The 57,671-nt window shown below is 49.0% G+C and carries 41 protein-coding genes (2 of these 41 cut by a window edge); 17 read left to right on the top strand and 24 right to left on the bottom strand.

Annotation, left to right across the window (positions count from 1 at the left end; genetic code table 11):
* From L4D79_RS09400 to L4D79_RS09370, 7 genes are all read right to left on the bottom strand, one after another.
* Positions 1 to 1,490: the 5' portion of a CocE/NonD family hydrolase gene (locus L4D79_RS09400; protein ID WP_428650422.1), read on the bottom strand. 325 nt of this gene lie to the left of the window's left edge; only the first 1,490 of its 1,815 coding nucleotides appear in the window; it begins with the start codon at positions 1,488 to 1,490; its stop codon lies off the left edge, out of view.
* Positions 1,491 to 1,573: 83 nt separating this feature from the next.
* Positions 1,574 to 2,779, bottom strand: coding sequence for a serine hydrolase domain-containing protein (locus L4D79_RS09395; protein ID WP_428650419.1), 1,206 nt, complete (start codon positions 2,777 to 2,779; stop codon positions 1,574 to 1,576).
* A gap of 38 nt (positions 2,780 to 2,817) precedes the next feature.
* The gene (locus L4D79_RS09390; RefSeq protein WP_428650416.1) at positions 2,818 to 3,018 is read right to left on the bottom strand and encodes a hypothetical protein; all 201 of its coding nucleotides are present in this window, start codon (positions 3,016 to 3,018) and stop codon (positions 2,818 to 2,820) included.
* Positions 3,019 to 3,128: 110 nt separating this feature from the next.
* Positions 3,129 to 3,899, bottom strand: coding sequence for a hypothetical protein (locus tag L4D79_RS09385; protein ID WP_428650413.1), 771 nt, complete (start codon positions 3,897 to 3,899; stop codon positions 3,129 to 3,131).
* A 310-nt stretch (positions 3,900 to 4,209) separates the two neighbouring features.
* Positions 4,210 to 5,373: an acetyl-CoA C-acyltransferase FadA gene (fadA, locus tag L4D79_RS09380; RefSeq protein ID WP_428650410.1), complete on the bottom strand. Its 1,164-nt coding sequence runs from the start codon at positions 5,371 to 5,373 to the stop codon at positions 4,210 to 4,212.
* 12 nt (positions 5,374 to 5,385) lie between these two features.
* Positions 5,386 to 7,527: a fatty acid oxidation complex subunit alpha FadB gene (fadB, locus tag L4D79_RS09375; protein WP_428650407.1), complete on the bottom strand. Its 2,142-nt coding sequence runs from the start codon at positions 7,525 to 7,527 to the stop codon at positions 5,386 to 5,388.
* Positions 7,528 to 7,539: 12 nt separating this feature from the next.
* A complete protein-coding gene (locus tag L4D79_RS09370) occupies positions 7,540 to 8,901 on the bottom strand; it encodes an acetyl-CoA hydrolase/transferase family protein (RefSeq protein WP_428650404.1) in 1,362 nt (453 codons plus the stop codon).
* Positions 8,902 to 9,426: 525 nt separating this feature from the next.
* Here L4D79_RS09370 and L4D79_RS09365 point away from each other — a divergent pair.
* The gene (locus tag L4D79_RS09365; RefSeq protein WP_428650401.1) at positions 9,427 to 10,446 is read left to right on the top strand and encodes a helix-turn-helix domain-containing protein; all 1,020 of its coding nucleotides are present in this window, start codon (positions 9,427 to 9,429) and stop codon (positions 10,444 to 10,446) included.
* Between the two features lie 71 nt (positions 10,447 to 10,517).
* On the opposite strand, the gene L4D79_RS09360 is transcribed toward L4D79_RS09365, so the two are convergent.
* Positions 10,518 to 11,180, bottom strand: coding sequence for a CatB-related O-acetyltransferase (locus L4D79_RS09360; protein ID WP_428650398.1), 663 nt, complete (start codon positions 11,178 to 11,180; stop codon positions 10,518 to 10,520).
* Between the two features lie 74 nt (positions 11,181 to 11,254).
* On the opposite strand from L4D79_RS09360, the gene L4D79_RS09355 reads away from it, so the two are divergent.
* Both L4D79_RS09355 and yieH read left to right on the top strand, forming a co-directional pair.
* Positions 11,255 to 11,713, top strand: coding sequence for a hypothetical protein (locus L4D79_RS09355; protein ID WP_428650396.1), 459 nt, complete (start codon positions 11,255 to 11,257; stop codon positions 11,711 to 11,713).
* A gap of 156 nt (positions 11,714 to 11,869) precedes the next feature.
* The gene (gene yieH, locus L4D79_RS09350; protein WP_428650393.1) at positions 11,870 to 12,538 is read left to right on the top strand and encodes a 6-phosphogluconate phosphatase; all 669 of its coding nucleotides are present in this window, start codon (positions 11,870 to 11,872) and stop codon (positions 12,536 to 12,538) included.
* Positions 12,539 to 12,596: 58 nt separating this feature from the next.
* Here the strand turns inward: yieH and L4D79_RS09345 are convergent, their stop codons facing one another.
* On the bottom strand, positions 12,597 to 13,889 hold the full coding sequence (locus tag L4D79_RS09345; protein ID WP_428650390.1) for a tetratricopeptide repeat protein: 1,293 nt from the start codon (positions 13,887 to 13,889) through the stop codon (positions 12,597 to 12,599).
* 304 nt (positions 13,890 to 14,193) lie between these two features.
* On the opposite strand from L4D79_RS09345, the gene L4D79_RS09340 reads away from it, so the two are divergent.
* The 3 genes from L4D79_RS09340 to L4D79_RS09330 all read left to right on the top strand — a co-directional run bounded on the left by L4D79_RS09340 (position 14,194) and on the right by L4D79_RS09330 (position 17,249).
* Positions 14,194 to 14,586, top strand: a complete 393-nt coding sequence (locus L4D79_RS09340) for a DUF3302 domain-containing protein (RefSeq protein WP_428650388.1) — start codon at positions 14,194 to 14,196, stop codon at positions 14,584 to 14,586.
* The gene (locus tag L4D79_RS09335) at positions 14,586 to 15,716 is read left to right on the top strand and encodes an HlyD family secretion protein (protein WP_428650386.1); all 1,131 of its coding nucleotides are present in this window, start codon (positions 14,586 to 14,588) and stop codon (positions 15,714 to 15,716) included. The genes L4D79_RS09340 and L4D79_RS09335 overlap by 1 nt, the downstream gene beginning before the upstream one ends.
* A 162-nt stretch (positions 15,717 to 15,878) precedes the next feature.
* Complete coding sequence (locus tag L4D79_RS09330; protein ID WP_428650383.1) at positions 15,879 to 17,249, top strand: L-serine ammonia-lyase; 1,371 nt, start codon at positions 15,879 to 15,881, stop codon at positions 17,247 to 17,249.
* 54 nt (positions 17,250 to 17,303) lie between these two features.
* Here L4D79_RS09330 and L4D79_RS09325 read toward each other — a convergent pair whose 3' ends face one another.
* The 7 genes from L4D79_RS09325 to L4D79_RS09295 form a co-directional block, all read right to left on the bottom strand.
* Complete coding sequence (locus tag L4D79_RS09325) at positions 17,304 to 17,867, bottom strand: sugar O-acetyltransferase (protein ID WP_428650380.1); 564 nt, start codon at positions 17,865 to 17,867, stop codon at positions 17,304 to 17,306.
* Positions 17,868 to 18,027: 160 nt separating this feature from the next.
* Positions 18,028 to 19,101: a porin gene (locus L4D79_RS09320; protein ID WP_428650378.1), complete on the bottom strand. Its 1,074-nt coding sequence runs from the start codon at positions 19,099 to 19,101 to the stop codon at positions 18,028 to 18,030.
* A gap of 315 nt (positions 19,102 to 19,416) precedes the next feature.
* Entirely contained in the window at positions 19,417 to 21,390 is a 1,974-nt protein-coding gene (locus L4D79_RS09315) for a chitinase (protein WP_428650375.1), read from the bottom strand.
* Positions 21,391 to 21,746: 356 nt separating this feature from the next.
* A complete protein-coding gene (gene putP / locus L4D79_RS09310; RefSeq protein WP_428650372.1) occupies positions 21,747 to 23,243 on the bottom strand; it encodes a sodium/proline symporter PutP in 1,497 nt (498 codons plus the stop codon).
* A 139-nt stretch (positions 23,244 to 23,382) separates the two neighbouring features.
* Positions 23,383 to 24,075, bottom strand: a complete 693-nt coding sequence (locus tag L4D79_RS09305; RefSeq protein ID WP_428650370.1) for an aldehyde dehydrogenase family protein — start codon at positions 24,073 to 24,075, stop codon at positions 23,383 to 23,385.
* Positions 24,076 to 24,103: 28 nt separating this feature from the next.
* Positions 24,104 to 27,238 carry a bifunctional proline dehydrogenase/L-glutamate gamma-semialdehyde dehydrogenase PutA gene (gene putA / locus L4D79_RS09300; protein ID WP_428650367.1) on the bottom strand — a complete coding sequence of 1,045 codons (3,135 nt, stop codon included), beginning with the start codon at positions 27,236 to 27,238 and terminating at the stop codon, positions 24,104 to 24,106.
* Between the two features lie 376 nt (positions 27,239 to 27,614).
* The gene (locus tag L4D79_RS09295; RefSeq protein WP_428650364.1) at positions 27,615 to 28,406 is read right to left on the bottom strand and encodes a helix-turn-helix domain-containing protein; all 792 of its coding nucleotides are present in this window, start codon (positions 28,404 to 28,406) and stop codon (positions 27,615 to 27,617) included.
* Positions 28,407 to 28,994: 588 nt separating this feature from the next.
* On the opposite strand from L4D79_RS09295, the gene L4D79_RS09290 reads away from it, so the two are divergent.
* The 3 genes from L4D79_RS09290 to L4D79_RS09280 all read left to right on the top strand — a co-directional run bounded on the left by L4D79_RS09290 (position 28,995) and on the right by L4D79_RS09280 (position 31,797).
* Positions 28,995 to 29,954, top strand: coding sequence for an AEC family transporter (locus L4D79_RS09290; protein WP_428650361.1), 960 nt, complete (start codon positions 28,995 to 28,997; stop codon positions 29,952 to 29,954).
* Positions 29,955 to 30,754: 800 nt separating this feature from the next.
* Positions 30,755 to 31,465: a helix-turn-helix transcriptional regulator gene (locus L4D79_RS09285; protein WP_428650359.1), complete on the top strand. Its 711-nt coding sequence runs from the start codon at positions 30,755 to 30,757 to the stop codon at positions 31,463 to 31,465.
* Positions 31,466 to 31,623: 158 nt separating this feature from the next.
* A complete protein-coding gene (locus L4D79_RS09280) occupies positions 31,624 to 31,797 on the top strand; it encodes an addiction module component (RefSeq protein WP_428650356.1) in 174 nt (57 codons plus the stop codon).
* A gap of 47 nt (positions 31,798 to 31,844) precedes the next feature.
* Here the strand turns inward: L4D79_RS09280 and pdxH are convergent, their stop codons facing one another.
* Complete coding sequence (pdxH, locus tag L4D79_RS09275) at positions 31,845 to 32,489, bottom strand: pyridoxamine 5'-phosphate oxidase (protein WP_428650353.1); 645 nt, start codon at positions 32,487 to 32,489, stop codon at positions 31,845 to 31,847.
* A 170-nt stretch (positions 32,490 to 32,659) separates the two neighbouring features.
* Between pdxH and L4D79_RS09270 the strand changes: the two genes are divergently transcribed.
* From L4D79_RS09270 to L4D79_RS09260, 3 genes are all read left to right on the top strand, one after another.
* On the top strand, positions 32,660 to 34,486 hold the full coding sequence (locus L4D79_RS09270) for a sensor histidine kinase (RefSeq protein ID WP_428650351.1): 1,827 nt from the start codon (positions 32,660 to 32,662) through the stop codon (positions 34,484 to 34,486).
* Entirely contained in the window at positions 34,483 to 35,787 is a 1,305-nt protein-coding gene (locus L4D79_RS09265; protein ID WP_428650349.1) for a sigma-54-dependent transcriptional regulator, read from the top strand. Before L4D79_RS09270 ends, L4D79_RS09265 begins: the two co-directional genes overlap by 4 nt.
* A 218-nt stretch (positions 35,788 to 36,005) precedes the next feature.
* Positions 36,006 to 37,958 (top strand): EAL domain-containing protein, encoded by a 1,953-nt coding sequence (locus L4D79_RS09260; RefSeq protein ID WP_428650346.1) that lies wholly within the window; start codon positions 36,006 to 36,008, stop codon positions 37,956 to 37,958.
* Positions 37,959 to 38,025: 67 nt separating this feature from the next.
* Here L4D79_RS09260 and L4D79_RS09255 read toward each other — a convergent pair whose 3' ends face one another.
* The 6 genes from L4D79_RS09255 to L4D79_RS09230 form a co-directional block, all read right to left on the bottom strand.
* The gene (locus L4D79_RS09255; protein ID WP_428650344.1) at positions 38,026 to 39,678 is read right to left on the bottom strand and encodes a flagellar assembly protein A; all 1,653 of its coding nucleotides are present in this window, start codon (positions 39,676 to 39,678) and stop codon (positions 38,026 to 38,028) included.
* A gap of 175 nt (positions 39,679 to 39,853) precedes the next feature.
* Complete coding sequence (locus L4D79_RS09250) at positions 39,854 to 40,258, bottom strand: hypothetical protein (protein WP_428650341.1); 405 nt, start codon at positions 40,256 to 40,258, stop codon at positions 39,854 to 39,856.
* 258 nt (positions 40,259 to 40,516) lie between these two features.
* Complete coding sequence (locus tag L4D79_RS09245) at positions 40,517 to 41,260, bottom strand: phosphatase (RefSeq protein ID WP_428650340.1); 744 nt, start codon at positions 41,258 to 41,260, stop codon at positions 40,517 to 40,519.
* Positions 41,260 to 43,368, bottom strand: a complete 2,109-nt coding sequence (locus L4D79_RS09240) for a tRNA(Met) cytidine acetyltransferase TmcA (protein ID WP_428650337.1) — start codon at positions 43,366 to 43,368, stop codon at positions 41,260 to 41,262. Before L4D79_RS09240 ends, L4D79_RS09245 begins: the two co-directional genes overlap by 1 nt.
* A gap of 111 nt (positions 43,369 to 43,479) precedes the next feature.
* Positions 43,480 to 44,454: a ParB/RepB/Spo0J family partition protein gene (locus tag L4D79_RS09235; RefSeq protein ID WP_428650334.1), complete on the bottom strand. Its 975-nt coding sequence runs from the start codon at positions 44,452 to 44,454 to the stop codon at positions 43,480 to 43,482.
* 7 nt (positions 44,455 to 44,461) lie between these two features.
* A complete protein-coding gene (locus tag L4D79_RS09230) occupies positions 44,462 to 45,676 on the bottom strand; it encodes an AAA family ATPase (RefSeq protein ID WP_428650332.1) in 1,215 nt (404 codons plus the stop codon).
* Positions 45,677 to 47,015: 1,339 nt separating this feature from the next.
* Between L4D79_RS09230 and L4D79_RS09225 the strand changes: the two genes are divergently transcribed.
* Together L4D79_RS09225 and L4D79_RS09220 are read left to right on the top strand one after the other, a co-directional pair.
* Positions 47,016 to 49,016, top strand: coding sequence for a replication initiator protein RctB domain-containing protein (locus L4D79_RS09225; protein WP_428650329.1), 2,001 nt, complete (start codon positions 47,016 to 47,018; stop codon positions 49,014 to 49,016).
* 288 nt (positions 49,017 to 49,304) lie between these two features.
* A complete protein-coding gene (locus tag L4D79_RS09220; RefSeq protein WP_428650326.1) occupies positions 49,305 to 51,587 on the top strand; it encodes a patatin-like phospholipase family protein in 2,283 nt (760 codons plus the stop codon).
* Positions 51,588 to 51,931: 344 nt separating this feature from the next.
* On the opposite strand, the gene L4D79_RS09215 is transcribed toward L4D79_RS09220, so the two are convergent.
* The gene (locus L4D79_RS09215) at positions 51,932 to 52,699 is read right to left on the bottom strand and encodes a uracil-DNA glycosylase family protein (protein WP_428650323.1); all 768 of its coding nucleotides are present in this window, start codon (positions 52,697 to 52,699) and stop codon (positions 51,932 to 51,934) included.
* Between the two features lie 147 nt (positions 52,700 to 52,846).
* Between L4D79_RS09215 and L4D79_RS09210 the strand changes: the two genes are divergently transcribed.
* The 3 genes from L4D79_RS09210 to L4D79_RS09200 all read left to right on the top strand — a co-directional run.
* Complete coding sequence (locus tag L4D79_RS09210; protein ID WP_428650320.1) at positions 52,847 to 53,845, top strand: hypothetical protein; 999 nt, start codon at positions 52,847 to 52,849, stop codon at positions 53,843 to 53,845.
* A 159-nt stretch (positions 53,846 to 54,004) separates the two neighbouring features.
* Positions 54,005 to 55,081, top strand: a complete 1,077-nt coding sequence (locus L4D79_RS09205; protein ID WP_428650317.1) for an efflux RND transporter periplasmic adaptor subunit — start codon at positions 54,005 to 54,007, stop codon at positions 55,079 to 55,081.
* On the top strand, positions 55,081 to 57,671 hold the 5' portion of the coding sequence (locus tag L4D79_RS09200; protein WP_428650315.1) for an efflux RND transporter permease subunit. Its footprint extends 505 nt past the window's final position; 2,591 of the gene's 3,096 nt are visible here — the first part of the coding sequence; its start codon is at positions 55,081 to 55,083; its stop codon lies beyond the right edge, outside the window. The genes L4D79_RS09205 and L4D79_RS09200 overlap by 1 nt, the downstream gene beginning before the upstream one ends.

Here is a 57,671-nt window from a genome sequence, read left to right as displayed (position 1 = left end):
TCAGGCGCAACACTCTCAAGATAAGCAATCACAAGGCCGTCTTCAGTGGTCGACGACAGTTCCAGTGATACCGAAACCTGCCCGGTGATCTGCGTGTCTTTCTCCATTGGCTGCGAAGTGAAAGTCAGCATGCGGCTATCCATTTCACTGCGGTCATGCAAACCAAGGATGGGGAAGCCTCCGAACTGGGTCATCCAGCGGCTGTGATAACCCGTCGTTGTATCAAAATCGACTTTATAATCCAACTGCTTGCCTTTCTCTGACGGCTTGTCCTGGCTCAGCATCTTATTGGCATGCATATAAAACGTCTGGTTTTCAACACCGGCTGGCGGCCATTGTTCTGTGGTGCGGAACTTACCTTCACCAAAGTTCCAATAGGTAATTGGCGCCCACTTATCGACACCGTTTTGCTCTTCTTTCAGGTAGTAGTCAAAGAACTCAGTCGCTTTGGCCCATTGATCCAGTGCCGAAGGCGAAGACGGTGATTTATCATCGGTCATGGTAAAAGGGTCGGCCTGGAATCGGCCACCATGGTTTACCGGCATGATGTACAGAGTCTGTGATTGATCAAAGGTATTGAACTGCGCCAAGCTGGCATCACTGGTGATAGCATCCAACCAGCCTGTCATCTTAAATAGTGGTACACCGGCTTTTTCAATCTCTTTCTGGAACTTAATCGTATTCAGATCAGCAAAGCTGTAGCCGTTGGCCATTTCATCATCGACAAAGAGTGCATTTGATACCGAGCGGCCAACGTCTGGGTTGTCACTATGTTCAGCAACCGCCTGTTCCAAGGTGCTGCCGTCCACGTCGGACTCAACAGGCCTAACGGATGCTTGCAACACCTTGTGGTTGTTGCTATCGAGGTTAGCGACACGCTTACCCCAACTATCAGAGCCAATTTGCGCCGCTACACCATACGGGCGCACATAGTAACGATAGTGATCAAGGTAACCGGCCCCCCAAGGTGCCGCAGCTTTCAATGCAGGGTGACCCACCATAGACAGCATCTCGCTGGTTGCCGCCTTGTAAGAAATCCCGTATGCACCTACATTGCCATTCGACCAGCCTTGGGCAATGATCCAGTCCAGTACTTTCGCCCCGTCAAAACCTTCCTGCGGCGCATATTCAATTTCATGCTTGCCCGTAGAAGCCCCTGTGCCGCGAACATCAACCTTGACCACAGCATAGCCATTATCGATAAACTGCTCTTCGAAATCGGTAAGAAGCGGAGCATCTTTCCAGTGCTCAGGGTTGTTCACATCAGGGCTGTCCACCAGGGGAAGACGTTTGGATCGCCAGTAGCGGGTTTGGTTGATGAGAGTCGGGATTTTTGTTTCCAAAGAATCACGCTCAGGTAGGTGCACATCGGCGGCAATCTTCACCCCGTCTGGCATCGTAACGTATACCGTAAAATCTTCTCGTGGCTCCATAGCATAACTATACTGGGAAAAAAGCGCGGTTACCAAAGCTATCTTGGACAGTTTCATTATGTTTTTCATTGTCTTATTCTCGTCAAAAAAGCAAACAGGCCAGATGGAAGTGTGAGTGGTTTTTCGACAGTCAGATTAGCCTAAGATACTTTCATTACATGATCGGTAATGGCATCAAAAAGCGGGATATTGATGTGATCTTCCAAATAGCTTGGCGACAACTTGGTCGAGCCAAACTTGGCAATAACCAGTTCTTTGGCAGGATCAATATACAAGAACTGGCCATGCGCACCACGAGCAATAACCTGGTTGCCGGATGTCGTATGACGGATCCACCACAGCCCGTTATAGGACCACCCTTTCATCGCTTTCAGACCGGCTTTAGCGAAAGCCTGACGATCACCGCCTTTTGCTAAACGGTGAATATAGTCAGGTCTTATCTGCTGATTGTTTCCGCCAGTACGAACAAATTCACCTAATCGAACAAAATCTCTTAGGGTACAGTTAGGCGTAGTACAGAACCCGGTTCTGTCGAGCATATAATACGCATCCTGCTCGGCTCCGATATGCTGCCACACCAAGGTTGAAAACAGCTCGGCGATATCCGTATTGGTCACCCGCTGTAAAAGCCAGGTTATCGCATTGATATTTGGCTCCCGGTAGGCGAAAACGTCACCATGGCGCCCTTCTTTGCCCACAGTAACCAAATATTCCGTCAGCGATTTCGGGCCGTTGTCATCGGGAGAAACCGGGATCATCCCTGCCGCGCGGATATAGCGCCAGACATCAGAGTCTTTATCTAAGTAGTCTTCCTCGTATTTCATGCCAATCAACATATCCAGTGTTTGCCGTAGGGTCGCATCTCCCCAAGCGGTATTCTTCAGCTCAGGCACATACTGGGACATTAAGGCCGTCTCATCCAGATCACCGCGGGCAATCAATATCTCTGCCAGAATGCCAGCAAAAGACTTACCGCATGACATGACTGTATGCTGGCTGTGAGGCTTGCAAGCCCCATAATAGCTCTCATGCACTAGCTTTCCTTTGTGCATGACAGCAAGGCCGTCAGTCATGGTTCGCTCTAGCGCCTGCTGCCAAGATAGCTTCTCTCCGCTGTCTGCGGTAATTTCCAGCTGCTCTATAGGGTGAGCCTCAACAGGCATATCCGAGGCAGCCAAAAGCCCCCGCCACACGGTCTTCGTCGGCACTAGCTGCTGAATATTAGAAAATGTCCATCTCAATTGCGGCCACTTATAAAATGAGCCGTCTTCAAACTGTATTACCTTATCGCTTGGTGGTGGAAAACCTTGCATCCAACCATGAGTATTTGGGTCACTCTGGCTCATATCTACCTACCTTGTATAAAATTGTTTTGATGCGTCAGTTATGGCCCGACCCAAGGGAAGTAGCCATTAAAATCATTATCGGCCGCTTTACTTGTAGTCTTTTCGGGTTCTTCTGCAGATGCTTCTGGGACATAACTTAAACTGGTACAAGCGACCCCTAATAGCCCCAGCGACTTGATAAACTTTCGTCTAGGCATTGGGTTTTCATCTTTGTTATTGCATTCACCTTTTTCTTTCATGATCTACCCTTACATAAATAAACAAGCCAGTCTCATAGACTGGCTTTATATCTAGCGAAATATTTATATTACTATTAAATTAACGCGGTAATATAAATGCCAGTGATTTATTAGAAGAAGAAACGACGGATCTTAAAGTTAACAATATCGTCTTTAACAACACCTGGGCCGACACCATCAAAACTGGTGTCGTTCTCTTTATGCATGTACTCAATAATGTACCACCATTTTTTATTATTGGTAATCGGTGAGCCCCAAGCCAGATTAATGTTTTTCTGTTCATATTCAACGCCGTCGCCAGAAACTTTGAAATACTCAGGGTAGAGCATAAAGTAAGAACCATCCGTTCCAACATGTTTTGACATATAAGCAACAGCCATTACACCATCGGCCTTTCGGCTTTGCTCTGCACCAGGAAACTTAGTGTCAAACGTTGACTGTAAGTAAGTGAGCTGTGGGAACAAATTGATTCGCCACTCTTTGCTGATCGGTACCATTGAGATAGAGCCCAGTGCGTGCATCTGTACGTCTAACTCGTCTGAGTCTTCGGCCATACGAAAGTAGTCATATGAAATAGCCGTTTTCGGCACAGCGGCAAAGCCTGTGTTGGCGACATTATAAAATTGAAATCGCGCATCAGAATACTCTTGGTCGTCATTCCAACCCGCTTCGCCTTTAACCATATAAGAATATTTAGCATTGTACTTACCAGAAAGGTCAACACTGAATTTACCACTGGTGTCGTCATTCACCGCTAAGGTAACGGCAGTACGCACTTTCGTAACATCCGCGGGATCAGGTTGTTTTGTATCATCTGCATTGGCACAAAGAGGAAGAGAGAGTATTAATCCCACAATGATTTTTTTATTAAAGTTATTCACGATAGACCTTCATTAAAAATACATTAAATTTAATTCGACGCCATATTAAACATATAGACAATAAGAATTTAGATAAGTATCTAATTTACTTGATGGGTACATAATACTTGTTCATCTTGAGTAAATATAACTGATAAATCACACTCTATAAGAATGGCAACAAATGCCAAGCGATTGTCAAATCAAGCAAAATTAAACCACTACTATTTATATGTTTTCATTCTTAACATGAAATCCACTAAAATAAAAAAGGCTCTGTTTTTCACAGAGCCTTTATATTTACGATATGTTTTTTATTTATTGAAAGTAATTACAACTTTTCAATAACCGTCGCGATACCCTGGCCCATACCAATACACATGGTTGCCAGACCGTACCGGCCACCACGCTGCTCCATGACATTGATCAGCGAACCAACAATACGTGCGCCAGAACAACCTAGCGGATGACCCAATGAAATTGCCCCACCATGCAAGTTCACCTTACTGTCGCGATCTTCCCACAAACCCAGGTCACGTAGACATGGAATTGCCTGTGCTGCAAAAGCTTCATTCACTTCGGCAAAGTCGATATCTTTCGTCGTCAGGTTGGCTTTTTCCAGTGCTTTACGAGAAGCTGGAACCGGGCCGTAACCCATAATCGCAGCTGGAACGCCGGCAGTGGCCATTGAAAGTACACGTGCGCGTGGCTTTAAGCCCAGCTCTTCTGCTTTTTCGCGGCTCATCACCAGCAGACAAGAAGCACCGTCAGACAGCGCAGATGACGTACCCGCTGTTACCGTACCGCTTTTCGGATCAAAGACGGGCTTCAGCTTTGACAGGCTCTCTGGTGTAGTTTCCGGACGAATCACTTCATCATACTTCACCAATACCGGCATACCGTCGGCATCGTGGCCCATAGTTGGGATAATTTCGTTATCGAAACGCCCTTCAAGTGTTGCCTCGTGGGCAAGACGATGTGAACGTGCACCGAGTTCATCCTGCTCTTCGCGAGTCACCCCTTTCATTTTACCCAGCGCTTCTGCCGTTAGGCCCATCATCGCTGAAGCCTGTGCTGTTGTTTTTGACAAAGCAGGATTCAGGTTGATGCCTTTGGTCATTGGCACGTGACCCATGTGCTCAACACCACCAACAAGGAAGATATCACCATCATCGGCCTTAATAGCACGGGAGGCAACATGCAGTGCATCCATCGATGATCCACATAGGCGGTTAATGGTTGTACCCGGCATATCTACCGATAGGCCAGCAAGTAATGCAGAGTTACGAGCAATGTTTACACCCTGCTCCTCAGTTTGCTGAACACAACCCCAAATAACATCTTCTACCAATTCAGAGCGAACGGCTGGGTTACGCGCCAGTATTGATTTCATCAAGTGTGCCGATAGGTCATCAGCACGTGTATGGCGGAAGACACCATTTTTCGAACGACCCATCGGGGTACGAATAGCATCTACAATTACGACTTCTTTCATCATTTCCCCCAATTAACCGTAAAAAGTCTCGTTAGCTTTAGCACGACGTACCAACCCTTCAGGGATCTGATAAATCGGAGCGATATCAACATACTGTTCAGCAATGGCCAATAGGTTGGCCAACCCTAGTTTATCCATGTGGTAGAACAAACCACCACGGAATGGCGGGAAGCCTGTACCGTAAATCATTGCCAAGTCACCTTCTTGCGGGCTGGCAATAATGCCTTCATCAAGACAGCGAATCGCTTCGAACATCATCGGCAGCATACAGCGGTAAATAATTTCTTCACTGCTGAACGCTTTGCTATCACCACACAGCTCCTGCAGCATAGTCAGTGACTGCTCACACTCACTTTGCTTAGGGCGGCCCTTTCGGTCTGGTTCGTATGCGTAGAAGCCCGAGCCTGATTTCTGGCCAAGCATGCCGGCATTATAGAATGCTTCAACCACTGTCACTTCAGAGCGAGGCATGTGATCGAAGGCATTGCTCATCACTTCCATTACGTGTGCTGCGGTGTCCATGCCGACGACATCATGCAGCAGCGCTGGACCCATCGGCCAACCGAACTCTTTGGTCATGACCTTATCAACAACATTAATATCGCCACCATCAAGCAGCAACTTGTTGAAGCCAAACATATAGGGGGTCAGTACGCGGTTAACGTAGAAGCCGGCACAATCGTTGACCACAATCGGCGCTTTGCCTAGCTGGAGGCAGTACTTAACCGCTTTGGCAATGGTCTCGTCACTGGTCTTTTCACCCCGGATAACTTCGACGAGCGGCATTCGATGTACCGGATTGAAGAAGTGAATACCACAGAAGTTCTCTGGTTTTGCCACTGAGTTTGCAAGACCGGTAATTTCCAAGCTTGACGTATTAGACGCAATTACCGCGTCTGGTGCTGCCTTCTCGATTTGAGGCAATACCATCGCTTTAACTTTCGGGTTTTCGACAACGGCTTCGATAACCAAATCGTTGTTTTTCAAACTCTCGTCAAGCAGGGTCGGTGTGATTCGATTCAGCACATCACCCATTTCCAACGGTTCAATACGTTTGCGGGCAACTTGCTTGGCCAACAATTTGTTTGCCTCGCTCAAGCCTAGATCCAGACCGGCTTTGTTGATGTCTTTCATCACGACATCCATGCCTTTCTGAGCAGAAACATAGGCAATACCACCGCCCATGATACCGGCACCAATCACGCCCACTTCCTGGGTGTCAGCGCTTTTTTCTGTCAGGGATTTCGCTTTGGACTTCACCGCCATATCGCTGAGGAAGACGTTTACCAAGGCATCAGCCACACCGGTTTCTACACAGCGGATGATCCCCTTGCGCTCAACAGCCAATGCTATGTCACGACGGTCTTGAGCCGCTTTTTCAATGGTATCGAGCATGATTTTCGGTGCCGGGTAGTGCTTACCCGCCACTTTTGCCACCATGCCACGGGCAACGTTGATAGACATACCCAGCTCATACATACTCAGCTTCAGCGCACCCGTTTTTTCTTTGCGGCGAGCTTGCCAATCCAAGTCACCTTCAAGGCATGTCGCCAGCAGGGCTTCTGCTTTCTCGATAGGATCAACCGCTTCAGGGTCAATCACACCGTCGAGGAAACCCGCTTCAAGCGCTTTGTCGGCCCTGAAGTTTTTCCCTGTTGTCAGCCATTGTAGCGATGTATCCACGCCAATCACACGTGGCAGGCGGGTCATTCCGCCCCAACCCGGCATGATGCCAAGCTTTACTTCCGGCAAGCTGATTTTCGCGTCAGTCAGGCCCAGGCGGTATTCGGCAAGCAATGAAAGCTCGACACCGCCACCAGCAGCAGTACCGTTCATCACGGCCACTTTTGGCATATCAAGATCTTCTAGGCTGTTATATACACTGTGTACCCATTCGAGGTAGCTAGCGACCACTTCGCCGCCTTCGGCAAACATCGCACGAAACTCAGTCACATCAGCACCGGCGCTGAATAGCTTTTTGCCCGAACGGATAATCAAGCCTTTCACTGTACTGGCGGTAAGAATGGCAACGATTTGCTCAAGTTCTTTCAGTGTGGCCTGCGACAGGGTGTTAACGTTGTCAACTTGCGAATCGAAGACCAACTCTGCAAATTGATTTCGGGAATTTAATTGAAAATACTTTCCGCTAAACATCAGTTCCTCCACTTAGCGAATCAGGCCAGCTTGCTTGGCTTCTGCCAGCAATTGGTCTTGGAAATCAGGATGAGCAATCGCAATCAGGCGACGGGCACGCTCTTCAAAGCTCTGGTTACGCAGGTTGGCCAAGCCAAACTCTGTTGCGATGTATTGCACATCACTGCGTAGCGTCGTGATAGGCGTACCCTCAGGCAGCACTAAGCGAATCGTTGACTCAATACCTTCAGGGCCTTCGTATGTCGATGCCAGCGCGATGACCGATGTGGCATCTGCACGCATATTGACAGCACGCACAAAATCAACCTGACCACCGGTTCCTGAGATCTGGCGGTGACCCACACCTTCAGATGCCACCTGCCCTTTCAAATCCACCATCAGACAAGAGTTGATAGACATAAACTGGTTGTTCTTTGCCACTTCGTACGGGTTGTTCACCACCCCAAGGCTATCGATTTCGATATCAGGGTTGTTGTCGCAGAAGTCCAACAATTTCTGAGAGCCCATCGCGAAAGAACACACAATCTTGTTCGGTTTATAGGCTTTAGCGACGCCGTTGATCACATCTTGTTTGGCTAAATGCACCATCGAGTCAGTCAGCATTTCGGTATGAATGCCGAGGTTCTTCTTTTCAACCAAGCCATAGCCCAAGGCGTTTGAAATATTGCCCACGCCGATCTGCAGGGTCGAGCCATCTTCGACTAGCGGCAGTACATTGGCGGCGATTTGCTTTTCAATCTCACCCGGCTCGCTCGGCTCGAAGGCAGGAATGGGGTGGGTAAACTCAACCAGTTGATCAATCTCGCTAATGTGTAGACGGTTCGTTTTCCCGCCAACCGAAGGCTGAAGCTTGTTAACGATCACATTCACCTGTGAGACATGCTTCAACGCTTCTTTATTACCTAGACCACCACATGGACCCAACGAAAAATAACCGTTTTCATCTGGTTCACTGACCTCAATAACCATCTTATTCGGACAGAATTCATTGAGGATGCTTTCTTCATTAGAGAGGTGTACCGACGTCAAAGAGAGGTTTGCGTCTTTACCCAAACTTTTCTCAAACGGACCGAGAAACATTGAGTGGTAATTAACACGGCCACGGTATTCTGGGTTCCAGATTTTATATTTCGGGTTCATCAGGAAGCCACCGAACAAGGTGACATTGTGCAGGTGATGGCTAAACTGCTCGAGTCCCATAATAAATGGAATTGGCTGGCTTAGTGCCGCTGAGATCCAAATTCGGTCATTAGATTCAACACTCATTAATAGCTGAGGTAGAGAAGTTTTCTTTGCTTTATATTGCTCATACCAATTTGGCATTTTAGCCAAATTCATATCCGCAACAGCAGAGGTTTCACTTTTAGCAGTCATATCGCCCTCTGTCTCTATATATAATATATACAGGTTATTGGAATTGGCCTTATTGGCCGGACAAGCAAACTATAGAATTTAAGCGACGTGATAACTTTGCAAAAGTGGACAACTTCTTTTCTCATTTAGCCAGTAAGCAAAAGCATGCTCGCCTTCACAAAAAACAATAAAAACCATTGATAACAAGCAGATAAAACTCAACACACCGAACTATTAAGCTTTCATTCAGCAAGTGGTCCTTTTTTTCACTGCATTTCTAACCATTCATAAAATAAATCACCATTAATGACTTATTTATTAACTGTCTGTATGTTTGTTTTCTAGGTTATCCTTTTTGCATTTTTTGCCCTTATTTAAAGTAAGGGTATATTGAGTTCATCAAGTAAAAGAAATATGATGGCAAGAATTAACAAATTCGGATAAATGCATCCACTATTTCTGCCTACTTATTTTCCCGTATCCATTTGACCCTATCGTCTTTGCATCGCAGGAAAGAATAAGCAGGCCACGATAAGAATGTGCCTCATGAAAAAATCGCATGTCGAAGAATCCTCTTACGCTGTACACCGAAGTTGGTATGACTTGATCTTCCAGGTTGCTGATGAATATCAACTCGACACGAACCAAATAATTGGCATGGAGCCACAACAATTGGCCAAGCAGCAGCCAGATGTTCGCCAGTTGCGTAAAATTCTGCACCGCCTCGTCGAAGCGAGTGGCGATATCCTGCTACCGGCCAAGGCGGCCAAAAACCTACACGCACTGAGCTTTGGTGCTCTATCTCTGGTACTGTGGACCTCACCGAACTTATTTACCTTGATGAAAACCTGTGCTGAATACGGCATGTTCTTCGGTACACCAATTCGGATCATCTTCAAGGAAACCGCCAAGGGTGACGGGGAGTTTTGGCTCATTGACAGCGAGCCCTACAACCAGCAGGCGGTGATCACCCATGTCGGGCTGATCCTGATCATAGCAACCCTGGTGCGGATCATTCTCAAAACCACCACCGAGCCGGATATTGAGTTTGATATCTATCTTGCTCGGGAAGAAATCCCGGACAGTGCCCAACTGGCGATCAGCAAAACACTGAATTGCCAAATCCATTTCAATGCGCCAATCACCAAAATTGCCGTATCGCGTAAGTACCTGTTTTCACCTCTGCGCGATTCCAATCCGGAAATCAATAACCTCAATCAAAAGCTGTTGAGAAAAGAAGCCGCGACCCTTGCTTCCAGCAACATCGTAATACAGTCTTACAAGGTATTTGACGAGACGCCGAACTTGGCAGACATGTCGGGCGAGAAGCTAGCCAGCCAGCTCAATTTGAGTGTACGCACACTCAACCGGCGCCTAAGGGAAGCCGATATCAATTACCGAGGCTTAATTGATAAATACAAACTCGAAAAAGCCATGCACTTGCTGCATGACCCGGATATCAGCATGACTGAAATTTCCTACCAGTTGGGCTTTTCCGATCTCAGTACCTTTTCCCGTGCCTTCAAACGCTGGACAGGGACCAGTCCGTCACAAATCAAATTGTAGAAACAACAAAGCCGCTCCAAAGAAGGGCGGCCTTGTGATTTGTTTATCTGCCAGTCTGTATATGGAAGGCGCTACAAGTCAAAGCGTCGGTAACGCTCGAACAAGGCCTCGATATCGTTGCTGCACATCACGTCCATGTTCTCCTGCAGACGTTTCACCGGCCAGTCCCACCATTTCATTTCAAGCAACATAGCGACATGCGGATCGCTAAACCGCTTTTTGATCTCCTGGCCGGGATTACCCACTATAACCGCATACGGCGCGACGTCTTTAGTAACGACAGCCCGTGCACCGATCACCGCCCCGTCACCTATCGTCACCCCGGGCATAATGACACACTCACTGCCAATCCAAACATCGTTGCCAATCAGCGTATCGCCGGCGCGTTCGAAGCCCGATTTAACCTTGTCGCCGAACTTACCGACATCGAAAGGAAACGATGAAATCCAATCATGCCGATGGCCCTGATTTCCAGCCAGCATAAAGGTCGCACCGGATGCTATCGAGCAGTACTTGCCGATGATAAGCTGGTCGACCTCACCAAAGATCCCGGATTCCCATACCGCCCGGCTCGAGTGATCGCCCAGCAAATACCGTACACAATGATCCTCGAAATGTTTGTCATGGTAATAGCCGGAATAATACGTATGCTCCCCGACGATAATGTTTGGGTTCTTTACATGTTCCCTAACTTCATAGCCGCCAAGCCATGAAGGAAATATGGATGAAGTCATAGCCTCCCCTTATAATTGCCACCACTGCCTCACCAGGCGCTATCAACCAAGACTATCAACACAGGCCCCCGCCCATGCAAACAGACCCGCTTTATTCCGCCTACCTCGGTGAACTTTACGGCATTGCCTTTTTTACTGCTTTTGCCAACAAGTATAGTGACGATAACCACATCCATAAATGGCAACGTCTAATAAAGGTCGAACAAATCACTGCAGCCAAGCTAAAGACAGGATTAAAGGCTATCGGCCTCACCTGTCCTAATCATGTTGCCGAGATGGAAGTCAAAGGATTGCGTGATGCCGAACAGTGGCTGGCGCTTGACTGGGAAACGTTAGTCGACACCCTAGCGGAGTGGGTTGAACCCTATGCCCTGCGCTACCGCCAGCAAGCTGCTGACGCCACCGAGTACCGTGACTTGTACCTACTGGTCGCCGAGCATGAAGATGCGATCTGGGCATTTTTACATGCTGAACAAAAGGAGGCCGGCTCGGGAGTCGCCATCCTTGATGCCTTTATCGCGCAACATCAGTAGGACCAAGCTCAGCGGCATTCAATGCGTGCTAAATCAAATTATTCTTATCATTTTATAACCAGTTGGCGATACAGCTAGCAAAATACCAATCTCTGTATTGTCGAATGCTCTGGGCTGGATTAACAATCAATACAGCGAGATATACAGGATGAGAATATGAATAAGGTTCAGCCCTACCACACCCGCTGCGTTATCTTCGATTGCGACGGCACCTTGGTAGACAGCGAACGGCTGTGTAACCAAGCATTAGTGAACATCTTTTCCCGGCTCGGCGGGCATTTGAGCCTTGATGAGTGTATAGAGCATTTCCAAGGTGGCAAGATTGTCGATATTCTCGCCGAAACACGGCGGCGCACAGGGGTAACGGCATCTATCGATACCCTGGAACCAATGTACCGGGAAGAGTGCCGTAAGCTATTCAACGAGAACCTGACGCCTATCGCAGGTGTACCCAATTTGCTCGAAGAGCTCACCCAGCTGGGCATCGATATGTGCATCGCCTCCAACGGCCCCGTCCATAAAATGGAACATACCCTTGGCCTGACCAACATGCTGCACTACTTTGACGGCAAGCTCTTCAGCGGCTTTGAAGCCAGCAGCTGGAAACCGGATCCGGATTTGCTGCATTTTGCCGCCATGAATATGGGCTACCGGCTGCAAGACTGTGTATTTGTCGATGACACCGCGCGCGGCGTGCAGGCTGGGCTCAACGCCGGGATCCCGACGTTCCATTACGCCGCACCTCATGCGCCGGAAATCACTGACCCAAGGGTGATCACTCTTACCGAAATGCCGCAGCTGCTTGACTATATCCGTGCCCAATAACGAGAAAAGGCCCTGCAGTGATACCACTTAACAGGGCCTTTCAATCCGTATTCGTTCGTTAGGACTTATCTTGATGCGTTTCACTTCCAGCAAGAAGGCTATCCCATGATGTCTGCCACGGTTGTTGCTGCTGGTAGCCCGACATTGACGACGCTTGGCTATCAGGGTTCCCCAAGTTCACCGGCTCCGCTATGCCAGGTTGCGAATCATTAGTCGCCTGTACGTCATCCGCGGCAAGGACGTCCGGTTCAAGCGCATCGCCAATACCATCCTTTCCAACCGTTTGCAGTGTCGACATTTCACTGGCCAAATCGCCCAGCGCCAAGGTTTCGAGGTTCTCTTCTGTTGGCCGGTAGCCCTTCCGGCCATAGAGCTTATCGAGCAGATGCATCACCGAATGAGGGGCTAAATCCTCATCTTGCTTAAGCATCTTGTAGACTTTGTTTGCCACATTCTGCACCCCTAGAATGGTATCGATATCAAGAAGCTGAACAACTTCATCTCGTGCTTCCTTGGCCTGCTTGTAACCATTCACATAAGCCAAGGAATACCAAATATAGGCAATAATGGCATCAGTCATATTGGTGCGGTTATGCATCTTGGCCACCAGCAGCTGAGCCTCACCGTCACCTCTTTCTGCCGCCCGCTCCAGCCAGTACATCGCTCGGTGACTGTCCTTGCTCACGCCAATTCCCGCCTGATAACAAAAAGCGGTTTTCATAAAGCCATTGATATCACCTCGTTTAGCTGCTCGGAAACGCCACAAAAACGCCTCCAGCGGCTGATGTGGCTGGGCAAATTCAGACAGGTACCAATCGCCGAGAAACAGCATCGCGGCTATCAGCTCTTTATCTGCCGCCTCCAGTACTATTTCCAAACCCCTTTCGACATCGATGTCAGTTCCCTGACCGCGGATCAATAGCAGACCGAGTTCAAACAACTCTTTCGCTTCGCCACGCTTAGCTTTAACCACCTGTTCCCAGTATTGTGACTTGGCTTCACCTTCAGGATCGTCAATATCGGCCCGGCACAAGCGCGCCAGCGCATTCTGGGCAATGATATTGTCGAGTTTGGCCGCTTTGTCATACCAGTTAATGGCTTCCCGGACATTGGTGAGTTCATATTCCTTGGCTAAGGATAACTGGCTCGATACATGGCCGGTCTGCGCCTTGAAGATCTTTTCTTCGCGCTCGGCAATTTTGGCTTTTTCCAACACTTGCTGGTATCGCGCTTCTTTCTGCCGCTTTTCAACCAAAGACTGTTGCTGTTTGCCCCGGGAGACAAAAACACGGTACAGGATCCACGCCAGTAGGCCCGCTGAAAGGCCTGTCACAACCATTAGATAAGGCATATCCACTCTACACTTAGTATTTATTTCTATAATACCGAATCTCTATCGTATTCGGTGAGACCGCCCCCTCTTTCCCAAAAGCAGCGGCCTTTTTCTCGTTGACTACTTATATCGACCAACAGGCCAAAAACTGGAGGGGAAATTCCCCATCAGTATATGACAAATCCTGTCTATTCATCTTGTTTGAATTTGAAATAAAGCCAACAAAAACAAGCATAAAAGTAAATCAATGCTAAATTTGTTAGTGGTTACTGGTCTTGGTAGCCCCCACAGAATCATTGCCTAGTAAGGACAAGGAGCAAGGATGTTTCTCGACTATTTTGCCTTAGGTGTATTGTGCTTTGTCGCGATTTTCCTGTTCTACGGGATCATCGCCATTCACGATATCCCTTACGAAATCTCCAAAAAGCGCAACCACCCACACCAAGACGCTATTCATTATGCAGGCTGGGTCAGCCTATTTACCCTGCATGCGCTTTGGCCGTTCCTTTGGATCTGGGCAACATTATGGCGTGAAGATCGCGGCTGGGGGTTTACCAAAATCCAAAACGAGCAGAACGAGCTACACCATGAAATGCTGAAACTGTCAGAGCAGGTCGAACACCTAACCGGTAAAGTCGCCGAGTTGGAAGTGATGCAGGTCAAGCAGTCCAATAACAATAACTCGGCAGAGGGCAAGCAGGGAGGTGAGCACTAATGGATCTATTACTCATTCTGACCTACGCCGCGCTATGTATTGCGGTATTTAAAATATTCAATATTCCACTCAACAAGTGGACAGTGCCTACAGCAGTCCTCGGGGGTATTATTCTGATTGGTACCTTGATACTGCTGATGAACTACAACCATCCGCACAGCAACATGGGCGGGCAATTCTATGTCACCACGCCGATCGTTCCTGGTGTGAGGGGTAAAGTGGTCGACGTCCCCGTAGAGGCCAACACCCCGGTAAACAAAGGCGATATTCTTTTCCGTATTGATCCCACCCCGTACGAGGCTGAGGTCCAATTACAGTTGGCCGCCCTTGCCGAAGCGAAGCAAAATGTTATGGGATTAGAAGCGTCTTACCACGCTGCCAAAGCCAGTACCGAGCGGGCAGTTGCCGAACGAGATCGGACCTTTACTCAATTCCAGCGCTATGAAAAAGGGTTTAAGCGTGGTGCGTTTACTCAGTCGGAAGTAGACAACCGCCGCCAATTCTACCGCAGTGCCGAGGCTTCACTCTCAGCCGCACGGGCGGAAGAGCAACGCGCCAAACTGGCCTACGAGTCACAAATCATGGGGGAAAACACGGCGATCGCTAAAGTACGAGCCCAGCTGATCCAGGCCCAGTTCAACCTCGAGGAAACCGTGGTGCACGCCCCGACCAATGGCTATGTGACCCAAGTGACATTGCGCCCCGGTATGATGGCTGTTCCCTTGCCATTAAAGCCTGTAATGACTTTTATCCACCAGGAAGAACAGTTCTTTATCGGCGCCTTCAGGCAAAATTCGCTGCTCAGATTACGCCCCGGATTCAAGGCAGACTTTATCTTCCGCGCCCTACCCGGCAAGACATTTCAGGGTGAAGTGGTCGAGGTGCTTCCCGCTATCGGCGAAAGCCAAATCCAAGCCGCTGGCGTGCTCTACGGTAGCGACTTGCTGTTGCGCCAAGGCCGTCCGCTGGTAAAACTGAAAATCACTGATGATCTGAGCGAATACCAACTGCCTCAGGGGGCCAATGTCGAAATTGCCGTTTACTCAGACAGCTTCGAGCATGTCTCGGTAATGCGTAAGGTCCTGATCCGGATGAAGAGCTGGCAAAACTACTTATTTCTCGATCACTAACACCCCATTGTTCCACCCAAAAAGTGTGAGAGACCCCCGCTGGATCTCACGCAGATTTGATATCTCAGTAGTTGGTATATGCTTTGAGTATTAGCTGATTTTTTGTGCGGGCATGTTTCTTTTGCCAAGCCTAACGGCAGAAGTGAATTTTAAGGAAGTACTATGCTATCTATATTTGATATCTACAAGGTGGGCGTCGGCCCATCGAGCTCCCACACCAACGGGCCAATGATCGCCGGTTTTGATTTTTGCCACAAAGTGGATGCCATGCTAGACGATATAGCACGCGTACAAGTGGACCTGTATGGTTCACTGTCTTTAACCGGTAAAGGACACCACACAGACCGTGCATCTATCTTGGGCTTAATGAACAACAAGCCTGATGCGATTGATATCCAAGCGGCCAACAAGGCGATGGCAGAAGGGATTGCCAACAAAACCATTCTGCTGGCAGGCAAAAAAAACATCGGCTTTAATATTGATACCGACATGCTGTTCCACAACGACAACCTGCCCTTGCACGAAAATGGCATGACCATCAGTGCCTTCGACCACGCCGGTAAACAGCTGTTTATTGAAACCTACTATTCTATCGGCGGCGGCTTTATTGCGACTGCCGACGAGCTACAAAAAGGCAAAGCCAGCAGCAACGTTAAGGTGCCCTTCGAGTTTAACTCTGCAGAAGATATCCTGAAAACTACCGAGCGCGAGGGGATCAGTATTGGTGCGATGTTCCTGCGCAATGAACTGGCCTTCCGCAGCCAAGCAGAGCTGGATGCCAAAGCGAGCCAAATCTGGCAGGTCATGTCGAGCTGTATGGCCCGAGGTTTTGAAACCGAAGGAATACTGGAAGGAGGCCTGCATGTGATTCGCCGCGCCCCAGCCCTGTTGAAGAAACTCGAAGGCAACAAAGAGATCGAAAATGATCCTATGGTAGTGCTGGACTGGGTGAACGTCTTTGCTTTTGCCGTCAGCGAGGAAAATGCGGCGGGCGGACAAGTGGTGACCTCGCCAACCAATGGGGCGGCAGGGGTGATCCCAGCGGTACTGATGTACTACAACAAGTTCATTTGTGAGCTGGACGAAAAACAAATCAAGGATTTCCTCGCAGTATCGGCTGCCATTGGCATGCTGTACAAGATGAATGCCTCGATTTCAGGTGCAGAAGTTGGCTGTCAGGGCGAGATTGGCGTGTCGTCTTCGATGGCGGCGGCAGGATTAACGGCTATCCGCGGCGGCAGCAATGAACAGATCTGTATGGCGGCAGAAATTGCCATGGAGCACTCGCTGGGCATGACCTGTGATCCGATTGGTGGTTTGGTTCAGATCCCATGTATCGAACGTAATGCAATGGGCGCGATGAAAGCGATCAATGCCTCGCGCATGGCGCTAAAGCGCAACAGTAAATCATTGATATCTCTTGATAAAGTGATTGACACCATGTACCAGACGGGTAAGGACATGAACAAGAAGTACCGTGAAACCTCACTCGGTGGCCTGGCGATGATCCATTTAGCGCCGCCATGTGAATAAACGCCTTGGCCGAGTGTTCACAGCTCGGCCGTTTCTTTCTTATATCAATACGCTCTAGTCATTGATATTTTCTTTGACAACTCTGGCCGGGTTGCCCACCACAACACAGTGGGCCGGTACATCCTTGGTCACCACACTGCCGCCGCCAACCACCGCACCATCACCAATAGTAATACCCGGCAAAACCAGCACATTGGCGCCAATCCACACCTGGTTGCCAATGTGAATAGGCTTGGCAAACTCTTCATAGGTATAACGGGTAGCCGCATCAATCGGATGCCCTGCCGTACATAGGGTGACATTGGGGCCAATCATCACTTCATCGCCGATGATCACTTTACCGCAATCGAGGATCACCCCGTTGGCATTCATGTAGAAACTTTTGCCGACTTCGATGTTATAGCCGTAGTCGCACATGAAATTGCCGTTTAACGCCGTGGAATCATCTGACTTAGCAAACAGTTGCTGGATAAGTACATTGCGCTCTTTGCTATCATCACAGTGACTGATCTTGCGGCACAGGCTACGGGCCCGCTGGCGATCTTCCGGCAGCCCATCAGCACCAGGGTTATACAACATACCTGTGATCAGGCTTTTTTCTCTATCTGATAATGCCATGTAATGCTCTCCAATATTTCGAAGTATCTAATCACAACCTACCTAACAAGTTGATTGCGTTCGGTCAATCAATGACTTGTTATAATGACGCCTTACAAAAAAGGCTGGCAACAATGCCAGCCTTTCACTCATTCAACGTCACGTTTAACTACTGCGGGAATTAGAATCCCCAAGCGAAGTTGAAGCCACCACCGTTGTCAGTACGGCTAGGTTCACCACTGAACTCGTTAAGCTCGTTGCGCTTAACTTCTAATGACAAGGTTGCACCTGGAGTGAAGGCGTAGGACAAGCCCACTGCGTACACTTGGCGGTCACCATCTACACCATTTTCACCGTCGAAATCGACGTGAGAAGCGTAAGCATATGGACGGAAGCCTGATTCAAGTGCGTAATGCGCGTACACATCAACTGCGTCGGCATCAGCCCACTCTGTGCGAGGACCGCCTTGTAGGCCGGCTTTATGGATGTTTTCACCCTTGGTGTAAACCGCAGCAACCTTCAAGCCACCAGCGACATACTGACCACCTACAGTCAGTGCCGTTTGCTTGTCGCCGTCTTCCAAACCGTTTACATCAGTCGCAGTTGAAACTTCTACCTTGTTCTCAAGGTAAGCCACACCCAGGCTCAAGCCATAGTCAAAGTCGTAGCTGGTCGATAGCGCATAGTTGTAGTCACGCTTAACCTCGCTTGTCTCACCGTCGCTGGTAAAGCCGTAGTGCGCCGACACGTTCACGCCGTTGTCGCTGTAGCGGTAAGCCACCAGGTTGTCACCACGGCCCGTTGCCGCGAAGCCGCCGTCGGTACCTTCAGAGTAAATCGGTGTTGCATCCGGATCGATAATGATCAGGTTGTCCATGTAGCGGGCAACATCGTGGTATGCCGACCACTGCTTACCGAAACGCAGGTTACCCAGTTCATCACTGTTAATCGACACATAACCAAGACGGTTACGGAAATTATTACGGCCAGAAGTTGGGCTATTGAGGAACTGATCCCATTCGAATTTAGCGTCCATGGTCAAACCTGGCTGGATTTGACGCTCAACGCCCATGTTCAAAATACTGCGGCTGGCTGAGAAGATGTCATCTTCACCGAATACAGGCTGGAAGGCATCAAGAACAAAGACACCACCGATATCAAACTTGGTTTGCTCATCTTCATAAAGGGTAAATGCCGATGCCTGACCAGCAAGTAAAAGGGTGGAGATGACGACAGAGGAAATTTTCAGCTTCATATAACAGGTACTTCTAGTGATAGTTTGGACAATAATGCGTGTTTGCCAGCACAAACTATCAGAACCACTGCAACAATGTAATAGTAAACTAGTACGCGAGTGGGCGTTTTTTTGCTTAAGTTACATCACAGGGTCTATTTACATCCTTTAAAATCATAACGTTAAACCGAATAGACATACTCAAACATATTCTGATCCGATTTGTTTGATTGCTCAAAATTCAGACAAAACCACCAGCAAAACTTTGCTTTGTAGCAATAAAAACGGCATGTGCGATGCAAATGCCGTTTTATGACTGGTAGTTAGCGACTTATGCTATAGCTTGATCCAAGCATCCTTCCATGCAGCCCCTTCACCTGGTTTATAGGCTTCAGCAACCCCGCACCAAGCGCTATATGGGAACTCTTTACACTCATAGTTTTCGCCCAAATTAGTGACACGATCCCCTTCAACATATTGTTCGCCCAGCACCCAAGCTGGGTACTCGCCAGTCGATGCTGGTTTAACAATGACATTATGCGAAGCGGTCACTGGGTCATTGGCACTGTCCGTCACATCAAGCCACACGGTGACTGCCGTTTCACTTTCAACGGCTGGCGCGATAAAGCTGGCAGACAGATTGCTTTCAGCCACATCAAGCAAGATGCCGTTAGAGGCACGCCAGTTGAAGCTGAATTCGGTATCGTCAGGATCCTCGACGGTCGCCGTCATTGTGACGGTTTCAGTGGCTTTTACTGATTGAGGTCCGGTTAGCGCTACCGTTGGTGGGAAATTATCTGGAACGACTTTCGCTGTGATCGTCATAGTATCAGAGGCTGTTTCACCATCATCATCAACCACGGTTAGCTGAAAACTATATAACGTTTCAGTGTCCACCTTCGGGACAACTACCGACGCTTTCGCCTTATCAGCATTGATGATTTCAAGAGTATTGCCCAAGTCCTGCTGCCACTGATAACTGACGATGTCACCGTAAGGATCATTAGAGCCACTACCGTCAAGCGTTACCAGGGTATTATCTGAATACAAAGTGATATCGCCACCAGCATCAGCTGTCGGCGGAACCCCTTCGATGTCATTGATGATATTGACATCAAACTTATCTTCGACACAGTTGCGATAGTCACCTTCGACAAAGGCAGAATATGGCCCTTGATAGGCCACCAGCTGACACTTGTAGGTTTGGCCCGAAGGCGTATCAGGCGTCCAGCCCCAGTCTTCTTCCCAATGCACGTTCAGTGAGCCCGCACCACCACCATCGAAGGCCTGCATGTTGGCACAACCTAGCACTTCGTCTTCAGGGACAGGTACATCGAGGTAGTTTGCAAATTCACGGTAGTAATCAATACGGTTCTGCGACTGGATATGCTCGCTTGAACCGCCGCATTCCACGCCACCGTTGATGATCATCGTGGTCACACCAAACCCGGGAACAAGGCCGGCATTCAAGTCGACTTGATTGGGTTGCCAAGTTCCGTCAAGCACATGCAGCATACTGGGCTTAGGGGGTTGCGGATACAAATAAAAGAACACGGCACTGGCCAGATTTAGCCATGTATCGGCGACCAATTCCGGTTCGTTGAGCAGCTTTTCAACATTGCCATAAATGGCATGGGAAAAAGGGCCATAGTTATAGTTGTAACTGAGCTGCTTGGCACCGCGGCCGAAGTAACTCTTGTAGGAGCCATCTTCAAACTGGCCGCACGGATAAGCCTCACCCTGCCACAGGTTAGGATCACAAATACCATAGCCGCCAGAAGTCCCTTCGCTCCAGCCTACCTCACGCAGATAGTACAGACCCTGACGCCACTCAGGATATTCGCTATATGCGTTATGTCCGCCCGTTTCTTGGGTAAAGTGGGCAAACATCGTGGCAAGTGACTTACGGCAAATGGCTTCAGCATCCCTGCCATCATCATAGTTACCACAAAACGCCGGGAACTTACCGATACCCTTGAGGAAGTTTAAATAGGTATATTGGTCATGGCGCTCAACAAACAAGAAATTCCAATCATCCTCACTCACCAGTGATTCTACCCGTTTAACGTTCTCTGGATTATTCGGGTTACCAACGGTGATAGCCTCGACTTTCTCATTGTCCAGCGTCCGAATTGACTCCATCACTAATGCCAGCCCTTCGGGCTGCTCTGCGATAATCGCTTGCTCGTCAGCCAAGACTTCACTGAGCAACATATCATAAGGCTCGGCATAGGCTGCCGTACTCACCGCGCCGATGAGGGCACTACTGATGCTGGTGATTAACACTGCTTTAGTCTGTTGTTTTTTCATAAGATCATCCCTTCCATATACGCTTAGCTACCTTACGGGAATTCCGTACCTCAACCTTGAGCAGCAAAGGTAGCCGTAGCACTAATAAGCTCATAAATTGTGAGGGATAAGCGATGAAATAGAACGTGTTAATCTCGTCAAAAACGAAAATGCGGAATAAGCATCACATTGCCTATGAGGTATATTCCGCCCTTGCATTTCCCCTGTAAATCCATTGCCAAAAGGCATTTACCAAACAGATGAACTCGGTTTGCTCCCCCGTGACATCAAGTCACTTGGCGCGACCACAAACACAAAAAAAAGCGGCTTCTCAAAAAAGAAGCCGCTTAGTCTAATGATGGTTTACAGCAAATCTATTACTTAAACTCAACCAAATTTTTCTGGTAAGTGTCGAACTGTGCTTCCACTTCTTTCGACGCGCCACCAGTCATCTTGCTCACCACAACAATTGTGATAGTGGCAAAGATAAAGCCTGGGACAATTTCGTAAAGATCAAATATACCGCCAGTCAGCTGTTTCCAAATAACCACGGTCAGTGCACCGATAATAATACCGGCCAGCGCGCCATTGCGGTTCATCTCTTTCCAGAACAAGCTCAGCAGCAATGCCGGACCGAATGCCGCACCAAAGCCCGCCCATGCGTATGACACTAGGCCAAGTACTGTGCTATCAGGGTTCATCGCTAGCATCAGGGCGATAATGGATAGGACGATAACCGCGACACGACCAACGGTAACAATCTCTTCCGATGTCGCTTGAGGGCGGAATACCTGCTTGTAGAAATCTTCTGCCAATGCCGAAGAGGACACCAGCAACTGGGAATCAGCCGTACTCATGATTGCCGCCAGAATAGCCGCTAGCAAAATACCGGCAATCACAGGGTGGAACATAGAATTCACCAGCAACATGAAAATACGCTCACCGTCATCCAAGTTACCGGCTAGCTGGTTATCAACAAACAGGATACCCACCAGACCAACCAACACGGCACCGGCCATCGACAGAGCAGTCCAACCGACCGCAATGCGTCGAGCAGTTGTGATATCAGCATTGCTACGGGTTGCCTTGAATCGCGCCAAAATATGCGGCTGACCAAAATAGCCCAAGCCCCAAGCAGCCAGTGAAATAATAGCAATGGCCGACAACGGCTGGCCTTTCACATCGTTGAACAAGGTCATCAACTCTGGATTCTTCGCTTCCAGCGCCATGGCCAGATCGCCCGGGCTACCGCTCATCGTCGCAATCGGTACAATCAGCAGAGCCGCCGACATCAACAAGCCCTGTACCAAGTCGGTCCAAGAGACCGCAAGGAAGCCACCAAACAAGGTGTATGACACCACGCACACCGTACCGACAACGACCGCGATAGTGTAATCAAGACCGAAGACTGTCTCGAACAACTTACCACCGGCAACCAAACCCGAGCTGGTATAGAAAAGGAAAAACAGCAAGATAAAGAATGCTGAAATAGTTTGGAGCAGCTTGGAATTATCGTTAAAACGACGCGCCAGAAATTCCGGGATGGTCAACGCATTATCGGTCGTAATACTGTAGGTACGCAGACGCTTGGCACAGATCAACCAGTTGAGCCATGTCCCTAGCAACAAGCCGCCGGCCAGCCACAGTGACTCGATACCTGCCGCATAAGCGTAACCAGGCAAACCCAGCAGCAGCCACCCACTCATATCCGATGCCCCGGCAGAAAGTGCAGCTGGCCACGGTCCCAATGTGCGTCCACCCAGGAAATAATCGGCTGAATTAGACGTACGCTTATAGGCGATGTAGCCAATGGCCAGCATACCGATCAGGTAGGCGACGAACGTTGCTGTAATAGCAAAGCTATTCTCTATCATTGTTTGAGTTCCCTCACTTAAAGCCCCTGTTCATTGCAGGGGCATTTTGGTTATAACGCTGACAATCAGCGATGGGTTGCTTGTCAGCCGCCGGCAGGTTGCAAGCTAGTATTCCTGCCTATGACGGCACAACCCGAAGTTAGTGTTCCTCACCACTCCCCAACTCGAGCAAGGTGGCATTACCACCAACGGCTGTAATGTTGATGGTCCGTGTCCTCTCGGTCACGAAACGCAGTGAGTATGTTGGGCTACCGATCACCGGCAGCTGCTCGGTATCAGTTTCACTGATAAGCTGAGCGAGCAAGCCGTCTCGGGCAGCAAGTTGGCGCGAAAGCGCCTGGGTAGTTGACAGCTTGCCGGCATAGGCCACGCCAGCCACAGAAGGATGGCTGACCAAGTCAGCAAGCTGATCGTTATCGATAGCGGTGATCACACCGCCAGCACAGCCGCTTTGTTCTAGCTGTGCGACCAAGTCTGTTGCTTTCACCGGGTAATCTGCAGGCAGACAGACATAAACGGTATTGCCCGTCACTAATGCAGCAGACAACTGGCCTACCAGTGCCACCAGCGGTGTGTCACTGTCAGCGGTAATAATAAAGCTGCCACGTCCGGCACAGTAAAGCTCGTTGGTTTCACCGGTAGGCCCCGGCATCAACAAGGTCGGTGCCACATGTTCTTCGGCATGACGACATTGAAACTCCACCATGGCACGGCATTCGGTGGCCAGTTGATCGGTCCAGTGACGTAGAATACGGATTCGCGCTTCATAGCCCAGATTGTTCCAGCCTTCCCATGCCGCCGAGCTTGTATTTACCAATGTTTGAATAGTCATGATCACTCCTTAAATTTCTCGACGGCCATTAGGCTTCAACACAATCTTGGGTAAAGCGGTACAGGTAGTGTGGACCACCCGCTTTCGGGCCTGTCCCCGACAGTCCCTGTCCACCGAATGGCTGAACGCCAACCACCGCACCCACCTGGTCACGGTTGATGTAGCAGTTACCGACACGGGCGCGGCGCTCAATATGGCTATAAGTACGCTCGTTGCGGCTATGTACACCCATGGTCAGGCCAAAACCGGTGTGATTGATTTGGTCGATCACCAGATCAAGCTCGCTGGCTTTGAAGCGGACGATATGCAGGATCGGGCCGAAGTTTTCATTTTCCAGAATATCAATAGAAGGTATTTCAAACGCCGACGGAGCAACGAAATCACCGTACTGGCAAGTCGCTGGAACCGTAGCCTGTGCCACTAACTTGGCTTGGTTTTTCAGCGACTGGATATGGGTTAACAGCTTGTCGCGGGCCGTGGCATCAATCACCGGGCCAACGTCTGTGCTGTGCAGCTCAGGGCGTCCTACCGATAGCTCGGCCATTGCCCCTTTGATCAGGCCAATCACCCTGTCGGCAATATCTTGCTGGATAAACAAGACACGCAGCGCCGAACAACGCTGTCCGGCCGACGCAAAGGCCGAACGGACGACGTCACGTGCCACCTGCTCAGGTAGGGCCGTACTGTCGACAATCATGGCATTCTGGCCACCGGTCTCGGCAATAAACGGGACCGGCTCGCAATCTCGGGCAGCCAGGCTACGGTTGATGCGCTGGGCCGTTTCGGTCGAACCGGTAAACGCCACTCCGGCAATGCGGCTATCACCAGTCAACGGGGCACCTACCTCGGCGCCGGTGCCCGGCAACAACTGAATCGCGCCTGCAGGCACACCCGCTTCAAGCATCAGCTCAATCGCCCTGAAAGCAATCAGCGAAGTTTGCTCTGCCGGTTTGGCAACCACGGTATTACCCGCCGCCAGCGCCGCAGACACCTGACCCAGGAAAATCGCCAGCGGGAAGTTCCACGGGCTGATACAAGCGAAGACGCCGCGTCCCTGGTAGCTAAGCTGACGGGTTGTACCGTCAAAACCCATTACCGGTTTGGGCTGGGCAAATTCTTGCGATGCTTGATTGGCATAGAAACGACAGAAGTCCACCGCCTCGCGAATTTCATCAATGCCGTCCTGAATGGTTTTACCCGCTTCACGGTGGCACAACGCAACCAGTTCACCGGTATGCGCTTCCAGCAAATCGGCCAGACGCAGCAAGCACTCTGCACGCTCGGAAGCAGGACGGGACGACCATTGCGGGAAAGTATCTGCAGCGATAGCAATCGCTTGTTTAACCTGTTCTTGATTAGCAAAGGCCACTGTTCCCACACTCTCGCGGCGATCATAAGGCGCGGTCACGGCCAGCGTGCTGTCGCTATCCGTCACTGCAACCCCATTGATAATCGGACCGGCCTGCCATTGATGATGGGCAAACGCCTGAACAGATTCGTTAAATGGCTGCCACTGCGAGGCAATCTCAATGTTGATCCCAGCAGAGTTCTTACGCTCGTCACCGAAAATCTGCGGTGGTAACGGGATCAGGCTGTTGTGCAGAGTAGGACGTGATTTCAAGGTATCAACCGGATGCTGGATCAGGCTTTCTACCGGGCAGTTCGCATCAACCAAACGGTGAACGAACGAGCTGTTAGCCCCGTTTTCCAATAGGCGGCGAACCAAATACGGCAGTAGATCTTTATGGCTACCAACCGGCGCATAGATCCTGACGTTGGTCTGGTGCATCTCCATCACATGGTTGTAGAGCGCATCCCCCATACCATGCAGACGCTGGAATTCGAAGTTGCGATGCGATTGAGCCATCGCCATCACTGCCGACACCGTGTGAGCATTGTGGCTGGCAAACTGAGGATAAATCAGTCCGTTAAGATGGGAGGCCAACAAGAAGCGGGCACAGGCCAGATAAGATGCATCGGTGGCTTCCTTACGGGTAAATACTGGGTAAGCACTAAAGCCACTTTGCTGGGATAGTTTCAGTTCACTGTCCCAATACGCCCCTTTTACCAAGCGCATAGGGATAACATCGCCCTGCTCTTTGGCCAATGCCGCCAACCACGCCAACACTGGCAAGGCGCGTTTCGAGTAAGCCTGTATGACCAACCCAAAGCGTCCCCATCCTTTCACTTCATCAGAGCGGTAGAGCTTTTCGAATAGCTTCAGTGACAGCTCAAGGCGATCAGCTTCTTCGGCATCAATGGTAATACCGACATTGAGTTCGCGGGCACGCTTGAGTAACGACAGCACCGACTCATACATTTCATCCAGCACGCGGGCTTCGTTAGCCACGTCATAGCGTGGATGCAAGGCTGAAAGCTTGATGGAAACCGTTGGGTCTGGCGAGCGGGTATTGCTGCTACTTTCGCTGGCATAGCTGTCACGGCCTACCGCCTCAACAGCCATTACGTAATCTTTGAAATATTTCTGAGCGTCTTGGGCAGTCAGTGCTGCCTCGCCCAGCATATCGAAGGAATAGGTAAAGCCTTGGTCACGTTTACTTTTGCCATTTTTCATCGCTTCGGCAATAGTGCGGCCAAGGACAAACTGGTGACCCATGATCTTCATCGCCTGATTCATGGCTTGGCGGATCACCGGCTCAGACATCTTGTTAACAAGGCGGTTGATAACATGGCTTGGGGCACCGTCTTCTTTGGCATCCAGGCTAACCACCTTACCGGTCAGCATCAGTCCCCAAGTCGAAGCATTAACAAATAACGAATCAGAGCTTTTCAGGTGCGACTTCCAGTCTGCCACGCTAAGTTTGTCACGGATCAGGGCATCGGCCGTTGCGGCATCAGGGATACGCATCAACGCTTCAGCCAGACACATCAGCAAAATCCCTTCTTTGGTGTCCAAGCTGTATTCAAGCAGCAGGGCATCAATCATCTGGATCGCGTTCTGATCAGCTCGAACCCGCTCGATCAGGCTGGTGGCTTGATCAGATGTAAACTGCCGTTCTTGCGCTGTTGGCTCAGCCAATGGCATCAACTGCGCCAGCCATTGTGATTCATCCACGCTGTACAGTGGCGAAATCTTAGACCAGAGCTCATCCAGCGGACGCTCAATAAAACCAGGCTGAAGTACTTCTGCCGCATTGAACATAGTGATTCCCTCAATAGTGTACCGGATCAGGTAAACAGCATTTTCAGTTACTGACTGCCCCTACCCAAGAAAAATGTTACATCAGTGTTACCATTGAGGGGATTTTATTTTCCACCACTCCGATAGTCTTGCTATATTCTCCGATACTTTTTAGTAAAAGTCCGGCTTTTAACAAAAATTGACAGAGATTCTTTAAAAGACGTGCATTTTTTCGTAACCAGCAGCCAATTACTGCTGAAAAAATATGCAACCATTGAGGGATGATCAAGAAAGTGCGGAACAATGATCAAGTAAGATCGGCAACAAGGGACGCAAGAAGCTACCTATCGGCATAATAGGCAGCCAGTCAAGACGAGGAGTGAAAGGTGTTGATCAGTTAATTTGCAGGATTGTCGCGGCGATAGCGCGCCGGCGGCTTGCCATACAGGCGGGTAAAGGCTTGGGTAAAACTGCTCTGGCTGGCAAACCCTGTACTCTGGGCCACTTGAGCAACACTTAGCTGGGACTCTTCAATCAGATCCCTCGCCAGCTCTAGGCGCTTTTTCAAGACATACTGGTGAGGAGTGGCCCCTGTCTGCTCTTTGAACAGGTGATGAAATTGGCTTTCACCTAAAAAGACCAAGCCAGCCAGCTGGGAAACGGAGATTTTTCTGGTCAGGTGCTGAAGGATATACTGATCGATCACATCCATGTTCAACCGATAAGTCTGACGATCAAATTTCAGCGGCTTGAAATGGCGATGCAACACACACATCAAGGTATCGGTACACGCTCTGCTGAGCAGCAGATCATCGGGGTGGGCAGCCATCTCTGCTGTCAGCGCCTGAATGAGGTTCTGTGCTTGGCGATCAAGATGGAAATAACCTGAGTTCTCAAACAGCTGGGCAATATGGTCTTGACTATAAGAAGCCTGAAATTGCTCAGCAGCGACATTCAATACCAAAATTTCATTATTGCCTATGCCGGAAAAGGCATGCTCTGAGTCTGCTGTTACCAAACACCCCTGACCGGGGCATACCAGATTGCCCGCCCCTTCGATATCAAATTCCGTTTGCCCCGATAGACCAATCACCACCTGGTTGTAACCATGGTTATGGTGATCCATCTGCTCTGGTAACTTGACGATTTCAGAATGTTTGAACATTGGCGTGTTTAGCTTTTCTTTCATGCTAAATAACCGAAGAATATAGCGGTGATTCGTAGGCCGATAATACCATAATTCCCCCAATAGCTATACCCACCCCACACCGACCCTACAATCATGATCGCTCACCTGAAACCCCTGGAGTTATCACGGAACCATGATCAAGTGGGGAGATTTTACGGCCGGTGTCATTCTGATGCTATTTTGTTGATTTAAAAACCAGCTATCAATTTTATTATCTAACAACGTCCAGAGCACCAATTCATCCCCTTCTATCTAAAATGATTGTTTTTCAGCCGCTTAACTTAAAATCGGCGTCATAGGCCAAGCTGCCCTAACTAGCTGCCGGCACTTTGAACAGTCAGTAACGGGGATTCACTTGATCATCGTTCTGGGGTAAAAGGCCATGATCGCGATCTCACTTGATCATCGTTCCAATCGGAACGACATTGGCCGTTATAACACACCTCTTGATCATCGTTCCGTCTACTTTCAGTAGGTTGCAACCTCTACTGATAACAAGAAATAGATCGAAGTAATGATCCTTGATCATCTTTCCTATCTCGAGACTAATTGTGTTACAAATAGCACTCTTAATAGGGATAGGCGATCATGACAGAGCTGCTTGCACAACTACATTATTCATTTTCCATCACTGGCCCCATCTTTCTCATGCTGGGATTGGGGATCTACCTCAAACGCATTGGCATGCTGACGGAAGCATTCATAGAAACTGGCTCCAAACTGGTTTTCAACTTAACCCTACCCGCCATGTTGTTTTTGAGTGTTTCCCGTTCCAACATCTCCGAAATCGGGAACCCTGACTTATTATTGTTTGCACTGGTAGCAAATATTCTCACTTATCTACTGTTCGAGCTGTTGGCAAAACGCGCCATCAAACAGAAACAAGATCGTGGCGTGGTGATCCAGGGGGCTTTTCGTGCCAATACCGGTATCATCGGCCTTGCCTATGCCAGCAATGCCTTCGGCGATACAGGCCTTGCTCTTGGCTCGTTGTATGTTGCCGTCATCACGGTGGTATATAACATCCTTGCCGTCATCACCTTATCGCGCTCAAATCCAAACTTGCCAAGCCTCAATGCAGGCTTCCTGCTCCGATCCATTATCAAAAACCCATTGATCATCAGCATACTCTGCGCACTGCCATTTTCCCTTCTTGCAATTCCGCTACCAGAGTTAATCACAAAATCCGGCGGTTACTTTGCCGATATGACACTGCCGTTGGCACTACTCTGTACCGGTGCAAGCCTGAATTTCAACCAGTTGCGGCAAGAGCCAACCAATACCCAGTATGCCAGCATGGGCAAACTCGTGGTTGCCCCACTGCTCATTACCCTAGCAGGTATTGGACTCGGCTTTAGAGAGTTGGAACTTGGGCTGATATTCTTGATGAGTGCAGCACCGACAGCGGCTGCAAGCTATGTGATGGCAAGAAATATGGGAGGCAATGCCTACCTGGCAGCCAACATTATTGCTGTGACGACACTCGGTTCCATATTCACTAGTAGCTTGGGGATCACTTTGCTAAGGACGTTTAATTTAGTCAATTAAGCAAAGCAACATCACAAGCATTATTTATCCTCAAGAGTTAAGAGGGTATTACGATGCGACAAACGGCTAATTACCTTGCAAAATTAGCCGTTTTTTTTTAAATCGAATAGCTCTATTCGATAACTGTATGTTTGGCCAGATAAATATAATTCCATTCCACATTGTTTTCTTTGAAAATAAAACCAAGCGCGTGCAGGTGCATGCATATCTAGACAGACCAGTTATCTGGACAAACCATTGCTCATTTGTTGCCGAAAAAATGATTCAAGACATGTACAAACATATGCAAAGTAATTGAATAAGCTCTCGTTTCTATACCCGTCATCGCGATTTGCTGACGACAAAATTGGTGCATTTTTCCAAATAAGCATTTTTATGCCCAATGTTTTATAGCGCACCTCAAAAACGCGGAATCACATTTCCATATCACTGTCAATAGGTGATTTCCCCCCTTACTTGCTTATCGTACTATTGCTATAGTGCTTTCCGTCGACAGGGAGACGGTTTTTACCGCTTTCTGCCTACAGTATCCAGCTTTGGATACATGCCAAGCGGGTTTACTTTGGTATACACCCTCATACCAAAGAATATGAATCTGATTGGATACCTCTTCTACACGTCGTACAGGATTGTGCTCTTCGGAGTCAAACTCTTGTCTTTGCCGACCTATTAGGTCGGCTTTTTTTTATCCTTTTTTACAAATGTGTCCAAAAACCCGTCATTCAGATATTGTAACCTCTGGCCATTCAATTAAACTTCACAGTTGCAACTGCTCTATTCTATTAACTCAGGCACACGTAGTGAAAAATAAAGTCGACCCCTCTTTACTACATATATTTAATCAGCTCCCAGGGTGTTGGGGATGTAAAGATAAGGATTCAGTCTTCGTTTATGCTAATTCCGAGTACGGAAACATAATTGGTGTTGATCACCATTTAGATTGTATCGGCCGTACCGATTTCGACATGCCAAGCCCGACAGTTGAATGTGCAGAAGCATTCCGGGAGCAAGATAATCTTGTGGTGACATCAGGAAAAAGAATGCGGGTACTGGATATCCACCCCTATTCCGATGGCAGTTGGCGTGCACACTTATTCACTAAAACGCCTTGGAAAAATGAAGAGAACGACATCGTCGGAACCATTTTTTCAGGTGTCGAACTCAAGGATACGGCAGTACTCGAAGTTGGCCACTGGATTTGCCGGGCTGCCGGCCTCGATCCGAAAGAACAAGCCTCCTTCAATCTTGACCTCAACCACAACGCCATAAACCTTAACACCCGCGAAGCCGAAGTCCTCTTTCTGTTGCTGTATGGCAAAAAGCCGCAGTACATGGCTAAGGTGCTCGGTGTCTCGGTTAAAACCGTGGAGAATTATGTCATTCGGCTACGGGAAAAGTTCAATGCCCGCTCGAAGAACGAACTGATCGACATAGCGCTCGATCTCGGCTTTGGATCGCAGATCCCAGAGAGTATGCTAAAACGCCAGCTATCGGTGATTTTGAAAGAATAATCTGGCCAAATTTGTAACCGCAAAAGACGCAGACTTAGTTTGCCTTTTTGCAATCCAAAGTCTGTTTCCAGATCAATTTTTGTACTGGGCTGATTACCTATAATTCGCCCAGTTATTAAATTTACCGGCCTAAGTGCCAACGATATGCTGGAAATACTATGAAGCAATTTACGATCACCTACGTTGTCCATCCGCATTTCAACATCCCTTGCAAATACCAAATCCAAGCGGTGAGTGAAATCGAATCCATCACCAGTGCCGAAAAAGCCCTCAAAGTACGCCACCCTGAAGGAGTGAGTATCGTCACTAGCCAACAGCAGTTGGCGGCATAAAAAAAGAGCAGCTATTCGCTGCTCTTTTTTTATGCCGATTGGTATGCTCATGGCGCCAGACGTTCAATATCCCATGGCTGGGATCCATCTTTCGCTCGGGTATACAAAAAACGGTCATGCAAACGGTTAGCGCCGCCCTGCCAAAATTCGACCGAATTGACTTTTACTCGGTAACCGCCCCAAAACGTCGGTACAGGCACTTCGCCTTTGGCAAATTTGTCTTTCAATTCGAAAAATTTACTTTCCAACGCCTGCCTGGCAGAAATCCGCTCGCTTTGCTTGCTCGCCCAGGCAGCAATCTGACTTTCTTTTGGTCGTGACGAAAAATACCTCAGCACTTCCATCTTGGACAATTTTTCCGCACATCCGGTAATGTGAACCTGCCGCTCAAGGGGGTGCCATGGAAAATGCAGGCTTATTTTGCTGTTGTCAGCCAAGTGCAACGCCTTGCGGCTACCTAAATTGGTATAAAAGACAAACCCATCTTTATCAAAATGCTTCAATAACACAATACGCTGATAAGGCTGCCCGTGTTCATCAACAGTGGCCACCGTCATCGCAGTGGGATCAGTCAGCTTTGCTTCTATCGCCTGCTCAAGCCAGGTATTGAAAAGTTGTTCCGGCTGCTCCGGCAAATCATGACGGCGCAAACCACCCTGCGTATAGTCGCGACGAATATCAGACAATTCCATTGTTATCTCCGCTCATTCTCTGGATGTTTCTTACAACGCTGAAATTGTGCGCTTTGTCTGGTTGAAACACAAGTAAAATGGCCAACAGACAAAGTGAGCTCAATACTATGCAACCAAGCTCGACGTTTCGAACGAATGAATTTGCTACATTGGCAGAAAAAGGCCTTCCTATGTCGAGTAAAAAAAAATTCTTCTGCATTGCCCTACTAATAGGCTGCGTGGGTGCGATGCTCATCAGTTGGATCACTTTGTCACAAATCCAACGCCACCTCAGCGAAAAGCTCGTTATGGACGTCACCCAGCTTGGCACCAAAATAGACACCCAACTCGAACGTTACAGCCAACTACCCGAAGTCCTTGCCAGTGATCCGCGGTTGCTCCCTCCCCTCCACCCCAACCGTAAACCGGTTGCAACTGTAGGCGATCAATACCAAGCCGTAAGCAAACTTCTTGCACAATGGAGCCAAACCTTAGGTGCAGACACCTTGTACCTCATTGATATGCATGGCACAACGCTCGCTTCCAGCAATTGGCAACAACCCGACTCATTTGTAGGACAAAACTTCAGTTACCGTCCCTATTTCCAACAGGCTGTTAAGGGTCAGAATGGCCAGTACTTTGCGTTGGGAGCACGGTCGGACAAACGGGGGTATTATTTTTCAGCGCCAGTCACGGTAAACCAACGGCCTGTTGGCGTACTCACTATCAAGGTGGATCTTTCATTGCTCGCCGACATTTGGAAGTACGACGACATTGAATATGCGATAACAGATCGCCTAGGGATCATTTTTTATAGTTCAGAACCCCAGTGGCTTTATCATTCGCTAACGCCACTGAGTGAAGTCACGAAACAGAAGATCAAGCAATCGCGGCAATATGGTCATGCTGATATCGCCCCGCTTACCCAAACAGAGAACCTTGCCTCATTAAGCCAACAGCCCGTCATTCCTTTGCACCGTTCAAACGCTGCGACTTCACATTCCTATATCACTGCGCAGCATGATATGGATAAAGCGGGTTGGTACATCTTCGGCTTTACACCGCAAACAAAAGCATTCGAATATATGGGGCAGGTGCTGCTGTTGTTTATCTTGATCTATACCTTGCTATGTATCGCAATCCATTCTTGGTGGCAAACCTACCGGGCCAGAATCGACTTGGCCAATCTCAACAGTCGGTTGGAAAAGCGGGTAAACCAACGTACCCGGCGGTTACAAGAAACCAACCAGCAGCTAAAAATCACCCTGAGCCAATATGAGCATAGCCAAGCGGAATTGAAACAAACCCAGGATGAGCTGTTGCAAGCTGCCAAGCTCGCAATGCTGGGCGAACTATCTGCCAGTATCAATCATGAAATCAACCAACCACTTGCCGCGATTCGGACCTATGCCGAAAACTGCCGGAAACTATTAGAAAAACAGCGTTACGATATGGTCAGGGGCAATATTGATGAAATTATCCAGCTCAACGAGCTGATCGCTGACATCATTGCCCGGTTCAAAGTTTTTGCCCGCAAGGGAAATTTACAGCAAGCCTCACCTCGAACCAATGCCGGAAATTCTATCCGCTCTTCTTTGTCGTTAATGCGCAACGCGCTGATAAAGCAAGGGGTCATACTTCGGTTAGAGGACTTTCCAGACAATGTGATCATCAATATCGATGCTGTGCAATTTGAACAGGTGTTGGTGAACCTGTTGCAAAATAGCCTTCAGGCACTCAAAGATCAGCCGGAACCTCAGGTTGGCATTACGCTAACAATCCATTCAGGCCAAGCTGAATGCCGGGTATGGGACAACGGTCCTGGGTTAAGCCAAGAGCAAAAAGAGCAGGTTTTCTCGCCATTTTACACCACCAAGGAAGACGGTTTAGGGCTTGGAATGACAATATCGAAACGCATCATCGATGCATACCACGGCACACTCAGTGTCAGTGACCACCCAGGCGGAGGCGCTGAGTTTACCCTCTGTTTACCCTTAGAGAGCGAGAGCACGCCATGAATACCCCAGTTATATTTATCGATGACGAAAAGTCCCTCCGCAATGCCCTTGGCCAAACGCTCGAATTGGAGGATTACGATGTCACGCTCTTCGCCAGCGCCAAACCCGCTCTGGATCAGCTGACTAACCAGTTCCAAGGGGTCATTATTTCCGATATCAATATGCCCGGTATGGATGGGCTCACCTTTCTCAAACAGGCTTTAGCCTTAGATCCAGAGCTTTCCATTATCATGCTCACCGGCCATGGGGATATTTCCATGGCTGTTGAAGCCATGCGGCTCGGCGCTTATGACTTTCTGGAAAAACCTTTTTCGACTGAACACCTACTTGATGTCGTCAAACGGGCTGCCGAGAAACGTGAACTGGTACTGGAAAACAAGGAACTGCGCCGTGAACTTGAGGTGCAAAGTGGGCCTGGACCACGAATTCTGGGCAACGATCCGGCCATCAGGCAACTGAGAAGGATCTTGTCCCACCAGTCAAAAACTCATACGCCGCTATTTATCCACGGTCCCGGTGGCTGCGGCAAAGCCTTGGTTGCCCGCTTTGTCCATGACCATGGTTTACAACCACAACAACCATTTGTCACCATTGATTGCAGCGCACCCGGCGCTGAGGCGCAGCTGGGTGACCTTATCGCAAGTCATACAGAGCAGCTATGTGTTTCAGAGGATCAAACGTCACCGCTCTTTGCCACCCTTTATCTCAAACACATCAACCATACACCTCCGCAAATTCAATCTGCGTTGGAAGGTTTCATTGAAACGCTATGTAAAGGGAATGAGGCTGCTCGGGTCATTGTCAGTGCCGATACCGACCACCATCAACAAAGCCAAACCGGCCTACTGCATACTCTTTATTTCAAGCTGGGTTTCATCGCATTAGATCTGCCACCTCTTCATAAACGACGTGACGATATTGCACTCTTATTCCATAACTTTCTTCGTACGGACTGCAGCCGTTTTGGCATTGAACCGCCGCACATCGATACGCGACTGGAGCGGTGGCTGGCTGAACAAGATTGGCCGGGAAATGTACGAGAACTGCGGCAATTTGCCGAACGCTATGCACTGATGGGATCCAAAGCTATCGGCAACCACACTCAACAAGGCAGTGAACAGGCACAGGCAGCAACACTGGCTATAAGAGTGGCCGATTTTGAATGTAAGGTGCTTCACGACGCGCTCAATCGCCATCAGGGCAGGCTAAAGGAAGTGCAACTGGAACTGGGCCTTGCGCGAAAGACCTTATATGACAAATTGAGAAAGTATCACATTGATAAGAAGGAGTTTAAAGCCTAGCCGAACCACGGCCGGAACCATAAAGCAAAGCCAAATGAAAACCATGGCTGGTTTACACTTTTTTTCGAACTATCTCCATAAAACAAGATGTTAATCAGCCCTTCCCATCTAGCGAGCTAGAAATTTTGATACCTTAATCAGAGCGCTAGAATTGACAACCTCAGTCGCCTGAACGCTTCCCATCAACCATTTTCTCTTCAAGCTTGCTGAGATACACTATGAACTTATTTCGCTACACTTTTACTTGGATTGCGAGTACTTTCACCGCCCTGTTATTGTGCTTTGTCGTTTTACATTCCCTGAGTATACGCGGAACTCTCATCGAGCACGCTCAGCAACAACTGCACTCAAGCACATCCTATTTTGAACAGCGCTTGGGATTATTGGATAGACAAGATAACCCCGCCCAAGTGAACTACCCTATGTTGCTGGAGCAACTCGGCCAAATCTCCCCACGGGTGGAAACACACGTGCATGTATTGGCATCTAACCAACAGTATTCATCTGCATCTTTAAGCCAACCAATACAAGCAACTCCACCAACCAATATTTTTTGGCCGGCTCTCTCGTTGCAGCGTACCTTGTTCGGTAATAGTGATCTTGCGATACGCTTTACGGCTGATATACCTGCCGGCACAATGACAGTGGCTTTTTGGCAAAATTTTTTACCCGGGTTAACAATTGGCGCCGGAATCTACCTGCTCGCATTATTGCTTCTTTTTGTACTGCTAAAGCGAAAACTCCAGCCGTTGACCCAACTCGCTCTGCAATCTTCGGCTATTGGCCATAACACGCTCACTCTTCCACCCACCTCATTAAACAGCATTGAGGCAAGGGCCTGGGTGAAAATGTTCGGCCATTTTAAAAAACAGCTTGATGACATTTTTCAACAACAAGCAAATGAAGCCAGTAAACTGAAAGCACAAGCGTATCAGGACAATGTTTCGGGCTTAGGTAATCGCCATTATTTCATTAACCAACTCAATGCCTGGCTCGACAACCCACAACAAGGCGGCCTGATTTTGCTTAAATCGACCTTGCTTGATGAGGTGTACCAGCAATACAATTTCGAAGAAGGGGATACCTTCACCCGCAAACTGGCCGATGAATTAAATGCCAATATCATCCATGCGCAGGTTTACTTGGCTCGATTATCATATGATGAGTTCGCCGTTCTGCTGCCTAATATTGCCACACAAAAAATGATGCAAGTTGCCGAAGCAATGATTGAGGTGCATCGACAACAAGAAAAGGCGTACCGTGGCGAAAGCACTGACAGCGTATTTCTTGGTCTGCTGATGATTGAACATGCCAGTAGTGCTAGCCACATCCTGGGGCAACTAGATAATATACTGGCCCAAGCCACACGCAACCCGGCCGAACCTATCCAACTAGCAGATAACCAGCACCAAGTGCCGAGTTTTGGTAAGCAGCAGTGGAAAGCGTTATTGCTCGACGCCATCGACAACGACGCGATGAGCTATCAGTACCAGCCCGTTGTCAATGAACATCAACAGTCCTTTCATTTCGAGGTGTTCTCGTCGCTCAAAGCCGAACAGTCACGCTACAATGCCAACCAGTTTCTTGGTGCGATAGAAGATGTCGGTGCGGGGGTGTTGCTTGACAAACACGTTATTGCCCACCATGTGAATATATTGAATGGTGATCAAGCGCGAGGGCCTTTTGCCATCAACCTCACCACGAACAGTATCACGGATCCAGCCTTCAACCGCTGGCTTGATCAACTCCTGTCACGTAACCAGCATCTATCGCAGCGCTTACATTTCGAAATTCCAGAAGCATGCTTCATTCGAACCCCTGATGCTTGTAGCTTGTTGTGCTCAGCCATTCGTTTTTACAAATTCCGTTATGGCGTAGACGGCTATGGCCGCTATTTCAAATCGCTGACCTACCTCGAAGAATTCCGCCCTGACTACGCTAAAGTTGATTTTTCGTATACCCATCAACTCAACGATGAATTTAAGAAACAACTACTATCATCAGTCTGTAGAACGGCCCACAGCCTTAATATCATGACTATAGCGACCCGCGTAGAAACAGAAACACAGCTTGAGAGGCTGTCCGAATTATTTGTCAGTGGCTTCCAAGGTTTCTTAACCGAGCAGAAAGTAAAAGAGAAGCGCTCAACCAGACAACCGCATCCACATTAAAAAACTGATGAGTGATTTTTAATTTACAGTGTAAATCTAATTTACACTGTAAATTGGAATAACCCGATTAGAGTGGCGAGCACTGAAATACGTGGTCAAAGAGATGAAGTTTGGAAGGACCGTGGTCTTGCGTAATGAGCAATTTTTCTTTTTCCAAACGGCTCTGCACCCCCGCATAGAGGCGATTAACCGCAGTGATCATCACCCGAGAACGTAGCTCATCATATTCGTCACGTAACTGTTGATAGTCAGCTTGAAGCAAACCAATCTGTGACTTATGTTGTTCAGCGGCATATTGAATGCGTTCACTTAATTCGACAGGGCGCTTGTGCTCAGGCAGTTTCAACAGCTTGAGCTGCGCCTGCTTAATTTTATCGACGTTTTGCAGTTCAAGCTGATAGTCATGATGTTTTTCTTGCAGTTGCTGTAACAGGTATCCAAATTTGGTGAATGCGGTTACCACCGTTGGGACACCAGAAAGCGCACCAAGGTTAACCGCACGGATACTATAACCCGCCTCAGTCACCCCACCGCTTAAGCTCCCTTGCCGCTTAAACTGATCCATCACGACAACTTCGCCTTCAGCATGAATGACGCTGTGAAGAACATGCAGGGTAAACATCGCATTCTGACCGCAGGTAATATCAGCAAACTGGGCAAACTTACTCGTTACACTGCCTTTGGCTTCGATACAGCAACCAAGCTTGTTTCCCTCTAGCTTACGGCCAATGATTCCCTTAATAATTGAAATATCACCGCCGGCTTTCAGTTCAGCTAACTCAACAAAACCAGCGACAGTAATATTCCCCGTGGCAGTCACCTTCATCCCAGGCGTGACATCACCGGTTATAAGGATACTGCCGTCAAAGTTAATGTGTCCGGTTGCGACATTAACCCCTTTGAGGGTCAATGCCTCATCAACCTGCATACCACGGGGTTTGGCGACAGGGATCCCAGATTTCTCAGCCAGTAACATGTTCGGGTCTTGCTCGCTGATTATGGTCCCGTCGCCTGGCTGGAGCTCACTATCCTTACCCGGTTTTGCGGGTAAAGACTTCCCCTCGACCGTATAACCCGCGACACCTTCCGTCGCAGGGATACGCCGCATCAACCCCTGACCGGCTTTAACCGTGATTAGTTCACCCAAATCACGCATATCAACCTTACCGTCATCGGTTGCCTGAGGTTTTAAAATACGTTGGCTGGCGTCATCTACAAGTGATTCGAAACGAACATTAACACCATTTTCAGGCAATCGGCCAAAGGCCACGGGCAAGGTAAGCTTTTCACCGGGACGAAGATTCTGTGCTTGGTGAAGAAGTTGATGAAGTTGAGTTTTACGGATCCCTTTGATAATTCGATTTTGCTTGAGCGCTTCTAAAATATCGGGTCCAGTAGCATGTTTGCCACCATAAGGTGCCGTAATGGTAATCGCGGCGCGCATAAAATCAGAATCAGCCTTAACCACCAAGCTAGCATCACGCCGCTCAGCGATCACAATGGGCTCTGCATAGTCGGTTCCTGGGCCGAGATCATCGTCCCGGCTGGTAACAGCAAGTGCTGAATCTATCGCTTTTTCAAATAGGTAGAAATTTTCAGCCCCAATGCTATCAAGTTGTTCGATCAACAACTCACGCGTTGGGGCCTCTTGCAGGTCTGCGGTTGCCGCAAATAACACTGATTGTCCATCATCAGCGATACGCAGAAAAAGATCTGCCATATCAACTCCTTTTCTCTGCTATTGGCGAACAATAAAGTAATGGTGCTCCTCAATATTACAGTAACAAATCAGTTACCTAGTATTTGTTCAGTCACAAATTTATGTGAAATATATCAATTAACCTACAATAAACAATAGATTGCATATAAATTTTAGCAAGAAATAGGAGCTAAGGTCAGACCAGTGCTATGGCGCTTAACTGTTGAGAGGTCAGCCATTGATCCGTAATAAACATATAACTTCCATTATCGGGGTGCTTTTTATTCACCGATATTTTATCTTTGCGCAGGTAACCCTCTAACATACCTACCGGTTGGAGATAGAGTTGGTAGCAGGCAGTCAGCGGTAAGGGCGTCGATGATTCGAAGTAGATCCGGTGGCGGGCAATTCTGTTTACCGTCACCTTTACCCCATAATCCTGACTATCGATGGTTTCACCACTGCTAAGAAGGTGACCGAACAAACGACCAGCGATACCGCCACGTCCAACGGAGTAGCACTTTTCAATTTCAGAATCTTGGTAAACAGAGGAATGAGTCATCTCTTTTAGCGCTGGAGGAACATCTTTTATCAAACTCATGCTGACTCCTTATTATTATATTTTGCCTCCCACCATAGAAGTATTTCGGCTGTATTGCGGCACAAAACCGGAGCCAAAAAATTAGCGGGATTCTTTAAACGTAGTCAACGAGGCAAAAGAATACAAATCTAAAACACAAGGCTTTCTCTTGTTCAATTTACAGTGTAAATTTCGACAATAAAAAAGGTGGCATACGCCACCTTTTTTTTAGCAAGTCTTTATGAACAGCATGCGCTGAAATTTACACTGTAAATTGATTTAGCGTAACGACTGAAATTCAGCAATCGGCGCATGGCCCCGAGATTCAAGAAAATCGGTAAACCGAGAGGCGCTGGTTGTTACCACTGACGATTCATCAACTTTAACTTTCTCAAACAACGCCAGAGCCGAGTCAAACTTTCCAACGTCATAAGCAAAGTGCGCATCAGACCCCGTTGTGAACGTCACACCCACCTCTTTACCAATTTCGGCAATACGTTCACATCTTGGCTGACTACCGATTCGAGACCCTGACAATGAAGAGTTATTTATCTCAACCAGTACATTGGCCTCCGCCGCTGCCGCCAGAACACGTTCAAAATCGAAATCAAAATTCGGGTTGCCTAAATGACCCAACGCATCGACCCGGCCAGAATGAATAACATTAAGCAAAACTTGCGTATGTACTTCCGACGTAGAAGGGGCAAACACTGGCTCGTGAAAGCTAGCAAGAATCCAGTCCAAATGACCTTCCACCTTGGCAGAGATATCAATCTCACCAGCAGCATTCATAATGTTAGCTTCAACACCGCGTAAGATACCGACCCCGTGAAGAAAACGAGGCAAGATTTTCTGATTGGCAAAATGCCAAAAATGCGGCGCGCCCGGCATTGAGGAGGCGTGATCAGTGACACACAATAATTGCAGCCCTTTCTCTGCGGCCGCCGCTGCATTCTCTAAAACGGTGCTATACGCATGACCACTAGAAACTGTATGGCTATGGGTGTCGACAACAAATTTCATTACTCACTCCTTGCTATAGAATTCTTTTTAAGATCGGCGCAGACAAAATCACGTAAAACCTGCTCAGCTTGTTTACGTCCTGTCAGCTGGAATTGTTGGACAATGTCTTGCCAAGTTTTGCGTTGAATGACTTTTGCCACTGCCAGAAGCAATGTAGCTTGCTCGGCAGACGGTCCGACATGAGTCAAGCGGTGATACAGATATTGCTGCAGTGCAGGCAACACTAATTCGTATCCCAACCCGCCCTGGCTGTATATTGAAAGCTGGTGTTCGACCCACTCACTCGGAAGGGGAGCAGGCATCACTTGAAGCGATAATGACTCAACCAACAGCGGCAGAAACTCTTCCGTTGCCATTTCACGAAAAGCTTCACAGGCATTGGTGGTCAACCCTATCGCAAATAATATCCTCGCTTTAGCAAACCACTGCTGACTCAGCTCACTGATCGGTTGTACGCAAAGCAAGGACGGATAACCACTCGAGGCATCTTTTTGTAAACCCAAGCGAATAGGCTGGTATCCTGCACGCTGCCAAAAATGCAGCAGCTCGGTTACATAGCCAAAGCTGGTACCAAGAAAATCGTAACGCTGTTGAGACCAAAGCCGAACCGAAGACAATAATTGCTGACCAATTCCTCGCTGCTGAAACTCGGGATGTACCGCTATTCTCAATATACGGCCTGAACGTTGTTCTGCAGCTTCAGAAATACCAAGATGAGCCGCGACAGATTGGGCAAGTAGATGGCCCCGAGGCCTTCTCTGACCTCGTTGGATTTGCGCGGCAAGCTCTGGAGAGAAACCACCTTCATCGACAATCAAACAGCAAGCCAACACATTGTCACCATTTCGGCATACCCAAATATGTAAGCTGTCATCATCGAGTAAGTTCACCAGATCGGCAGGTGACGTTTGATAGTGAGCATTGATCAATAAACCAAACAATGAAGAGAGAAGATTGTGCGAACCCAACAACTGGCCTTTATCAAGACACTCGAACTGTGCCGTATTGGGATTGAGTCCTGATGAGGCTGTCTCAGCATCTAACAATAAAGCATTGAAGATCCATTTTTCCAACGGGTCATTATCCGCCCAGCGGATCGGTTGCGTCATCTCAAACGCACGCCACTGTGGCATTACCTTATCCAACTGTTGCCGAAACTTAACGGCAAAACCACGCCCGGTTCCCTCGTAACCATGTACGGTGCTGGAAAATACCAAGCGACCAAAACGACTGAGTAGTGTGTGAAGAACAGGAGCCGGAATAGCCGCGGCTTCGTCAACCATCACGAGATCTGCCGATGGCATTTCTGACAGCAACACATCCGGGGCGATAAATGTAAGCGAGCCTTTGCCAAGCTCAAGGAACTTTTGGTTGGAATACGACACCCCGAACTGGTCAGCAGCGTGACGAAATACCGTTTGGCAGGCAGCAAAAGACGGGGCCGTTACAACAATCTTAATATTGCGCTCTGTCAGCAAACTGGCTGCAGCAAGTCCCAATGATGCCGACTTACCTCTACCACGATCAGCAGTTAAAACTAAAGGGCGTTTACGGTGACCAGTCACAACCCGACGGATAGCTTCAACGGCACTAGCTTGGCAAGCAGTCAAAGTACCAAAAGGTAAACCAGCTTCTGTTGCGACAACGCTATCCACTTCACCCAAGTCAGGAGTTGGCAGTGCTGGCAAAGACGAGTTCGGTTCCAGCACCACGACCTCGGGATGCTGCAATAATTGGCTAAAGCGATTATTAAAGTTCGAATCACTATTCGCGAACCACTCCGGTGGCAGCAATAACAGTAAGATCCCACCACCAACAACAGTGCCAGATAAAGCACCAAGGGCTTGAGCATCTAGGCCATTGTGCCCGTTGAAAGTCAGCATCTGACATTCTCTGCCTAACCATAGTTTGGCTTTTTTGAAAGGAATGGCATCCATACCGGCACTGAGCGGTTCACCGCAAAAAAGCGGGTTCGGATAAAGAGGTGCAAACGCATCTATAACTTGCGCAGCCCAGTCTTTACCCCCCTTGGCAACAACGAGGTACCGGATATTACGCTTAGCCGCAATCGAAGAGAGTGAACGGCAGAATTCAGAAAGTTGGGACATGCTATGACTCAATAACAAACAACAACCCGATAATACCAATATGCCGTAACCGGTGCGAAAAAAAACCACGCTAGATAGCGTGGTTTTCATATAGATAGTGAGCAGAGTATTCTACTTCAAATAATCGGCCAGATACGTGAGGATTTCATCGGCTTGACGCTCGGTCAACTTTTTCAGCTTAAGCTGAAGCTTGTCACCATCGCGCAAATAGCTGATCTTACCCTTAACCAAATCTTGTGGTTTAGGCTTCTCGATCTCGACTTTTGGCTGCAGTGTCTCACCAATCTGCTCAAGTTTACTGGTCACTTCACGAGTAATCCGAGTGATACCTGAAGCATCAATAGACTTCCACATCGCTTCGTCACCGGTAGAAATTTCGGAAACAAAGCTCTGCTGTTGGTCGTTATTGAGGCCGAAGAAAAGGCGATGCAGCTTCACAATCGTCGGTCGGCCAAGTTCACCGACACTCGGATATGCCATCAACAACTCCATTGGCAATGATGCCGCCTTCAATGCACCACTGACCAAGGCTTCGCTACATTGGCAATATCTGGCGAGCTCTTTCTGATCTGCCACTTTACCGGTTTCAAGCAGCGCCTGCATTTCCTTACCACGCTCAAACAATGACAGCGGTTTATGTGCATTGGCAACATCAGAAAGGAATTTGGCATGCTCGCCGTTAATTCCCTTACCCACATAGATAAGGAAATCTTTTTCAGCCAATATACATGACATGCGACGGCGGCTACCATCAAGCACCTCAATCCGGCCATCTTCCAACCAGCGACCCACCGCTGGATATTGCTGGCCACGCTCTTTAAGCGTGTTTAGGATATCAGCCAGCGCATGCTCGTTAAGGAAAGCTTGTTCACGGGCATTTTCAGCAAATACACGCGTTTTCTCAGCAACCTGGTTGGCTTGGATTTTGATCAACTCAAACGCAACGGTTTCCTCGCCAGCTACGGCCAGTTCAATAACTGATGCTTTGTCACGTGCCGCTGTTTGGGCTTCTGTTGGCGTTGTTGCGCGTCGTTTGTCGGCTTTACCGAACAAGCGCGCATTAAGATCTTTGGTTTTAATCGCCATCCACTAATTACTCCCGGTTCAGGTTAGCCCAGTGAGAGTGCATCACACGCTCTAACTCTAGGCCAACACGTTGGATCGCATCTTGCGCTGTAGAAAGGGTCTTTTTGCCCCCTTCAAATTCGGCTGCCGTTAGGTCGAACACAGTGCTATAGGTATCGGCACAAGTCTCAAAGGCACGGCTTCGCGGTACCGTCGCCATCATGACTTGCTCACGAAGCAGGTAATTCATTTCAGTCAGCACCGAAACCTGCTTCTTGTTGTCATCCTCGAACATGGTCGGCATTAGGCGGATAAACTCCAAGCCGTGCCAATCTTCAGGGAACATTTCATAAACTGTAGGCAAATGCTGGAAAAAGTTAACGGTGGAAGCCCAGTCGAGACGCTTTGCCGCACAAGGAATGATCAGGGCGTTGGAGGCATACATGGCATTCCACACCAGCGGATCAATGTGCGGGCCCGTATCGATCATGATGATGTCAAACTCATCAGCAATAGGGTCGATAACCTTTTCCTTAAGCAGGCGAACAATATTCAAGTCCTGATTTTCTGCCAGATCCTGCCATGCATCGGCATTGAACATGGCATCTTCAGGAAAAGCGGCAATGGTTTTCAAGTTCGGGTATTGGGTTGGCATTACCACATTCCCCATCACGAACTCCTTGTCGATTTCCTGACCTTCAGGCACATTTTCCAGCATCACATCAACCGCTGAATAAATGGTTTCCTGATCACCGACACTGATCTGTGGGTTAAGGAACAAGCGCAACGAGCCCTGCGGATCAAGGTCAATCAGGCAAATCCGGTAGCGCTTGTCCAGATCCAGCGCTAGACATGCTGCTAGGTGAACAGCTGTCATCGACTTGCCGGTGCCACCTTTCTGGTTCTGGACATTGACAATCCACGGCTTGCGACCGGCACCTTCACGCTCGTAAAAGGCTGGCTTTTTTGTCGCATCCATCAACTGATGGGCCTCTTCCAAACTAATAGAATAATGATTGGCGTTATTTTTGGTAAATTGGTGGCCATTCGCTTCCATGCGTGAAATAGCATCATCCAGTTTGCGGCGGGTAAGGCCCGAGCGACTCTCCATCAATGCTTTCGACATTGGAGGGAACGCTTCTTCCCGACGTTCCTCCAATACAATCTCAATTCGGTCCGCTTGGACCTGCTTCGTCTGCTCGGCGATATTGAGCAAGTTGTCTATGGTTTGTTCCCTGTTCATTGTCTTTATTCACCTTGAAACATTTTGCTTTATTGTACAACAAAAAAACACCAAAACAATAAAAAGCTGAACAACGACATGTGATATTTATCTCAGCATAAAGCGATATATGGAGCAAAAAACCGACGTATTTTTCTTGAATTCTGATTTGAAAAGAGAGTGATTAACTTGGAAAGAGTTAAAGATTAAAAGTGTTACAGCGTCACTATTTTACAATGTAAATCCAATTTATGGCCCATATTTCCGGAAGCGTGCCTTTTTTTGGCTAGTTTACGGACACTGTCACTTTGACTAAATTTCATACCAATTTGCGACTCAGAATAGCCAGCTATGGAAATTGGCAAAAATGATGATGAAATCGCTCAATTTCATTATGATCAACCAAATACAGCCAAAGCACGCTCTCGACGATCAGGATGAAATTAGCGGTCCCGCTTGATCTAACCTGATTCGAATGCACATAAGCTTGATCATCGTTCCTGTCTCTCAAGCAAGATCACGAAGCATGATCAAGGTAAGAATCCGCCTCAGCAAAGCTGCAACAAGGCACAGCCTTGATCGGAAAAATGATCAAGTGATAGACGGTGTAAATCGATCGTAGAATCGAATATCCCGAAAGCATGTAAAAAAGTGGGGAAATTACGGGGAGTGTAGGTTTGATAAGGGATTAGCTAATAACAAAAGAGGCTATCAAGCCCCTTAAAAGGCTGTAAATTGCTGCTTGAGGCTAAAATTGAAATACACAGGCTCAGGCTTGATCATACATCCGGCACGGACACATGATAAATCACTGGTAGAATACGGCGAGTGTCAAATCAACTTTGTTCAATTTAACATCATCGAAGTGTGTATGTTGGCAAAGAACCGTAAAAATAACGTTGAATGACACCAACATGATCATCTTTCCGGTGCTAAAAGGGCCAAAATGAAAGGACTGAGTTTCACGGATACATCTAAATAGCCCATTTTAGGCCAGATGTTCAATTGTGCCTGTGGATAACCTGTGGGTGTGCCATGATCATGCTTTCTTACACTCGATGATCATGTTTGCAGATTGATGATGATCATATTTCCAGCCTCTTGATGATCATCGTTTCAATTAAACGTTGATCATTTTTCCAGAGACCTCCTGATCATGCTTTCGATCGGGCTGTTTTTTATAATCTTTAGTTTCAGTAGCTTACGAGTTTTTAAACGGCCAGATCATAAGATCATATAATCAATAAGATCAAAATAAACAAAAAGATCAGTTTAAAAAAAGCCAATAAAAGATCTTTCTTTCTTGTTATATTTCTATTAATCTTTCACGGAAAAATGATGCATCTACGGCTAATGACAAATGAATTCCGCGCTTTCATCAAACAATAACAATCCTGAGAAGATATTGATCCTCGCTCCACGATCCCACAAAGACGGGCATCTTTTCTCGATCCCGGCAAATCTGATCGACTGGCTTCCACAGTACCAACACTTCAAAGGTGTCACCAAGAGCATTATCGAGTTACTCAACTTGATTTCGCTACGAGGCTTATCCACCCATGATGGTATGGTATCGACCACTGAGTTGGTTGAAGCAACGGAAGGCCACTTAACACGGGCGGCAATCCAGCAGCGTTTAAGAGCGGCGGTTAATATCGGTTTGTTCAAACAGCAGCCAGTGAGGTTTGAAGAAGGGCTTGCGGGTAAAACCATGTTGCATCATTTCATTAACCCGGCCATGCTGATCTCACAGCTTGGTACCGGAAGCTTGAATTCAGAGCAGTCCAAAGCCAAAGAAAAACAAAAACGTTCAAAGGCCTTGGCGCAAAATCATGTGAACCGCCAGTTGCTCAGTGAACACGGTTTGGGTACACCGCCAAGCATGCCGGATGAAGCTGATCAGATTGTGATCTCTCCCACCAGCTGGGCGGGGATCATCGATCAGGCACTGGCTCCGCCTCGCACCAAGAAGAGTTATCAGAAATCGATGGTGGCGATCAGTGGCACCAAGGCAATCATCGAAACACGATCATCGAAGTCGATCATGACCGTCGATGATCTGATGACCTTGTTTGCCTTGTTCACCCTGACGGTGCAGTACCACGATCACCACATTGCCGATTATGAAATTCAATCACGCAGTATGGGTAACAAAACCCCGGTATATATCACGGATATTCTTGCACTGAGGGGCAAGAAAGACAGTGGACCCGCTCGTGACTCTATTCGTGAAAGTATTGATCGCATTGAATTTACTGACTTCCAGCTGCATGAACTGACAGGCCGCTGGATGAGTGAAAATATGCCGGAAGGATTCAAGAGTGACCGTTTCCGTTTCCTGGCCCGAACCATCACAGCATCCGAAGAAGCACCGACGGAAGGCGATGACGGTGAGATCAGGATCAAGCCGAATTTGTATATCTTGGTGTGGGAACCATCTTTCTTCGATGAGCTACTGACCCGGGATTATTTCTTCCTGTTCCCGCCAGAGATCTTGCGCCAGCATACCTTGGTGTTCCAGCTGTATTCGTTCTTCCGGAGCCGGATGTCACGTCGCTACACTGACTCGATGATGCTCAGTGAGTTGAACCAGAAGCTGGCCCGCAATATTGAATGGCGCCGTTTTTCTACCGATCTGATCCGCGAGCTGAGCAAGCTGGCGGAAGATAAGATCACGGATCAGGTCTTTGCGGTTAACTTGTGGGGTTATCACTTGACGATCACACCGCACGAGGAAGGCAAGCGTTACAGCGATTACCAGATCGATATCCGTTGTGATGTCGATGAAGTGATCCGTTTCTCTCGGGCTAAAACGACCAACGAAGGCAAACGTACCATGGCACCGACGATGCCGAACCCGCTGCGAAATGAAATTTTGCCTAAGCGGGAGCTTGATCAGCTTTCCGAGATCATCGACGGTGAATTTGAACCTATCCAGCGCAAGGAAGGTCGTCCGAAGGGACGTTTGGGTCGCCGCGTGAAGCTTCGCAAGCATTTGGTTGAGATCAATGCGGATGAATTGACCATTACCTTGTCCAAGTATACTTCCTCAGAAGCTCTACAGCGCAGTATAACGGCGTTATCGGCGATGAGTGGGCATTCTGTTGCCTCTATCAGTGAAGAGTGCCACAGCTTGCTGGAGAAGCTCGATTGGCTTCGGGTTGGTGGTGACGTCGTTCCTTACGAAACCTTGAGCAAAACCATTGAGCTATACAACGGCCAGCACGACGAAGGCCATCTGTCGATTGAACGGCTTATTTCAGGCCTGGCAGTAAGACGCAAAGTCTGTAAGTTGGTTTATGAAGGGCACGTCAACGAGCAGGTGATGCATGCGCTGAGCGATATTGCCAGCGGTAGCTAAGTGCTCGCCATGAATAATAAAAAAATCCGGTCAGTGACTCACTGACTGGATTTTTTTATGCCTGCTGTTCAGCTAACTTGGGTATATTATACCAAACTCACCAATATTCTGATCATATCAGAGTCATCTCTGCCGTTTGAGTTCAACCCAAATTGATGAAGATATAGTCGCTCTACATCAAAGCAGTTTGGGGTAGATATCAAGCGGCAGAGGGGCTCCCGAAGGGCGAGTTTAAAAGGAATATTGGTGAGTTTGGTATTGCAATTAATCCAAGTTATAGGATGTGTCATGGAGTGGCGGAAAATTTATCGGCGTAGGCTGGGCGGGATGTTGCTCGCTGTCGCCGGGGTTGTCTCGGGAACCTTCAACGTTGTAGCAGCTGAGTCTCGGCCACAGATAGGTGTGGTACTGAGTGGCGGTGGTGCGAAAGGGGCTGCCCATATTGGCGTGCTGTCGGTACTGGAAGAGAACCGGATCCCGGTTGATGTGATCACCGGCACCAGCATGGGTGCCTATGTGGGGGGCATGTATGCCATGGGCCTGTCTGCCCACGAGGTGCAGCAAAAAACCATGGTTGCTGATTGGCAGAGTGGTTATAACGATCGGGTTGGCCGCAATGATTTGGAATTACGCCGCAAACAGCAAAATGACAACTATCAAATCTATACCGATCTCGGTATTGATCTCCAAGGAAATTACCAATCCAAGCCCGGCGCCTTCCAAGGGCAGGGTATGGCCATTTTGCTTGGCCGCCTGACTGATAACCTCCCCGCGCTCGACAGTTTTGACGATTTGGCGATCCCTTATCGTGCTGTGGCGACGGACATTGTCCATGTCCAGCCTGTGGTACTTGAAAGTGGGCACCTGGCGACAGCAATGCAGGCGTCGATGACGGTGCCGGGTGCCCTTCAACCAGTGCGAATAGACAACCAAATCTTGGTGGATGGCGGGATCGTCAACAATATGCCTGTCGATGCCGCACAGGCGTTGGGCGCCGACGTGATCATCGCTGTTGATTTACGCGATGCGTTGTTCGCAGAAGAGCAGCTCAACAGTGCATTTAACATTATCGGCCAGCTCACCACTTTCATGACCAATACCAGTTCCGATCAGCAAATGGCATTGATGGGCGAGGGGGATGTCTACCTCCAACCGGATGTCTCTTTTATGCTGGCACCGGATTTCGGTAAAATGGATCAGGCCTATGTCGCCGGCCGCAAGGTGGCGCTGGATGCATTGCCGCAGCTCAAGCGCTATCAGCTGTCAGAGCAAAACTACGAGGCCTACGTGCGTGAAAAACTCGACCGTCGTTCTCAGGTGCTGGCCAGTCCGGCTTACTATATTGACCGGATCGAGGTGAATAATCATACCCAGCGCTCTGATTTGGCATTGCTTGAAGTGATGGATCTCAAGGCTGGCCGGGTGATCACCAACGAAGAGATGGACGAAGCGGTAAAAAGGCTTAACCGGCAAGATATCTTCGAGCGTGTCACCTATCACATCGAGCAGCAGGACGATGCAAGTACGTTGGTGATGGATGTCCGTGAGAAGTCCTGGGGGCCGGGATACCTCAACTTGAAGTTTGCTTTCGAGGATGATTTTGCCAACCGCTCGGATTTTGCTTTCGGTACCCAGTATATTTACACCAATCTGACGGATAAGGGCGGGGAATGGCAGTTTGAGTGGTTACTGGGGAGCTGGAAGAAAATTGATACCAGTTTCTATTTTCCGCTCGATTATCAAAAAAACAGCTATACCTCATTCGGGATCAACTGGAACCGCGAAGTCCGTGAGTTTATTTTGTCCGAGGAGCAATCGGATATGATTGGCCGTGAGCCGGGCACTTCGGTCGAAACCGAGTACAGTGTTTACAATGGTTATGCCGAGCTGGGGTGGAACCTGCAACCATGGAGCTCGCTGGCGATTGGTTACCGCGGTGGTGTCGGCGAGGTCAGCGAAATCAATATCACTAACAAACAGGACTATTCGGTCCACGGGCCCTATGTGTCTTTTGTCTATGATGATCTGGACAGCCTGTTCTTCCCACGTGAAGGCTTTATGCTCCACAGCGAAATTGGGCTGGGTTCGAGTCGTAGCTCGCTCAACGATGAAGATACGGTATCGAGTGACAGTGTGTACGCGCAAGTGAAATTACTCAAACCGTTTAGCTATGACCGGCATAGCTTGGTCACGACATTGCAGGCGGGCGGCTATGACGGCGATGACCTATTACCGGTTTATGTTCAGGATCTTGGCGGGTTGTTCAACCTGTCGGGTTACCACCGTTACGAGCTCAATGGCCGCTACAAGTTGTTTGGTGCGTTAGTGTATAGCTACCGACTGCTGGATAACAATTTCGGTGCCGTGTCGATTCCGGTGTATGTCGGTGGCTCGCTGGAGCAGGGCGGGGTATGGGATGATCAATCGGATATTGATTTTGACTCTAGCTTGACGGCAGGCAGTGTGTTCTTGGGGCTGGATACCCCCGTAGGGCCGGTATACCTAGCCTACGGTATGGCTGAAGGGGGACAGAATTCTTTCTACCTATCGTTGGGCACCACGTTTGACTAACGAGGTATAAACCTAGGTTGTTCTGGGCTGAGGTTGCTCCCTGTATTTCCGAGTCGCTATTGAGCCGTTTCATGAAAATTGGAACCGTGACCTCAGAGGAAGACATTGCTTTGTTATTTCTGACATTTTCCTGACAACAGGGCTTTGTGCTGAGGCAAAATAAAAAACGGATATAACCTTTGTCCCTTTCGATGAGTTAGGTTTTCACTGGTAAGGATACTGGGTTGACCTAGTCACCCTCTCGAAATGCAATATATGAGTTATTTTGCGAGCCATCGACCGGCTCGCTTTTTTTTGCCTGTAATATGGCTTCCTTCCTCTCTCCAATTATTATCTTGAAGTGCTTAGAGAGCTTTTGCCCACTGTATTAGCCGTGCCTTACGTGTATCGAGTTCGTCTGGGTTGGTCTTGTTGGAGAGTGTTTCGCGAGGTTTGTCGCCGCAGAAGTAGGCGATGCGCTCTGCATTGGCTCCTGATGGGTGGGGTAAACCGGCCAGAATTTGTTCTTCGCGGATCACTTCTTTGCTGGCTAGGTAACGTAGCGCCTCTTCGACTTTTCCCCCTAGCGGGACAAAAATGGTATTTTGCTCAAGAGCCAAGCATTCTTCGGTCAAGGTGGTATCAAGCATATTTCGCAGGAAAGGGTTGCTGACCATCGAAGGGGAGCCGCTGTAGTTCTTGCCGTCTTTGAATACCGGGTAACGCAAGGCCGAGGTGTAGTGAACCTGTGCTTTGAGTTCGTTGAACAGTACCGTACAGCTTTCTGCTTTGAGGTAATGGTGGAAACCGATGGTATCGAGCATCCTGACTAGGTTCTTACGCATGGCACCGGCAAAGCTGGCTGTCTCTTTGGCTTGTCGTAGGACGGTGCGGCTATCGGCACCGCTTGCCATCGCTTGCTGGGCTTCGTTGAGGGCAATTTGTGCTTGCTGCATGCCTGGCGTAATACCGCATATCACCACTTTGGCGTCGCGATTAATATAATCAAACGGGGCGTAATAGGCGCTGAGTGTCCCACTCTCACCTATCAGCAGCTGGCGCGACTGGCAGCAAGATGCTTGTGAGAAGTCTAATTCTGTAATGAGGTGCTGGTAAGTGTCAAAAGATGGCATGGTATGATCTCGTTCTGTTTTTTGCCGAAACTGGAAATAAAGCGGTATATTTGTTGATTTCGGTTATAAGCTAAGGCATTCTTGGTGGTAGGTCAAGTTTTGCCGAAAATTAATTATTTGGTTTTATTTTGGGGTTTCGCGAGATTTATGGGTTTTGAAGATCGACTGGAAGTGCTTCAGCAATGTCTGGAGCAAGTGTACCCCGGCGTGATAACGGATGTGAGCAAGGCGCCACTGATATCACTGCTTGAGCGTTGCGAGAGGGGAACGTTGCAGGTTGATGACTTAGTTGACTGGCAAGGGGCTCTATCACCGATCGCGTGGTTGAATTTGCTGCAATCGACGCTTGCCGTGATGGATGACTGGTGCGAGCGATTGGGCGGTGATCGTGGGTTACTCGAGGAGGAGCATTATGAAGTGCTGCAGTATTTTGCAGCGTTGACGGCGAATTTCCTCAGCTATGTGGCGTTGTACGATGCCGATTATATCGACTATCCGTTGAGTGAAGAAGATATTAACCGCTTGGCAGCCAAGGATATGACGCAGCCGACCCGTTTGATGGGTATCAAAGAGTTTTGGCGGCTGTACCATGAAACCCCAGCTGACGGCGGGCGTCATGAAGCATTGTTGGCTTGGTTGTCGGGCCGGCGTTACTTCAAAACGGTCAGTGAGACGGATGCCAGGGAGAGCCCGGATCAGCTTCAACGGAAGAAGGCCCATTTGAAAAAGATTGAGATGGGCGAGGCATGGCAGCAAAGGGCGGGGAGCGACAAGATCAGTTCCGCTGAGGTTGTTGATATTTTGCTTGCCCAAGGCTTGGTGGCACACGCTGCCTATCGCGAGACCAAGTACCTTAAGCCACTTGGTTTTAAGCCGGGTGATAGCATGGGCCCCGTAGCCAGCGGCGTGTTTGTCGTTGAGAAAACCAAGACGGCTAACTTATGGCTCCTGACTGCTGAAGTTGAAGGGCCCTTGTTGGCTCTGGGCAAGGTTGACTATCCGGCGACGTCACCGTCAGCAGAGCGTTACGGCCGAAACAGTAATTTGCAGAAAATTTCCGAGCTTGCCTATGCGCCTGTGAGTAAATTTAAAATTAAAACAGTCGCAGAGCTTCGCGCATTGCTTGCCTACTTGGGACTCGATTAATCGTATTGATCACCCGCGATAGGCTTCCTTTTCTGACTTATTCCTTTGAGCGGTGACATAGACCAGACTTAATGGTCAATTTCACCGCCCCCCCGCGTCTCCCTTCCTATACTGACTATATCTGCTGTTATTTTTCCATTCCCTTCAGAAGGATACTGTGTGCGATTGAAAGGGACTCTGTTCAGTTTGTTGATCCTCGCTTTGCTGGTGGCAGGTATTGCCTACAAGGAATACCTGTCTGCTGGCGTGTCTGCTGGGCGCTCAATGCCCACCCCAACGGTAGTGGTGGCCGAGGTGCAGAAAAAAGTGGTCCGGCGTGAAGTGGAAGCGCTGGGCACCGTAAAGTCACGTGAATCGGTAGTGCTTACCGCCAAAGTAACTGAAAAAGTCGAACGGGTCCTGTTTGAAGATGGCCAATTTATTTCAGCCGGCCAGTTGCTGGTGACTTTGCATGCCGACGAGCAGCAAGCAAAGGTACGGGCTGCCAAGGCCAATCTCAAAGAGCAACGTCGCGAATACAAGCGTATTGAAGGGCTGGTCAAACGCAATACCATTGCACGTTCTGAGCTGGATGCTATCTATACTGATATCGAAGTGGCCAAGGCGGTGTTGGCCCAGATTGAGGCCGAATTGGCTGCAAGGTATATTCATGCACCATTTTCCGGTGTGTTGGGATTTCGCCAGATCAGTCCCGGTGCACTGCTGACGCCGGGAGCGGTGATCACCACCCTTGATGATATTGCCACGGTAAAACTCGATTTCTCTATTCCCGAGGCCTTTCTCGGTTTGGTAGCCCAAGGCGCGGTGATCGAGGCAAGTGCCGCCGCATACCCTGATGAAATATTCCGTGGTCAAGTTGCCAGTATCGATAGCCGGATCAATCCCCAGACCCGTGCAATGGTGGTACGGGCCGATATCGCCAACCGTGACTTACGGTTGCGGCCCGGTATGTTGATGACTCTCTCCTTGATTGTTGGTGAACATCAGGGGTTGGTGGTGCCGGAAGAAGCCTTGGTGTCCCGTCAGCAGCAACACTTTTTGTTTGTGGTTGGGGAGGAGGGCATTGTCGAGCAGCGCGAGGTAGAGCTGGGCTTCCGTCGCCGGGGTGAGGCAGAAGTGCTGGTAGGTATCGAGGAAGGTGAACGGGTGATCACCCGGGGGATCCAGCGGGTGAGGCCGGGGCAAAAAGTGGAGATCCGCGAACAGGAACGCTTTACCTTTAGGGAGGTTGGCTGATGTGGTTGTCGGATATCTCTGTCACCCGTCCGGTTCTTGGATCGGTGATCAGCCTTCTGCTCGTGGTGTTTGGCTTGGTGGCGTTCGAACGGCTGCCGCTGCGGGAATATCCCGACATTGACCCGCCGGTAGTGACCATATCCACCAGCTACCGGGGGGCGTCGGCCGCCATCGTCGAAACGCGGATCACCCAGTTGGTTGAAGATAGGATCGCAGGCCTTGAAGGGATCCGCTCGATTAGCTCGAGGAGCCGGGATGGTCGTTCCAGCGTGACCTTGGAGTTTTCCATTGGCCGTGATATCGATGCCGCGGCCAATGATGTCCGTGACCGCATTGCCGGTATTCTCAACAACTTACCCGATGAATCTGACCCGCCTGAAGTACAGAAGGCGGCCGCTGGCTCGGAAGTGATCATGTGGCTCAACTTGGTCTCGGACCGAATGGATACGCTGGCGCTGACCGACTATGCCCGCCGTTATCTGGTTGATCGCTTCTCGGTGCTCGATGGGGTGGCGGGGATCCGTCTTGGCGGAGGCAAATCTTATGCTTTGAGGATCTGGATCGACCGCCAGAAGTTAGCGGCGAGGGGCTTGACCGTCACTGATATCGAAGATGCCCTGCGGGATGACAATATCGAATTGCCTGCAGGCTCGGTGGAATCGCAGAGCCGCCAGTTTACAGTACGTACTCAGCGCAGCTTTGTATCCCCGGAAGATTTTGTCCGCTTGGTCGTCGGGAGCGGTGATGATGGTTATTTGATCAGGCTTGGCGATGTGGCCAAGGTGGAGCTGGCCGCCGAAGAAGACCGGATCACCTTCCGGGGTAATACCCAGGATATGATTGGAATAGGGATCACTCGCCAGTCAAAGGCCAACACTTTGGATGTGGCCAAGGCGGCCAATGACTTGGTGGATCAGCTTAATCCCACCTTGCCTCCGGGAATGGAAATCAAGCGCTCCTATGATTCCTCGGTGTTCATCCAAGCCTCGATAGACGAGGTCTACAAAACCCTGTTGATCGCCCTCGGGCTGGTGGTGGCAGTGATATATCTTTTCCTTGGTAGTGTCCGTGCCATGCTGATCCCCGCCTTGACTTTACCGGTCTCGCTGATTGGCGCCTTTACGGTGCTCTATGCCTTGGGTTTTACCCTTAATCTGTTGACCTTGCTGGCATTGATTTTGGCGATCGGTATTGTGGTCGATGATGCGATTGTGATGCTGGAGAATATCCACCGCCGTATCAGTAGCGGTGAGCCACCGCTTAAAGCGGCGTTTCTCGGCGCCAAGCAGGTCAGTTTTGCCATTATTGCCACGACAGTAGTGCTGGTGGCTGTCTTCCTGCCGATTGGCTTTCTCGAAGGGGATCTGGGCAAATTATTCCGTGAGTTCTCCATTGCCATCAGTGCCGCAGTGATGCTGTCATCCTTGGTGGCATTGACGTTGAGCCCGATGATGGCTTCGAAACTGATGCAACCGATCGACAAGGAAAGCGGCTTGGTCAGGCTCAGTAGTCGTGCCATGGCTGCACTTACGTCGAGTTACAAGGGCATGTTGGCCCATGCAATAGAGCGCCCGCGCCGGGTGATTGTGGCCTTGGTACTGGTGCTGGTTGCCTGTGGCTGGCTGCAGCAGCGCCTTCCCTCTGAGTTTGCCCCGCGAGAGGACAGGGGCGCGATGTTTATCATCATCAATGGCCCGCAGGGGGCAAGCTTTGATTTTATCCAGCCTTATATGAACGAGGTCGAGCATCGCCTGATGCCATTGGTGGAAGCGGGCGAGATCAAACGCTTGCTGATCCGTGCACCGCGAGGATGGGGAAGAGTTGCTGACTTCTCCAATGGCTTTGCCATCGTAGTACTGGAAGATTGGGCTAAGCGCCGCCCGGCAGGAGCGATTATTGGTGATATTCACAGGCGGCTGGGTGATCTCGCGGGGATCACTGCTTTTCCGGTTATGCGGCAGCCGTTCGGCCGTGGGGTCGGCAAGCCGGTGCAGTTTGTGTTGGGGGGCGGCAGTTATGAAGAGCTGGCTCAGTGGCGGGATACCATACTTGAAGCGGCAGCCAGCAATGCCAGTATTGTCGGGCTGGATCACGACTACAAGGAAACCAAGCCTCAGCTTCGGATCGTGATAGATCGCGATCGGGCTGGCGATCTCGGTGTGTCGTTAAAAACGATTGGCCAGACCCTTGAGTCCATGCTCGGATCCCGCCAGGTAACGACTTACACGTGGCGTGGTGAAGAATACGATGTGGTCATCGAAGGTCAGCGTGAGCGGCAAAATACCGCTGCCGATTTGGCAAACTTGTATGTTAGGGCTGAGCAGGCAGAGGCGTTGGTTCCGTTATCGAGCCTGATCCGTGTCGATGAATACGCCGGCGCGCCGCAGCTCAACCGCTATAACCGGGTTAGGGCGATCACCCTCGAGGCTAATTTGGCTGATGGCTATACTTTGGGTGAAGCCTTGGGTTACCTCAATGGCCTGGTTGATGAGCTGTTGCCTGCCGATGCAGTGGTCAACTACAAAGGCGCGTCGAAAGACTATCAAGATTCCAGCACGTCGATTGTGTTTATTTTTGCCTTGGCACTGGT

This window comes from Photobacterium satsumensis, from assembly GCF_050336935.1.
GTDB lineage: Bacteria > Pseudomonadota > Gammaproteobacteria > Enterobacterales > Vibrionaceae > Photobacterium > Photobacterium satsumensis.
This window is presented reverse-complemented; position numbering and strand designations above follow the sequence as displayed.

Excerpts from the sequence above, each read along its gene's own strand:
- L4D79_RS09395 (WP_428650419.1), bottom strand. The coding sequence starts at position 2,779 with ATGAGCCAGAGTGACCCAAATACTCATGGTTGGATGCAAGGTTTTCCA.
- L4D79_RS09390 (WP_428650416.1), bottom strand. The coding sequence starts at position 3,018 with ATGAAAGAAAAAGGTGAATGCAATAACAAAGATGAAAACCCAATGCCT.
- fadA (WP_428650410.1), bottom strand. The coding sequence starts at position 5,373 with ATGAAAGAAGTCGTAATTGTAGATGCTATTCGTACCCCGATGGGTCGT.
- fadB (WP_428650407.1), bottom strand. The coding sequence starts at position 7,527 with ATGTTTAGCGGAAAGTATTTTCAATTAAATTCCCGAAATCAATTTGCA.
- L4D79_RS09370 (WP_428650404.1), bottom strand. The coding sequence starts at position 8,901 with ATGACTGCTAAAAGTGAAACCTCTGCTGTTGCGGATATGAATTTGGCT.
- L4D79_RS09365 (WP_428650401.1), top strand. The coding sequence starts at position 9,427 with ATGAAAAAATCGCATGTCGAAGAATCCTCTTACGCTGTACACCGAAGT.
- L4D79_RS09360 (WP_428650398.1), bottom strand. The coding sequence starts at position 11,180 with ATGACTTCATCCATATTTCCTTCATGGCTTGGCGGCTATGAAGTTAGG.
- L4D79_RS09355 (WP_428650396.1), top strand. The coding sequence starts at position 11,255 with ATGCAAACAGACCCGCTTTATTCCGCCTACCTCGGTGAACTTTACGGC.
- yieH (WP_428650393.1), top strand. The coding sequence starts at position 11,870 with ATGAATAAGGTTCAGCCCTACCACACCCGCTGCGTTATCTTCGATTGC.
- L4D79_RS09345 (WP_428650390.1), bottom strand. The coding sequence starts at position 13,889 with ATGCCTTATCTAATGGTTGTGACAGGCCTTTCAGCGGGCCTACTGGCG.
- L4D79_RS09340 (WP_428650388.1), top strand. The coding sequence starts at position 14,194 with ATGTTTCTCGACTATTTTGCCTTAGGTGTATTGTGCTTTGTCGCGATT.
- L4D79_RS09335 (WP_428650386.1), top strand. The coding sequence starts at position 14,586 with ATGGATCTATTACTCATTCTGACCTACGCCGCGCTATGTATTGCGGTA.
- L4D79_RS09330 (WP_428650383.1), top strand. The coding sequence starts at position 15,879 with ATGCTATCTATATTTGATATCTACAAGGTGGGCGTCGGCCCATCGAGC.
- L4D79_RS09325 (WP_428650380.1), bottom strand. The coding sequence starts at position 17,867 with ATGGCATTATCAGATAGAGAAAAAAGCCTGATCACAGGTATGTTGTAT.
- L4D79_RS09320 (WP_428650378.1), bottom strand. The coding sequence starts at position 19,101 with ATGAAGCTGAAAATTTCCTCTGTCGTCATCTCCACCCTTTTACTTGCT.
- L4D79_RS09315 (WP_428650375.1), bottom strand. The coding sequence starts at position 21,390 with ATGAAAAAACAACAGACTAAAGCAGTGTTAATCACCAGCATCAGTAGT.
- putP (WP_428650372.1), bottom strand. The coding sequence starts at position 23,243 with ATGATAGAGAATAGCTTTGCTATTACAGCAACGTTCGTCGCCTACCTG.
- L4D79_RS09305 (WP_428650370.1), bottom strand. The coding sequence starts at position 24,075 with ATGACTATTCAAACATTGGTAAATACAAGCTCGGCGGCATGGGAAGGC.
- putA (WP_428650367.1), bottom strand. The coding sequence starts at position 27,238 with ATGTTCAATGCGGCAGAAGTACTTCAGCCTGGTTTTATTGAGCGTCCG.
- L4D79_RS09295 (WP_428650364.1), bottom strand. The coding sequence starts at position 28,406 with ATGAAAGAAAAGCTAAACACGCCAATGTTCAAACATTCTGAAATCGTC.
- L4D79_RS09290 (WP_428650361.1), top strand. The coding sequence starts at position 28,995 with ATGACAGAGCTGCTTGCACAACTACATTATTCATTTTCCATCACTGGC.
- L4D79_RS09280 (WP_428650356.1), top strand. The coding sequence starts at position 31,624 with ATGAAGCAATTTACGATCACCTACGTTGTCCATCCGCATTTCAACATC.
- pdxH (WP_428650353.1), bottom strand. The coding sequence starts at position 32,489 with ATGGAATTGTCTGATATTCGTCGCGACTATACGCAGGGTGGTTTGCGC.
- L4D79_RS09270 (WP_428650351.1), top strand. The coding sequence starts at position 32,660 with ATGTCGAGTAAAAAAAAATTCTTCTGCATTGCCCTACTAATAGGCTGC.
- L4D79_RS09265 (WP_428650349.1), top strand. The coding sequence starts at position 34,483 with ATGAATACCCCAGTTATATTTATCGATGACGAAAAGTCCCTCCGCAAT.
- L4D79_RS09260 (WP_428650346.1), top strand. The coding sequence starts at position 36,006 with ATGAACTTATTTCGCTACACTTTTACTTGGATTGCGAGTACTTTCACC.
- L4D79_RS09255 (WP_428650344.1), bottom strand. The coding sequence starts at position 39,678 with ATGGCAGATCTTTTTCTGCGTATCGCTGATGATGGACAATCAGTGTTA.
- L4D79_RS09250 (WP_428650341.1), bottom strand. The coding sequence starts at position 40,258 with ATGAGTTTGATAAAAGATGTTCCTCCAGCGCTAAAAGAGATGACTCAT.
- L4D79_RS09245 (WP_428650340.1), bottom strand. The coding sequence starts at position 41,260 with ATGAAATTTGTTGTCGACACCCATAGCCATACAGTTTCTAGTGGTCAT.
- L4D79_RS09240 (WP_428650337.1), bottom strand. The coding sequence starts at position 43,368 with ATGTCCCAACTTTCTGAATTCTGCCGTTCACTCTCTTCGATTGCGGCT.
- L4D79_RS09235 (WP_428650334.1), bottom strand. The coding sequence starts at position 44,454 with ATGGCGATTAAAACCAAAGATCTTAATGCGCGCTTGTTCGGTAAAGCC.
- L4D79_RS09230 (WP_428650332.1), bottom strand. The coding sequence starts at position 45,676 with ATGAACAGGGAACAAACCATAGACAACTTGCTCAATATCGCCGAGCAG.
- L4D79_RS09225 (WP_428650329.1), top strand. The coding sequence starts at position 47,016 with ATGAATTCCGCGCTTTCATCAAACAATAACAATCCTGAGAAGATATTG.
- L4D79_RS09220 (WP_428650326.1), top strand. The coding sequence starts at position 49,305 with ATGGAGTGGCGGAAAATTTATCGGCGTAGGCTGGGCGGGATGTTGCTC.
- L4D79_RS09215 (WP_428650323.1), bottom strand. The coding sequence starts at position 52,699 with ATGCCATCTTTTGACACTTACCAGCACCTCATTACAGAATTAGACTTC.
- L4D79_RS09210 (WP_428650320.1), top strand. The coding sequence starts at position 52,847 with ATGGGTTTTGAAGATCGACTGGAAGTGCTTCAGCAATGTCTGGAGCAA.